Annotated in this window: 57 protein-coding genes and 1 tRNA gene (1 of these 58 running past the window's edge); 28 read left to right on the plus strand and 30 right to left on the minus strand. The window is 67.2% G+C overall.

Annotated features, from left to right (window positions below):
- Positions 1-255: 255 nt before the first annotated feature.
- Positions 256-612, minus strand: coding sequence for a hypothetical protein (locus VF651_00300; GenBank protein ID HEX7964127.1), 357 nt, complete (start codon positions 610-612; stop codon positions 256-258).
- A gap of 414 nt (positions 613-1,026) precedes the next feature.
- Between VF651_00300 and pip the strand changes: the two genes are divergently transcribed.
- The 8 genes from pip (at position 1,027) to VF651_00340 (ending at position 6,680) form a co-directional block, all read left to right on the plus strand.
- Positions 1,027-1,983: a prolyl aminopeptidase gene (gene pip, locus VF651_00305; protein ID HEX7964128.1), complete on the plus strand. Its 957-nt coding sequence runs from the start codon at positions 1,027-1,029 to the stop codon at positions 1,981-1,983.
- On the plus strand, positions 1,980-2,444 hold the full coding sequence (gene dtd, locus VF651_00310) for a D-aminoacyl-tRNA deacylase (protein HEX7964129.1): 465 nt from the start codon (positions 1,980-1,982) through the stop codon (positions 2,442-2,444). Before pip ends, dtd begins: the two co-directional genes overlap by 4 nt.
- A gap of 82 nt (positions 2,445-2,526) precedes the next feature.
- Entirely contained in the window at positions 2,527-3,267 is a 741-nt protein-coding gene (locus VF651_00315; GenBank protein ID HEX7964130.1) for a HisA/HisF-related TIM barrel protein, read from the plus strand.
- A 102-nt stretch (positions 3,268-3,369) separates the two neighbouring features.
- Complete coding sequence (locus VF651_00320; GenBank protein ID HEX7964131.1) at positions 3,370-3,549, plus strand: twin-arginine translocase TatA/TatE family subunit; 180 nt, start codon at positions 3,370-3,372, stop codon at positions 3,547-3,549.
- A gap of 24 nt (positions 3,550-3,573) precedes the next feature.
- The gene (gene tatB / locus VF651_00325) at positions 3,574-3,840 is read left to right on the plus strand and encodes a Sec-independent protein translocase protein TatB (GenBank protein ID HEX7964132.1); all 267 of its coding nucleotides are present in this window, start codon (positions 3,574-3,576) and stop codon (positions 3,838-3,840) included.
- A complete protein-coding gene (tatC, locus tag VF651_00330) occupies positions 3,837-4,613 on the plus strand; it encodes a twin-arginine translocase subunit TatC (GenBank protein ID HEX7964133.1) in 777 nt (258 codons plus the stop codon). The genes tatB and tatC overlap by 4 nt, the downstream gene beginning before the upstream one ends.
- Positions 4,610-5,041 carry a GNAT family N-acetyltransferase gene (locus VF651_00335; protein ID HEX7964134.1) on the plus strand — a complete coding sequence of 144 codons (432 nt, stop codon included), beginning with the start codon at positions 4,610-4,612 and terminating at the stop codon, positions 5,039-5,041. The genes tatC and VF651_00335 overlap by 4 nt, the downstream gene beginning before the upstream one ends.
- Positions 5,042-5,165: 124 nt before the next feature.
- Positions 5,166-6,680 (plus strand): peptide MFS transporter, encoded by a 1,515-nt coding sequence (locus tag VF651_00340; protein HEX7964135.1) that lies wholly within the window; start codon positions 5,166-5,168, stop codon positions 6,678-6,680.
- A 70-nt stretch (positions 6,681-6,750) separates the two neighbouring features.
- Here the strand turns inward: VF651_00340 and VF651_00345 are convergent, their stop codons facing one another.
- Entirely contained in the window at positions 6,751-8,748 is a 1,998-nt protein-coding gene (locus tag VF651_00345; GenBank protein HEX7964136.1) for an oligopeptide transporter, OPT family, read from the minus strand.
- Positions 8,749-8,834: 86 nt separating this feature from the next.
- Between VF651_00345 and VF651_00350 the strand changes: the two genes are divergently transcribed.
- On the plus strand, positions 8,835-9,755 hold the full coding sequence (locus VF651_00350) for an EamA family transporter (protein HEX7964137.1): 921 nt from the start codon (positions 8,835-8,837) through the stop codon (positions 9,753-9,755).
- A gap of 337 nt (positions 9,756-10,092) precedes the next feature.
- Positions 10,093-11,061 (plus strand): putative phage abortive infection protein, encoded by a 969-nt coding sequence (locus VF651_00355; protein HEX7964138.1) that lies wholly within the window; start codon positions 10,093-10,095, stop codon positions 11,059-11,061.
- A 3-nt stretch (positions 11,062-11,064) separates the two neighbouring features.
- Here VF651_00355 and VF651_00360 read toward each other — a convergent pair whose 3' ends face one another.
- A complete protein-coding gene (locus VF651_00360; GenBank protein HEX7964139.1) occupies positions 11,065-12,654 on the minus strand; it encodes a hypothetical protein in 1,590 nt (529 codons plus the stop codon).
- Positions 12,655-12,709: 55 nt separating this feature from the next.
- On the opposite strand from VF651_00360, the gene rlmJ reads away from it, so the two are divergent.
- The 3 genes from rlmJ to VF651_00375 all read left to right on the plus strand — a co-directional run bounded on the left by rlmJ (position 12,710) and on the right by VF651_00375 (position 14,909).
- Positions 12,710-13,549 carry a 23S rRNA (adenine(2030)-N(6))-methyltransferase RlmJ gene (gene rlmJ / locus VF651_00365; GenBank protein HEX7964140.1) on the plus strand — a complete coding sequence of 280 codons (840 nt, stop codon included), beginning with the start codon at positions 12,710-12,712 and terminating at the stop codon, positions 13,547-13,549.
- A gap of 67 nt (positions 13,550-13,616) precedes the next feature.
- Complete coding sequence (locus VF651_00370) at positions 13,617-14,276, plus strand: TetR family transcriptional regulator (protein ID HEX7964141.1); 660 nt, start codon at positions 13,617-13,619, stop codon at positions 14,274-14,276.
- Positions 14,277-14,282: 6 nt separating this feature from the next.
- Positions 14,283-14,909, plus strand: coding sequence for a HutD family protein (locus tag VF651_00375; protein ID HEX7964142.1), 627 nt, complete (start codon positions 14,283-14,285; stop codon positions 14,907-14,909).
- A gap of 16 nt (positions 14,910-14,925) precedes the next feature.
- Here the strand turns inward: VF651_00375 and VF651_00380 are convergent, their stop codons facing one another.
- From VF651_00380 to VF651_00400, 5 genes are all read right to left on the minus strand, one after another.
- Positions 14,926-15,525, minus strand: coding sequence for a redoxin domain-containing protein (locus VF651_00380; protein ID HEX7964143.1), 600 nt, complete (start codon positions 15,523-15,525; stop codon positions 14,926-14,928).
- Between the two features lie 15 nt (positions 15,526-15,540).
- Positions 15,541-16,233: a MarR family transcriptional regulator gene (locus VF651_00385; protein ID HEX7964144.1), complete on the minus strand. Its 693-nt coding sequence runs from the start codon at positions 16,231-16,233 to the stop codon at positions 15,541-15,543.
- Entirely contained in the window at positions 16,230-16,682 is a 453-nt protein-coding gene (locus VF651_00390; protein HEX7964145.1) for a DUF2231 domain-containing protein, read from the minus strand. Before VF651_00390 ends, VF651_00385 begins: the two co-directional genes overlap by 4 nt.
- A gap of 9 nt (positions 16,683-16,691) precedes the next feature.
- Complete coding sequence (locus tag VF651_00395; GenBank protein ID HEX7964146.1) at positions 16,692-17,054, minus strand: hypothetical protein; 363 nt, start codon at positions 17,052-17,054, stop codon at positions 16,692-16,694.
- A 115-nt stretch (positions 17,055-17,169) separates the two neighbouring features.
- Positions 17,170-17,667 carry a hemerythrin domain-containing protein gene (locus tag VF651_00400; protein ID HEX7964147.1) on the minus strand — a complete coding sequence of 166 codons (498 nt, stop codon included), beginning with the start codon at positions 17,665-17,667 and terminating at the stop codon, positions 17,170-17,172.
- A gap of 193 nt (positions 17,668-17,860) precedes the next feature.
- Here VF651_00400 and VF651_00405 point away from each other — a divergent pair, with 193 nt between their 5' ends.
- Complete coding sequence (locus VF651_00405; protein HEX7964148.1) at positions 17,861-18,721, plus strand: hypothetical protein; 861 nt, start codon at positions 17,861-17,863, stop codon at positions 18,719-18,721.
- A 52-nt stretch (positions 18,722-18,773) separates the two neighbouring features.
- On the opposite strand, the gene VF651_00410 is transcribed toward VF651_00405, so the two are convergent.
- The 15 genes from VF651_00410 to VF651_00480 all read right to left on the minus strand — a co-directional run bounded on the left by VF651_00410 (position 18,774) and on the right by VF651_00480 (position 35,798).
- The gene (locus VF651_00410; protein HEX7964149.1) at positions 18,774-19,340 is read right to left on the minus strand and encodes a hypothetical protein; all 567 of its coding nucleotides are present in this window, start codon (positions 19,338-19,340) and stop codon (positions 18,774-18,776) included.
- 68 nt (positions 19,341-19,408) lie between these two features.
- Positions 19,409-19,861, minus strand: a complete 453-nt coding sequence (locus tag VF651_00415) for a response regulator (GenBank protein HEX7964150.1) — start codon at positions 19,859-19,861, stop codon at positions 19,409-19,411.
- A gap of 22 nt (positions 19,862-19,883) precedes the next feature.
- Entirely contained in the window at positions 19,884-21,797 is a 1,914-nt protein-coding gene (locus VF651_00420; protein ID HEX7964151.1) for an ATP-binding protein, read from the minus strand.
- Positions 21,794-22,372 carry a YfiR family protein gene (locus tag VF651_00425; protein ID HEX7964152.1) on the minus strand — a complete coding sequence of 193 codons (579 nt, stop codon included), beginning with the start codon at positions 22,370-22,372 and terminating at the stop codon, positions 21,794-21,796. The genes VF651_00420 and VF651_00425 overlap by 4 nt, the downstream gene beginning before the upstream one ends.
- Complete coding sequence (locus tag VF651_00430) at positions 22,360-24,273, minus strand: TonB-dependent receptor (protein HEX7964153.1); 1,914 nt, start codon at positions 24,271-24,273, stop codon at positions 22,360-22,362. Before VF651_00430 ends, VF651_00425 begins: the two co-directional genes overlap by 13 nt.
- 218 nt (positions 24,274-24,491) lie before the next feature.
- Positions 24,492-25,949 carry a DHA2 family efflux MFS transporter permease subunit gene (locus VF651_00435; protein ID HEX7964154.1) on the minus strand — a complete coding sequence of 486 codons (1,458 nt, stop codon included), beginning with the start codon at positions 25,947-25,949 and terminating at the stop codon, positions 24,492-24,494.
- 74 nt (positions 25,950-26,023) lie between these two features.
- Positions 26,024-26,923 carry a heme o synthase gene (gene cyoE / locus VF651_00440; GenBank protein HEX7964155.1) on the minus strand — a complete coding sequence of 300 codons (900 nt, stop codon included), beginning with the start codon at positions 26,921-26,923 and terminating at the stop codon, positions 26,024-26,026.
- A gap of 20 nt (positions 26,924-26,943) precedes the next feature.
- The gene (locus VF651_00445; GenBank protein HEX7964156.1) at positions 26,944-28,395 is read right to left on the minus strand and encodes a hypothetical protein; all 1,452 of its coding nucleotides are present in this window, start codon (positions 28,393-28,395) and stop codon (positions 26,944-26,946) included.
- Position 28,396: 1 nt separating this feature from the next.
- Positions 28,397-29,233 carry a cytochrome c oxidase assembly protein gene (locus VF651_00450; protein ID HEX7964157.1) on the minus strand — a complete coding sequence of 279 codons (837 nt, stop codon included), beginning with the start codon at positions 29,231-29,233 and terminating at the stop codon, positions 28,397-28,399.
- Positions 29,230-29,661 carry a hypothetical protein gene (locus VF651_00455; GenBank protein ID HEX7964158.1) on the minus strand — a complete coding sequence of 144 codons (432 nt, stop codon included), beginning with the start codon at positions 29,659-29,661 and terminating at the stop codon, positions 29,230-29,232. Before VF651_00455 ends, VF651_00450 begins: the two co-directional genes overlap by 4 nt.
- Positions 29,658-30,260: a cytochrome c oxidase subunit 3 gene (locus VF651_00460; protein ID HEX7964159.1), complete on the minus strand. Its 603-nt coding sequence runs from the start codon at positions 30,258-30,260 to the stop codon at positions 29,658-29,660. Before VF651_00460 ends, VF651_00455 begins: the two co-directional genes overlap by 4 nt.
- Positions 30,257-32,203 carry a cbb3-type cytochrome c oxidase subunit I gene (locus VF651_00465; GenBank protein HEX7964160.1) on the minus strand — a complete coding sequence of 649 codons (1,947 nt, stop codon included), beginning with the start codon at positions 32,201-32,203 and terminating at the stop codon, positions 30,257-30,259. Before VF651_00465 ends, VF651_00460 begins: the two co-directional genes overlap by 4 nt.
- A 36-nt stretch (positions 32,204-32,239) precedes the next feature.
- Positions 32,240-33,238: a cytochrome c oxidase subunit II gene (coxB, locus tag VF651_00470; protein HEX7964161.1), complete on the minus strand. Its 999-nt coding sequence runs from the start codon at positions 33,236-33,238 to the stop codon at positions 32,240-32,242.
- On the minus strand, positions 33,238-33,837 hold the full coding sequence (locus tag VF651_00475; protein ID HEX7964162.1) for a c-type cytochrome: 600 nt from the start codon (positions 33,835-33,837) through the stop codon (positions 33,238-33,240). The genes coxB and VF651_00475 overlap by 1 nt, the downstream gene beginning before the upstream one ends.
- Before the next feature lie 8 nt (positions 33,838-33,845).
- Positions 33,846-35,798 (minus strand): PQQ-dependent dehydrogenase, methanol/ethanol family, encoded by a 1,953-nt coding sequence (locus tag VF651_00480; protein HEX7964163.1) that lies wholly within the window; start codon positions 35,796-35,798, stop codon positions 33,846-33,848.
- 321 nt (positions 35,799-36,119) lie between these two features.
- On the opposite strand from VF651_00480, the gene VF651_00485 reads away from it, so the two are divergent.
- Complete coding sequence (locus VF651_00485; protein HEX7964164.1) at positions 36,120-36,737, plus strand: DUF4396 domain-containing protein; 618 nt, start codon at positions 36,120-36,122, stop codon at positions 36,735-36,737.
- Positions 36,738-36,782: 45 nt separating this feature from the next.
- On the opposite strand, the gene VF651_00490 is transcribed toward VF651_00485, so the two are convergent.
- Positions 36,783-37,838: a helix-turn-helix domain-containing protein gene (locus VF651_00490; GenBank protein HEX7964165.1), complete on the minus strand. Its 1,056-nt coding sequence runs from the start codon at positions 37,836-37,838 to the stop codon at positions 36,783-36,785.
- Between the two features lie 224 nt (positions 37,839-38,062).
- Between VF651_00490 and VF651_00495 the strand changes: the two genes are divergently transcribed.
- The gene (locus VF651_00495) at positions 38,063-38,653 is read left to right on the plus strand and encodes a GGDEF domain-containing protein (protein ID HEX7964166.1); all 591 of its coding nucleotides are present in this window, start codon (positions 38,063-38,065) and stop codon (positions 38,651-38,653) included.
- Positions 38,654-38,751: 98 nt separating this feature from the next.
- A complete protein-coding gene (locus VF651_00500; GenBank protein ID HEX7964167.1) occupies positions 38,752-39,537 on the plus strand; it encodes a DoxX family membrane protein in 786 nt (261 codons plus the stop codon).
- Positions 39,538-39,747: 210 nt separating this feature from the next.
- Here VF651_00500 and VF651_00505 read toward each other — a convergent pair.
- Positions 39,748-39,823: transfer RNA gene (locus tag VF651_00505), tRNA-Ile, on the minus strand.
- 431 nt (positions 39,824-40,254) lie between these two features.
- On the opposite strand from VF651_00505, the gene VF651_00510 reads away from it, so the two are divergent.
- From VF651_00510 to VF651_00525, 4 genes are read left to right on the plus strand one after another with little or no spacing between them, the layout of a single operon-like run.
- A complete protein-coding gene (locus VF651_00510; GenBank protein HEX7964168.1) occupies positions 40,255-40,728 on the plus strand; it encodes a TlpA disulfide reductase family protein in 474 nt (157 codons plus the stop codon).
- Positions 40,729-40,754: 26 nt separating this feature from the next.
- On the plus strand, positions 40,755-40,979 hold the full coding sequence (locus VF651_00515) for a DUF4266 domain-containing protein (protein ID HEX7964169.1): 225 nt from the start codon (positions 40,755-40,757) through the stop codon (positions 40,977-40,979).
- Positions 40,970-42,388: a DUF3570 domain-containing protein gene (locus VF651_00520; protein HEX7964170.1), complete on the plus strand. Its 1,419-nt coding sequence runs from the start codon at positions 40,970-40,972 to the stop codon at positions 42,386-42,388. Before VF651_00515 ends, VF651_00520 begins: the two co-directional genes overlap by 10 nt.
- The gene (locus tag VF651_00525) at positions 42,363-43,277 is read left to right on the plus strand and encodes an FAD:protein FMN transferase (GenBank protein ID HEX7964171.1); all 915 of its coding nucleotides are present in this window, start codon (positions 42,363-42,365) and stop codon (positions 43,275-43,277) included. Before VF651_00520 ends, VF651_00525 begins: the two co-directional genes overlap by 26 nt.
- An 89-nt stretch (positions 43,278-43,366) precedes the next feature.
- On the opposite strand, the gene rpoD is transcribed toward VF651_00525, so the two are convergent.
- From rpoD to rpsU, 4 genes are all read right to left on the minus strand, one after another.
- Entirely contained in the window at positions 43,367-45,316 is a 1,950-nt protein-coding gene (rpoD, locus tag VF651_00530; GenBank protein HEX7964172.1) for an RNA polymerase sigma factor RpoD, read from the minus strand.
- A 100-nt stretch (positions 45,317-45,416) separates the two neighbouring features.
- On the minus strand, positions 45,417-47,201 hold the full coding sequence (dnaG, locus tag VF651_00535) for a DNA primase (GenBank protein HEX7964173.1): 1,785 nt from the start codon (positions 47,199-47,201) through the stop codon (positions 45,417-45,419).
- A 49-nt stretch (positions 47,202-47,250) separates the two neighbouring features.
- The gene (locus VF651_00540) at positions 47,251-47,697 is read right to left on the minus strand and encodes a GatB/YqeY domain-containing protein (protein ID HEX7964174.1); all 447 of its coding nucleotides are present in this window, start codon (positions 47,695-47,697) and stop codon (positions 47,251-47,253) included.
- An 80-nt stretch (positions 47,698-47,777) separates the two neighbouring features.
- Positions 47,778-47,993, minus strand: coding sequence for a 30S ribosomal protein S21 (gene rpsU, locus VF651_00545; GenBank protein HEX7964175.1), 216 nt, complete (start codon positions 47,991-47,993; stop codon positions 47,778-47,780).
- Between the two features lie 118 nt (positions 47,994-48,111).
- Between rpsU and tsaD the strand changes: the two genes are divergently transcribed.
- From tsaD to VF651_00580, 7 genes are all read left to right on the plus strand, one after another.
- Complete coding sequence (gene tsaD, locus VF651_00550) at positions 48,112-49,122, plus strand: tRNA (adenosine(37)-N6)-threonylcarbamoyltransferase complex transferase subunit TsaD (protein ID HEX7964176.1); 1,011 nt, start codon at positions 48,112-48,114, stop codon at positions 49,120-49,122.
- A gap of 16 nt (positions 49,123-49,138) precedes the next feature.
- Complete coding sequence (folB, locus tag VF651_00555; protein ID HEX7964177.1) at positions 49,139-49,495, plus strand: dihydroneopterin aldolase; 357 nt, start codon at positions 49,139-49,141, stop codon at positions 49,493-49,495.
- On the plus strand, positions 49,492-49,968 hold the full coding sequence (gene folK / locus VF651_00560) for a 2-amino-4-hydroxy-6-hydroxymethyldihydropteridine diphosphokinase (GenBank protein HEX7964178.1): 477 nt from the start codon (positions 49,492-49,494) through the stop codon (positions 49,966-49,968). Before folB ends, folK begins: the two co-directional genes overlap by 4 nt.
- A gap of 110 nt (positions 49,969-50,078) precedes the next feature.
- Positions 50,079-51,236 carry a dTDP-4-amino-4,6-dideoxygalactose transaminase gene (rffA, locus tag VF651_00565; protein ID HEX7964179.1) on the plus strand — a complete coding sequence of 386 codons (1,158 nt, stop codon included), beginning with the start codon at positions 50,079-50,081 and terminating at the stop codon, positions 51,234-51,236.
- Entirely contained in the window at positions 51,236-52,213 is a 978-nt protein-coding gene (locus VF651_00570; protein ID HEX7964180.1) for a glycosyltransferase family 2 protein, read from the plus strand. The genes rffA and VF651_00570 overlap by 1 nt, the downstream gene beginning before the upstream one ends.
- Before the next feature lie 3 nt (positions 52,214-52,216).
- A complete protein-coding gene (locus VF651_00575; GenBank protein HEX7964181.1) occupies positions 52,217-53,179 on the plus strand; it encodes a lysylphosphatidylglycerol synthase transmembrane domain-containing protein in 963 nt (320 codons plus the stop codon).
- Between the two features lies 1 nt (position 53,180).
- A complete protein-coding gene (locus VF651_00580; protein ID HEX7964182.1) occupies positions 53,181-54,644 on the plus strand; it encodes a hypothetical protein in 1,464 nt (487 codons plus the stop codon).
- Here the strand turns inward: VF651_00580 and VF651_00585 are convergent.
- Positions 54,641-55,664: the 3' portion of a hypothetical protein gene (locus tag VF651_00585; GenBank protein ID HEX7964183.1), read on the minus strand. 746 nt of this gene lie beyond the right edge of the window; 1,024 of the gene's 1,770 nt are visible here — the last part of the coding sequence; its start codon lies beyond the right edge, outside the window; the stop codon is at positions 54,641-54,643. The genes VF651_00580 and VF651_00585 overlap by 4 nt on opposite strands.

Here is a 55,664-nt window from a genome sequence, read left to right on the forward strand (position 1 = left end):
CGGCGAGCACTGGAGCGAGCAAGGATGGCCGAAGGGCGCGGTCAGGGAGACCGCGCCCGCGCGAAGGGACAGGGATGTCCCGTGAGCGCGGCCCCGCAGCGAGCGAAGCGCGCAGCTTCAGCCCGCTTCGGGCCGGCATCCGGGGGCGCCCTTTCTTTTCGCCCCTTTTCTTTGGGCGAGCAAAGAAAAGGGGCCCGTGTGCGCGGCGGAACGCGCCCTCTTGAACAATCTTTCGGCGTTGTCGTTGAACTGGGCTCAGTTCTCAGGCGTGCCCACGTCCACGTCATTCAGCGTGGACGAGTAGTCCGTCTCGAGGACCGCCCGTGCGGCCTTCTCGTCGCCGCGGGTGACGCGCAGCTTCACGCCGCCGAGGGCGATGGAGTAGAGCCAGTCCATCTGCACCATGTGGTCATCGAAGAGCTGCGCCTCGATGCCCTCCGCCGAGAGGCGGCCGAGCGCGATGTAGGCGTCGGTGGGCTTGTCGTAGGTGGCGACGGTGACGAGTTCGTCCATGTCGTCGGCGGGATCCGGGTCGGGCGGGGTGCGCAGGCTATCACGCTCCCCGGCGGGGAGCAGCACGGTCAGGCGAAGCAGGGCGGCGAAGCTCAGCACGGGAATACCCCGCGTGTCTTCAAGGGACCGGTTCGGTCTCGTAAGGATTAAAGCACAAAAAAAAACCCCGGCGGCAAGGGGATACCGCCGGGGAGAGCCTTCTTGGCTGGAGGTGATTGGTGCTACTCGCACCAACGATGGGCGTTCATCCTTGGTCCTAACCCGCGCCCCGGTCCTCGTTCATCCTTGACCCACCAATCCATGGCGGTTCGGGCAAGGGCTACTTTCCTCCTCTGGGCCCCGTCGGGATGCCAGCCAAAGCCGACACGGCGTGTAGGACGATTCCTACAAACCCCCAAACCCCTTGTCCCGCAAGGGGGTTGGTCTTTCCGTCCCAAATGTGCCTGTAGTCCGCTGTAGGGGAAAGGTCCGGCAGGGGTGGGCTTTTGCGGGGCAAAAAGGGAAACTTGCCCCATGGCCGAGTTCTACCCCGCCCTGGAACCCTACGCCACGCACCGCCTGCCGGTCGGCGGACCCCACGAGCTCTACGTGGAGGAGTGCGGCAACCCCAAGGGCATCCCCGCGGTGTTCGTCCACGGCGGCCCCGGCGGCGGCTGCAACGGTGACAGCCGGCGCTTCTTCGATCCTAGGCGCTACCGCATCGTGCTGTTCGACCAGCGCGGCTGCGGCCGCTCGCGCCCTCACGCGGAGCTCGGGCAGAACACCAGCCAGGACCTGGTGGCGGACATGGAGAAGATCCGCGCCATGTTGCACATAGACCGGTGGCTGGTGTTCGGCGGCTCCTGGGGCTCGACCCTCGCGCTGCTCTACGCCGAGAGCCATCCCGAGCGCGCCCTGGCCTTGGTGCTGCGCGGCATCTTCCTCGGGACTCCGCCGGAGCTGGACTGGTTCTACCGGGGCGGCATCGCCCACATGTTCCCGGACCATTTCGCCGACTTCGTGGCGCCGATCCCGGTGCCGGAGCGCGGCGACCTGGTGCGCGCCTACTACAAGCGGCTCACCGATCCTGAGCTGGAGGTGCGGCGCCGCGCCGCCGAGGCCTGGTCCATGTTCGAGGCACGCTGCTCCACGCTGCTGCCGAGCGAGTCGCTGGTGAACTACTTCACCGAGCCGGACGTGGCGATCGCGGTGTCGCGCATCGAGTGCCACTACTTCCTCAACGACTGCTTCCTTGCCAAGGACCAGCTCATCCGCGACGTGGAGCGCGTGCGCCGGATCCCCGGCGTCATCATCCAGGGCCGCTACGACGTGGTGTGCCCGCCGAGCGCCGCCTGGCGCCTCAAGCAGGCCTGGCCCGAGGTGGAGCTGAGGCTCATCCCCGATTCCGGCCACTCCGCCAGCGAGCCCGGCACCCGCTCGGCGCTGGTGGAGGCGACCGACGCCTTCGCCGCCCGGCTGGCAGCGGCATGATCGCGCTGCTGCAGCGGGTGAGCCGCGCTTCCGTGAGCGTCGGCGGCGGCGAAGTGGCCGCCATCCACCGGGGCCTGCTGGTGTTCCTGGGCGTGCAGAAGGGTGACGCCGAGGAGCAGGCGGACCGGCTGCTGGAGCGCATCCTGGCCTACCGCGTGTTCCCCGACGCGGACGGCCGCATGAACCTGGACCTCAAGGCCGTGGCCGGAGGCCTCCTGCTGGTGCCGCAGTTCACGCTCGCCGCCGACACCGCCAAGGGCAACCGTCCGAGCTTCACGCCGGCGGCACCTCCCGAGGAGGGCGCGCGGCTGTTCCGATATATATGCACCCAGGCGGCGTCAGTGCACGCGCCGGTGGCGAGCGGCGTGTTCGGCGCCGACATGCAGGTGGGCCTGGTGAACGAGGGGCCGGTCACGTTCTGGCTGCAGGCGCCGCCACAGGGCGCCACCCCCCTGCATTGACGGGGGGCCGGTTTGGCCTATGCTATAGACAACGACACACCCGGACCCGTCGCTACTCCGCCCACATCCGAAATCCCCTCCCATGCTCCTGATACCTTCCCTCGAGCTGAAAGGCGGCAAATGCGTGCGCAAGGGCCCGCTCGTGGGCGGCAAGCCTTCCGCGGCGGTCCCCTATTCCGACGACCCGGCGGCTGAGGCGAAGAAGTGGGTGAAGGCCGGCGCGCGCCGCCTGCAGCTCGTGGACCTGGACAGCCTCGCCTCCGGCAAGCCGGCGCAGGCCGCGCTGGTGCAGCGCATCGTGGCCGCCTGCCCCGACGTGCCGGTGCAGGTGGCGGGTGGCATGCGCAGCGAGGAGGCCGTGCTGGCCTACATCGAGGCCGGTGCCGCGTTCGTGGTGCTCGGCATGCGCGCCGTGACCGCGGCGCACCTCATCAACGACCTCTGCCTCGAGTACCCGGGCCACATCGTGGTGGCGCTGGACGTGAAGGACGGCAAGCTCGCCACCGGCGGCGGCTGGTCCAAGCTCGCGGAGGCCGACATGGCCGAGGCCGCCGAGCATTTCCAGCGCGAGGGCGTGGCCGCCCTCGTCTACACCGCCGCCGGCGGCGTGGACAAGGCCTACATCGAGTCCGCCGCGGCCCTGGCCCGCACCACCGCCACGCCGGTGATCGCGGGCGGCGGCGTGGCGACCCTGGAGGACGTGCGCGCGCTGTGCAAGGCAGCGGGCGAGGACCTCTACGGGGTCATCGTTTGCGAGGCGCTGCACGACGGACTCGACTTCGCCGCCGCCCAGAAGCTGGCGGACTCGCTGACGAAAGGCTGATTTCAGGCCTTTATTCCACGATCTTCGTTATTCCCGGGCCTCTCCCCGGCCCGGCCGCGGAGTAAAATACGCCATCCCAAGACAACCCTTACCGGTCCGCCCATGGAATTCAGCTTCGGCAAACTCCTGCTGCTCCTCATCATCATCGTGCTGGTGTTTGGCACCAGCAAGCTCCCCAGGATCGGCGAGGATCTGGGCAAGGCGATGCGCAGCTTCAAGAAGGCGATGCACGAGGGCGACGACTCTGCCGGCGGCAACGCCGGCAAGAACGACAAGCACTGAGCCCCGCGCACCCGACCGAATCCCATGTTGGAAGGCAGCTTCTGGGAGCTCTCCCTCATCTTCCTGATCGCGCTGGTGGTGTTCGGGCCGGAGCGCCTGCCGGGCCTGGCCCGCAGCGTCGGCCTGTGGGTGGGCCGCGCCCGCGCCACGCTGCGCAACCTCAACGAGCAGATCGAGCGTGAGCTGGCCGCGGAAGAGATGCGCAAAGCGGCGTCCGCCGCGCGCGAGAGCCTCAACGAGGCCGTGAAGCCGCCCTCCGACTCCGGCGGCAAGTCCGGTGACGGCAAATGACTGAAGAGGCCGGCGACTCGCTGGTCAGCCCCAAGCTGATCACGCATCTCCTGGAGCTGCGCCGTCGCCTGTTGAACTCCGCCTTGGCCCTGTTCTTGATCTTCTTCTGCCTGTTCCCGTTTCAGAACCAGGTGTTCGCCTGGGTGGCACGTCCCATGCTGCAGCGCCTGCCCGCCGGCAGCAGCATGATCGCGACCGGCGTCGCGTCGCCGTTCATGACGCCCATGAAGCTCTCGCTGGTGGTGGCCCTGTTCCTCGCGGTGCCCGTGTTCCTCTACCACCTGTGGCGCTTCATCTCGCCGGCGCTGTACCAGCGCGAGCGGCGCATGTTCCTGCCACTGCTCGTCTCCAGCGTGGTGCTGTTCTATTCAGGCGTGGCCTTCGCCTACTTCGTGCTGTTCCCGGTGGCGTTCGCCTTCCTCAACACCGCTGCGCCCGAGGGCGTGCGGGTGATGACCGACATCAATGCCTACCTCGACTTCGTGCTCACCATCTTCTTCGCCTTCGGCGTCGCCTTCGAGGTGCCGGTGGCGATCGTGCTGATGGTGTGGGCCGGCTTCAGCTCGCCTGGGCGCCTCAGGAAGATGCGGCCCTACGCGCTGGTGGGCGCGTTCTTCGTGGGCTTCCTGCTGGCGCCGCCGGACGTGGTGTCCATGACGCTCCTGGCGGTGCCGGTGTACCTCCTCTACGAGCTCGGCATGGTGATGGCCCGCATCCTTGTGCCGGGCTCCCGCGAGGTGGACGCCCAGCGCGAGGGGGACCGCCCGGCGTGAGCGATCTGCGCGTGCGTCCCGCCGAGCATGAGGACGCCGCCGCGGTGGCCGTGCTCGTGACCCAGCTTGGCTATCCCAGCGCCACCGCCGAGGTGGAGGCGCGCTTCGCGCGCCTGCGCCTCAACCCCGACGTGCGCGCCTTTGTGGCCGAGCGGGAGGGCCGCGTGGTGGGGGTGGTGGGGCTCATGGCGTTCCCGGCTTTCCACAGGGATGGCCTGCACGGCTACGTCACCGCGCTGGTGGTGGATGAGAAGGAGCGTGGTGGCGGCATCGGCGCGGCGCTGATGGTGCAGGCCGAGGCCTGGTTCGCGGAGCGGGGTGTCAAGCGCGTGAACCTCACCACCGCCCTTCACCGGGAAGATGCCCATGTCTTCTACGAGAAACGGGGCTACACCTACACCGGAAAAAGATACACAAAGATCCTCTAGTTTCTTCTCTTCGAGCGCCTAGCCCCAGCTTCGCTCGCGACGCTTCTGCCCAGCCCCTTGTTGACGCAGACCCCGTAAAACAGTGATGCTCCGGCATCACCCAATCGTTGGGTAGGGGATATCCATGGCCAAGACCGCCGCATCGCAGCAGGGTCGCACGTTCCTGGGCCACCCGCTCGGGCTGATGAACCTGTTCTTCACCGAGGCCTTCGAGCGCTTCAGCTATTACGGCCTGCGGGCCATGCTGATCCTGTACCTGGGCGATGCGGTCATCAACCACCGCGGCGGTCTGGGACTCGACGACAAGCAGGCGGCCGGCATCTACGCCCTGTACGTCGGGTTCGTCTATCTCCTGTCGCTGCCCGGCGGCTGGATCGCGGACCGCCTCATCGGCCAGCAGCGCGCCGTGTTCTACGGCGCCATCATCATCGCCTGCGGCCAGTTCGCCCTGGCGGTCCCCTCGGGCGGCCTGCCCGGCGCCTGTCTCGGCCTCGTGCTCATCGTGCTGGGGACGGGCCTGCTCAAGCCCAACGTCAGCGTGATCGTGGGCCAGCTCTACCCCGAGGGCGGCGTGCGCCGCGACGCGGGCTTCTCCATCTTCTATTCCGGCATCAACCTCGGCGCCTTCGTGGCGCCGCTGCCGGTGAGCTACGTGGCCGAGACCTACAACTGGCACTGGGGCTACCTGCTCTGCGGCTTCGTCATGCTGGGCGGCGCCGTGTGGTTCCGCTTCACCAAGCACTGGCTGGCGGGCGCGGGTTCGGAACCCAGCCGCAGCGGCGATGCGGCGCGGGACGTCGCCGTGCAGCGGCGCGGCTGGATCGCGGTGGCGGCCGCCATGGCCGCGCTGGCCCTGGGCGGCCTCGCGCTCTGGTCCGGTTGGTTCAGCTTCGACGTGAACACCGCTGCCGGCTACACCGGCGGCATGATCTTCTGCGCCGCGGTGCTGTTCTTCTCCTACATCCTGGCCTTCGGCGGCCTCACCACGGTGGAGAAGAAGCGGGTTGTGGTGATCTTCCTGTTGTTCGCCGGCGCTGCGCTGTTCTGGACCGGCTTCGAGCAGGCGGGCTCGTCCCTCAACATCTTCGGTGAGCGCTATACCGACCGCAGCGTGCTCGGCTTCGTGTTCCCGGCCGGCTGGTTCCAGAGCGTGCAGCCGTTCTTCATCATCACGCTCTCGCCGTTCGTCGGCTACCTGTGGATCCGCCTCGCTGCAAGGAACCTGAACCCCTCCACCCCGGTGAAGTTCGCCCTGGGGCTCATCATGATGGCGGTGGGCTTCATGGTGATGGTGGGCGCCGCCCACGTGGTGGCCCACGGCGCGCTGGCCTTGCCTTACTGGCTCATCGTGACCTACTTCTTCCATACGGTGGGTGAGCTCCTGCTGAGTCCGGTGGGCCTCTCCGCCGTCACCAAGCTCGCGCCGCCGCGCTACGTGAGCCAGATGATGGGCACCTTCTTCATGGGCTTGTCGCTCGGCAACGTGTTCGCGGGCCTCATGGGCGGCAAGCTCGACCCGAGCCAGATCGAGCAGATGCCGGACGTGTTCATGCAGATCGTGTATCTTGGCCTCGGCACGGGCTTCCTGTTCCTGGCGTTCAGCAAGCCGATACGCAGGCTCATCGGCGGCGCGGAATAGCCTGGGTTTTCTCCGAGACAAAAAGAAAGCCCCCGTCATCGGGGGCTTTCTGTCTCTGGCGTGGGGAGGCTCAGGCTTTCGCCAGGCGTTCCGTCCAGCGGTAGAGCAGGTACACCATGATCGCGAAGGCGATGCCGCCGATCCACAGGCCGGGGATGGCGAAGTCGTCGCCCATCACGCCGATGGGGAAGGGCTTCTCGGTGAACACCACCAGGGCCGTGAACACCACGCCCAGGATGCTCTCGCCCACGATCAGGCCCGAGGCCAGCAGCGTGCCGAGCTGCTTGGTGGCCTCCGCCTTGGGCTTGGACAGCCGGTCGGCGCGCTTCTCGAACCACCAGCCCACCACCGCGCCGACCGTCACCATCAGCGTGGACTGCGTCGGCAGGTAGATGCCGAGACCCACCGCCAGCGGCGGCAGGCGCAGCTTGCTGGTCTTGGACAGCACGATATCCACCACGATGCAGGCGACGCCGATGGCGGCGCCGATGCCCATCAGCTTCCACTTCTCCAGGTCCACCTCGATCACGCTCTGGGCCAGGGCCGAGATCAGGCCCGCCTGGGGCGCCGGCAGGGCGTGGATGCCCGCGCCGGGGGCGCCCAGGAAGCCGTAGGCCTTGTTCACCAGGTCCAGCACCGGCGCGATGACGAGCGCGCTCGCGACCACGCCGATCACCAGCGCCCACTGCTGCTTGGCGGGGGTCGCGTCCACCAGCTGGCCCGTCTTGAGGTCCTGCAGGTTGTTGTTGGCGATGGCAGCCACGTTGAACACCACCGCGGTCACGAACAGCGCGTAGGCCACCAGCGCCTTGCCCATCTCCGGCGGCAGCGCCGACTTCACGGTGAGCACCAGGAACATGGCGGTGATCGCCACCACCAGGATGCCGATGCCGGAGAGCGGGCTGTTGGAGGCGCCGATGAGGCCGGCCATGTAGCCGCACACGGTGGAGACCAGGAAGCCCACCACCACCACCACCACGATGCCGCCGATGGTGAGCAGCAGGGCGTGCTCGCCCAGGCCCGCGCCGTTGGCGAAGTTCCACAGCAGCCAGGCGATGGGCAGGATGCACAGCAGCGAGACGATGCCCACCTGGTCCACGGGGATGTCCAGTTCGGTGCGCGCCAGGGTGGCGCCCTTGCCGGTCTTGCGCGCCTTGGACGAGGCCATGGCGCTCTTGAGGCCGCCGATCACCGGCTTCACCAGCTTGATGAGGGTCCAGATGGCGGACACCGCGATGGCGCCGGCGCCCACGAAGCGCACGTAGTGGCTCCAGGTGCCCAGCGCGAAGCCGGTGGCGTCGCCCGCCGCCGGGTGCAGCGCGCTGAAGTGCGGCACGCCCCAGGCCCAGCCGATGAGCGCGCCCACGAACATGGCGACGCCCACCGTGATGCCCACCAGGTGGCCGATGCCGAACAGCGCGGTGGAGAGCGCGAAGTCGAAGCCGCTGGCGGGCGCGTCGTCGCCGTTGCCGAGGCGGAAGAAGCGCACCACGTCGCTGGCGAAGAGGCGTGTCTGCACCACCACCAGGAACAGCGCCGAGGCCAGCGAGCCCATCAGCACCGCCTTGAGGCCCTTGCCGCCGGATTCCACCGAGTCCTTGGCCTTGGACGAGGAGCCGGAGCCGACCTTGATCACCTCGGCGCAGGCGGTGCCTTCGGGGTAGGGCAGATCGGACTCGGTCACCAGCGCGCGGCGCAGCGGGATCGAGTACATCACGCCCAGGATGCCGCCGGTCACGCAGATGGCGGTCGACTCCCAGTACGGGAAGCCCGTCCACCAGCCGATCATGATGAAGCCCGGCAGCACGAAGATGATGGAGGACAGCGTGCCCGCCGTGGAGGCGATGGTCTGCACGATGTTGTTCTCCTGGGCGGTGGAGTTGCCCAGCCAGCGCAGCAGCGCCATGGAGATCACCACCGCCGGGATGGAGGTGGAGAAGGTGAGGCCGGCCTTGAGGCCGAAGTACACGTTCGCCGCCGTGAACAGCAGCGTCAGGGCGATGCCGATGATGACGCCACGGACCGTGATTTCCTTGAGCGCCGGGGCGCTGCCGGAGGACTTCTTCATGTGGGATTCCCGCTGTTCCGCGGCGTATGCCGGGGTTGGCGTAAAATACCCCATCCGTCCCCCGGTGTCTTGCCCCGAAGGCCTCCATGACCCGCGCCGCTCCCACGCGACTGCAGTTCGTCCTCGCTTTCGCCGTGGTCTATATAGTCTGGGGCTCCACCTTCCTCGCCATCCGCATCGGCGTCGCCGACCTGCCGCCGGCCTTCCTGGCGGGCGGCCGCAACACCCTGGGCGGAGTGCTGCTCATGGCCTTCGCCTGGTGGCGCACCGGCATGGCGCCCTGGCGCTCGCCTGACTGGGCCGTGGCCGTGGCCGTGGGCTTGACCATGATCGCCGTGGCCAACGGCTTCACCACCTGGGGCGAGATGTGGGTGCCTTCCAACCAGGCGGCGCTCATCTCCGTGTGCTCGGCCCTGTGGACCGCCTGGTTCGGCACCTTCGGCGCCCGCGGCCACGCCCTGAGCCTGCGTGCCAAGACCGGCCTCGCCCTGGGGTTCGCCGGCGCGGTGCTGCTGTTCATGCCGGGCCACGGTTTCAGCTTCGAGCACCTGGGCGCCCAGTGCCTGATCCTCGTCGCCACGCTCTCCTGGGCTGGCGGCGCCATGTGGGGCAGGTCGCGGGATGTCACCACGCCGCCGCTGATGCTGGCCTCCATGCAGATGCTGACCGGCGGCGTGGCCTTGCTGGTCGCGGGTCTCGTCACCGGCGAGGCGGGACAGCTGCAGTTCACGCTGAAGGGCGTTGGATCGGTGGTGTACCTGGCGCTGTTCGGCTCCTGTCTGGCCTACACCGCCTATATATGGCTGCTGCGCAAGGTCACGCCGGACAAGATCGCGACCATCGCGTACGTGAACCCGCTGGTGGCGGTGGTGCTGGGATGGGCGGTGCTGGGGGAGACGCTGAACGCGTGGCAGTTCATGGGGATGCTGGTGATGCTCTTCGGGGTGTTGCTGATTAGTACCCCGGCAGGAGCGTTCGCCAAGAAACTTCTGACAAGAGCGCGCTGATTTTCTTACCCGTCATTCCGGCGTAGGCTGGAATCCAGCTTCAGATTGGTGCGGCCTTCGGCCGCGGCCTTATCAAGAGGGCGCGTTCCGCCGCTCACACGGGCCCCTTTTCTTTGCTCGCCCAAAGAAAAGGGGCGAAAAGAAAGGGCGCCCCCGGGATGCCGGCCCGAAGCGGGCTGCCCTGCGCGCTTCCTTCGCTGCGGAGCCCCACACACGGCACGTCCCTGTGCCGCGTGTGGGGGCTCGCCATCCTGGCTTCGCCCCTTCGGGCTATCCTTGCTCAGTCCAGTGCTCGGCGGCATCCAGGGGTTTATAACCATTTCAGGGACGGTTAACTATGAAAGCTATTGAACTTGTGTGGGTAGAACCCATTCGTAAGCTAATAAAGTATGGCCTGGTATTTGCACTTTTAACGGCCGCAGTTTTCACTTTCAATCGATCCATTTTAAATTTCAATGCAACAATTGATGAAAATCTTTTTGCCGCGTACGGAAATTTCATTAGCGGCACAGTAGGCGTGCTTTTCTCTCTCGTTGGAATACTTTTGATTATTAAAAATCTAAAGGATCAAAGTGATTCTTTTTTAAAAAAGCAAATTGAAGATACGTTTTTTGAATTACTAAGAATTCAACGCGAAAATAGCAATGAAATATATTGGGGGGAGATCAGAAACAGGAGAGTTTTTGTAGAGTTGATAAACGAATTTAACCACTGCTATACAAGAGTTCTTCCGTTTAAGGGCCAGCATAAAATAGAGAATGACGAAGAGATTATTAACATCGCATATATGGTGTTTTTTTACGGTGCAATAGGGCTTTCTGCTAAAGAAGTTTTAGAGGAAAGGCTTGCCAAGAGATACGGTGCGAATTTTGTAAACGAGCTTATTAAAGCATTTACTTCTGCGCCATATAAAAAAGACAACAATTCCTTTTTTACCGGGCATCAGTCTAGGTTGGGGCACTATTACAGGCACTTATTTCAAACAGTCAAATATATTAATGATCAGCCTTCTTTAAAATATAAAGAAAAATATCAGTATGTGAAAACTCTGCGTGCGCAACTTTCAACTCATGAGCAAGTGCTATTTTTTCTGAATTCAGTTTCTGATTTAGGCAGAGTTTGGGAAAAGAAACCTGAAAAAACTGGTTCCGATTATCAATTAATCACAAAGTACAATCTCATCAAGAACATACCATCTGGCTATATTAAAGGCATAAAAACACGTGACTATTACCCAGATGTATTTTATGAAAGCGATGAGACTATGAGTGTGAAACGTGCGGAGTTGGAGCTGATTTATAAATAGCACCTAATCCGTATCGAACTGCTGCCACCATTCCAAGGCTGGCGGCTCGGGGGTCTTGGGCGTCGGCATGGCGAGGGCCTCGGGTTTGACCCGGTAGAGCACCATCGGGTCCTCGGCCCGCACTTTCATCACTTGCTCGAAGTACTTGGGGCTCGGTTCCGGCACGAACTTCACCGGGTCCTGCTCGCTGCCCAGCGGCAGGTACTTCTCGTTCACGAGGATGTAGTCGCCGGGCTTGATCTCGCCGCCCTGGATCTTCGCGTACAGCTCGCGGCTGGAGCGCACGTAGGGCATCGGGCCGCCCAGCTCATATAAGGTGAGCGCGCGCGGCCACTGGAAGCTCACGATGTCGCCGGGCCGGTGGTTCTGCGCCGCCTTGATCTTGCGGAATGCGGACTGGTGGGTGATGCGGTCATCGTCGTGCAGCGGCACCCACACCGCCACGCCCGCGGCGAAAACCGCGATCACGAACACGGCGAACCCGCCCAGGATGTTGCGCACCAGGCCGTGCAGCTTGTCGGTCTTGAACACGGGTTCGATGGCGGCGAGGCCGAGCAGCGCCAGCGCCGGCGCCGCCGGCAGGATGTACTTGCTCTGCTTGGAGGCGGAGAGGGTGAAGAACAGCACCGTCCACAGGCTCCAGATGATGAGCAGGCGCCAGCGGAACTCGCGGCGCGCATAGCGGAAGCCGTAGTAGAGGCCGAACGGGATCAGCACGCACAGCGGCAGGAGGTCGCCCCACAGGGTGTGGGCATACAGGTACCAGGGCTGCTGGTGGTCGAAACCCACGAAGAAGCGCGTGAAGTTCTGGTACACCAGCACCGCGCGCACGAAGTCCCAGTTCACGGTCAGCCCGGCGGCGATGTACCAGGGTACGATGCCCACCAGCGACAGCAGCACGCCGCGCACCGGCGACAGGCGCCACAGTTCCCTGAGGCACCAGCCCAGCCGGTAGGCGAGGCCGCGCGGCTCGCCGGTGTCCGGCTGCAGGCTCATGAGGCCGGTGGCCAGGATCTCCAGGCCCATGGCCGGCAGCGTCACGGCGATTCCCACCGGGCCCTTGGCGGCGGTGGCGAGCGCGACCCCGAGCCACATCTCCCAGGGGAACCGGCGCAGCGGCGGGTCGGTGCGGATGCGGATGTAGCCGGTGAAGGCCACCAGCGTGCCGAAGATCAGCAGCGAGTCGGACTGGGCGGTGAAGAAGTTGTAGATGACCGCCGGCATGGCGGCGCCGGTGAGCGGCAGCAGCCACTTCGGCCAGGTGGGGAACAGCTCCTTCTGCAGGCGGCCGAGCCAGACCACCCATAGGAGCAGCGCCACGTAGCCCGGCAGGCGCACCGCCGCGTCGATGGGCAGGCCGAAGAACGCGCCCGCCAGCGAGAGCCAGAAGTACAGCGGCGGGTACTCGATGTAGGGCGTGCCGTTCTTGATGGGGATCAGGAACTCGTGGCGCGCCAGCATCTCGCGCACCGCCTCGGCGAAGCGCGGTTCCATGGAGGGCACGGGGCCGTGGTTGAACATCGACAGGACGCACAGCGTCCCGAGCACGACGAGCAACCAGTGGAGCGCGGTTATTTTCTTGATTGGTGGCATCGGGCGCTTCCGCGGGGATGGCCCATGATACCAATGCCTGTGCCATCATCGGCACATGAACTACCGCCACGCCTTCCACGCGGGCAACTTCGCCGACGTGGTGAAGCACACGCTGCTGATCCTGCTGCTGGAGGCGCTGGGCAAGAAGCCTGCCCCCTGGGCCTACCTCGACACCCACGCCGGGGCCGGTGCCTTCGACCTCGCCTCCGAGGCGGCCAAGCGCACCGGCGAGGCCGCGGGCGGCATCGGGCGGCTGTGGCCGGCCCGGGGCACGCTGCCGGCGGCGGCGGAGCGGCTCTGCGCCCTGGTGGCGGAGCTGAACCCCGGCGCCGGCGCCGCGGGCCTGCCGCGGGTCTATCCCGGCTCGCCACGGGTGGCCGCGAGCCTCGCGCGCCCGGGAGACCGGCTGCTGCTGGCGGAGCTGCACCCGGAGGAGGCTTACCTCCTGCGCGGCGAGTTCATGGGCAACAAGGCGGTGGCCGTGCACGAGCGGGACGGCTACGAGATGCTGCAGGCGCTCACGCCGCCGAAGGAGCGGCGCGGGCTGGTGCTGATGGATCCGCCCTACGAGAAGCCGGACGAGTTCAGCCAGGCTGCCGCCGCGCTGGAGGCCGCCCATGCGCGCTGGGCCACGGGCACGTACGCCCTCTGGTATCCCATCAAGGACGACAGCGCCAAGCGCCGTTTCCTGCGCCGGGTGGAGCAATCAGGGCTTCGCAAGGTGCTGCTCGCCGAACTCAGCTTGCCGGTCCAGGCGGACGCCCTCTATGGCACCGGCATGCTGGTGGTGAACCCGCCCTGGCAGTTCGACACGGCCGCCCGGGAGCATCTGCAGGCCTTGGCGCCGCTGCTTGGCGCTGATCACACAGAAGTGCGTTGGCTGGTCCCAGAGTAGGTGCGCCGCTTGACAAATGACCCATGGTCAGTAAATGATGACCCAGGGTCATTTTAGAGCGACTTCCATGGGCAAGCACCGCGCCGTCACCGACGTCCAGAAAGGAGCGCGCCGCGCCGCGATCCTCGAAGTCGCATCGCGGCTTTTCACCACCACACCCTACGACTCCCTCAGCATGGCGGAGACCGCGGACGCCGCCGGCGTCGCCAAGGGCACCTTGTACCTCTACTTCCAGAGCAAGGAGGAGCTGTTCCTCGCCATCTGCAGCGAACAGCTCGCCGCCTGGTTCGACGAGATGGATGCAGGCCTGCGTCAGACCGGCGACACCAGCGTGGCGGGGTTCCTGAAGCTCCTCGGCGACTCGCTGGTGAGCCGCCCCGAGCTCCTGCGCCTCATCGCGATCCTGCACACCAAGCTCGAAGCCAACGTGAGCCCCGGGACCGCGCGCGATTTCCGCACCTGGCTGGAGGAGCGCCGCCGCGCCACCGGGCTCCTGCTTGAGCAGCGGGCGCCGTTCCTCAAGCCCGGCCAGGGCGCGGTGCTGCTGCGGCAGATCGACGCGCTGGTGATCGGCTTCCAGCACCAGGCGGAACCCCTGGGCGGCATGCGCGAGGCCCTGGCGTCGCCGGACATGGCGGCGCACAAAGTGGATCTGCGCGACTCGCTGCTGCGCACCATCAATACACTTCTCACCGGCCTCGCCTATGAGTCCAAGTATGGGAAGTGAAGCCTGATGTCCGGCCCCCAGATCAGCGCGCACCTGTTCGGTCCCGATGACTATCGCGTCATGCCCTGGAAGAACGGCCGCGGCGCCACCACCGAGCTCGCGATCCACCCCGCCGGCGCGGCGCTGGACGGCTTCGACTGGCGCCTCAGCATCGCCGACGTGGTGGAAGACGGCGACTTCTCCCGCTTCCCCGGCTACGACCGCACCCTCGTGGTCGCGGAAGGGCGCGGCATGGAACTCGAGTTCGACGGCGCCTCGGCGCCGCAGCGCCTCGCTGGGCCCGGCAGCCTGGCGCTCTTCTCCGGCGACTGGATCACCCGCGGGCGGCTGCTGGCCGGCCCGGTGCGGGACTTCAACGTCATGAGCGCGCGTGAGCGCGTGCACCACGAATGCGAGGTGCTTAAGGACGCGCCGGTGGAGTTCGTCTGGGAGCCGGGGCGCGAGACGCTGTTCTGCCACGCCATCGCCGGCAACCTGATACTGAAGATGCGTGGCAGCGCGGAGTGGAGGCTGGAGCCGCGCCAGAGCCTCTCGCTCTCGGCGCAGCCGGACAGTCCCGGCTTCTCCCAGCTCATGGTGATGCCCCACGCGCGCCAGACCCTGGCGGTGGTGGTGCGGCTGCGCCGGATTTGATGAGGCCGAGCGCTCTCTACCGTTGAGCGGCCTGGGCCGTGAGGCCGCGCGTGGCCACCGGCGCCGGCGCGTTGCCGCGCTGCAAAAGGCCGCGCGCCAGGAACAGCTCGATGCGCTCGAAGGGGATGCGGTCGCCCGCATCGCTGCCGTAGTAGGTCTCCACGATGCGGCCCTGCTCGTCGATGAGGAAGTCCGCCGGCATCAGGTTGTTGGTGTTGAGGCCCGCCAGCCCCACCAGGCGCAGGCCCTTCACCAGCGTCGGCACCCGCGTCACCACCGCCTTGAGCTTGCGCAGCAGCGAGCGCTCGATGCCGTAGAGCCGGTGCGTGGTCGCGTCCGGATCCGCCACCACCCGGAACGGGCGCGGATGGCGCGCCACGAAGCGCAGCACCTCCGCCTGGGAGGAGCCGAACACCGCCACCACGTCCAGGCCCAGCGCCAGGAGGCCCTTGTGCTGCTGGGTGAGCTCGTAGATGCGGTAGTTGCAGAACGGGCAGGCCGCGTCGCGGAAGAACGAGAGCAGCGTGCGCCGGCCGGTGCCGCCGATGACGACGGGATCGCCGTAGATGTCCGTGAGCCGGAGCGGCGGGGCCGCGCTGGGAGCTGAGAGTCGCATGGGATCGTCCTCGGGTCAGGCGGCGCGGGCCGCGGGTTCCTCGAGCGTGAACGGATGGCCGGCGGCGACGGGCTGGTCCTCCAGCACGCGGAACACGCAGCGCCGGTCGCCGTCCTGGAAGCGTTCGTCGCGCACCACCCGCACGCCCAGGAGGCGCGTCAGGGTGTTGAGGGTGATGGAGCAGAGTTGCGGGCGGCGCATCGCCACGTTCAGGAACGGGCAGTTGCGCTCCACCAGCGTGTAGCCGCGGGCGTCCTTGCGCACCGAGGTGTGCGGATCTTCCTCGAAGTAGATGCCCTTGAGCGCCTTGATGCGCTCCGGCAGCGTCTTGCCTGCGAGCCGCGGCTCCCACAATCTCACCTGCTGCTCGGTGATGCTGGCCAGGAGCTTCACCAGCGCCTCCTGCCCGAGCTGGTCCGCCACCGCGTCCACCAGCGTCATGGAGAGCGCGTCGTAGTTCTTGGGGAACATGTGGTCGCCGGCGGGGGTGATCTGGAAGCTCACCGCCGGGCGTCCGGCGCCTTCCGCGGCCTGGTGGCCGCAGCGCGCGATCCACCCCTCCGCCTCCAGCAGCTGCAACTGCTGGCGCGCGCCCTCGCGGGTCACGCCCAGGTGCTCCGCCACCTCGCCGGCGGTGGCCTCGCCCTGCCGCTTGATGAACTGCATGATGAGCCGGCGCGAGTCCGGGGTGGCGGGACGTGTTTTCATGGCTGCGGTGGTCGGTTCTGGCCGATGCCGAAATCGTACACCAGCCGCGCGCCGGCATAGGCGCCGAATGCGAGCAGCAGGAAGCCGGCGGCCGACAGCGCCAGGGCGCCCACCGCCTCAGGCGGGGAAGGCTCACCCTGTTGCGGCCGGAACAGCAGCGTCACCACGAACAGGCACCAGGCCGAGCCCACCAGGAGGAGATGGCGCTGCGCCACCGGCTGCGCCGGGTGTTCGGCGGGCAGCGCCATCAGGTCCATGAGGCCGGCGCACAGGGCGAGCAGGCCCATGGCGACGCCGAGGGCGATGCACCAGAACGCCGCGTGCCACCAGGCCGGGCCATGCGTCAGCAGGTATCCCAGGTCCAGCACCGGCGCCAGCGTCCAGCAAACGACCGGGAAGTGCACCAGCGCGGGGTGCACGGGATGTCCGCCGAGGCGCAGGCCCTGCATGGCGTGGCCTCAGGCCGCCGGAGCCTGAGCCTGGACGATCGAGACCAGCAGCGTCAGGAAGCCGATCACGGCCACCAGCGCGTGCACCACGATCACCGCGCGCGGATGCTGCTGCTTCTTGATGTGGAAGGTGAGCAGGTAGAAGCCGCCCAGCGCCGCCACCAGGAGCACGATGAGCGCGATGCGGGCCGTGCCGCCGCCCAGGCCCGCCATCACCCCGACGATGAGCAGCACGAGGCCGGTGGCGCCGAACAGGCCGTGCAGCACCGCGACCGGCACCGGCAGGCTCTGGCCCTTGAAGCTGCGCACCGCCAGGAACAGGCCGCCCAGGGCGCCCAGCGCGAAGAGGACCGCCGCATAGATCAGGAACATGGATATCTCCCCTATTAAGCAAGTTATGACTTGGTGAATATAGCACGCCTATGGCCGCCGTCAATGCCCCGGATCACCGGGGCACGCTGCGGCCGCAGGCCTCCAGGGGCGGGGATCAGTAGGCGTCGCGGGGGCGGTAGAGGGGGAACAGCGAGGTCTCCTCGAACTCCAGGCGCTGCTGGAACTCCGCGATGGCCTCGTCCAGCTCGCGGCCGAAGCGCCTGAGGTTCGCGTCCCCCACCGGGATGCTGAGGTAGTGCTGCAGGAAGCCTGACACCATGCGCTCGGTGTGGGCGGCACTGGCGTGCATGCTGCGTACCAGGGTGGAGTCGTGGTCCTTGATGTGGCGTTCGATGTAGGCGAAGCAGCGCCCGCTCTTGCGCTGCGCGTGCTGCTTGAGCTCGGTGTGGAACTGGTTGAGCAGCGGCTTGATCACCTCGTAGCGCCGCACCTTGGCGGCCTCGCGCACGCTCTGCAGCATGGCGCGCAGGATGCGGTGCTCGTCCATCAGCATGGGGACGAGGTTCGGGTCGTAGGGCAGCGTAGTGTCGTCGGGCGCCACCGGGGTGCTGGCCGGAGCGGGCTCGCCGCGCGAGAAGAAGCTGAGTCGCATGGTGTCCACCTCAAGGTGCCCGGAAGGCACCGGCGGCGCGGATTATCCGCATCCGGTCCCAGGGAGATAAGGGCAGAATTGCCTAAATAATCGGCCAACCCGGCCGTTCTCGCGGTGAAGCCACGGTGGGTTGCGAGTGAACTGACCGGCCCCGGGGGGGTCATATTCCCCGGTACTAACGGAAGGGACCGCCATGCGCCTCAGCCTGCTCGCCGCCAGCCTGCTTGCCACCGCCGCCTCCGCCGACGTGGTGCCCTGGCAGCCGGCACACATCTCGAGCCCGCTGTTCGAGTCCCATGCCGCCTTCGACCCCAAGGCCCGGGATATCTACTTCGTGCGCAGCTCCAAGGACTTCAGCGGCTGGCGCATCCTGGTGAGCCACTGCGGGGCGGACGGCTGGTCCGAGCCCGCGCCGCCGCCCTTCGCCGGCGACGGGGTGGAGGCGGATCCCTGGTTCACGCCGGACGGGTCCAGCCTCTACTTCATCTCCACCCGCTCCACCGACGGGGTGGTGCAGCCCAAGAACCTGGACATCTGGCGCATGGACCGGGACACCGCCGGCAAGTGGGGCACGCCGCGGCGCCTGCCGGAGCCCGTCAACTCCGCCGGTGCCGAGTGGTTCCCGCGCCTCGCGAAGGACGGCTGGCTCTACTTCGGTTCCAGCCGCGCCGGAGGCCAGGGCAAGAACGACATCTGGCGCGCGCGGCAGGACGCCTCCGGCAAGTGGCAGGCGGAGGACCTGGGTCCCGCCATCAATACCGCCGACGACGAGTACGAGCCCCTGCCGGCGCCGGACGGCAAGCGCATGGTGGTCATGGCGGCGGACGGACTCTATGAGTCCCTGAGCGACGGCAAGGGCGGCTGGCTCCCGAAGCACAAGCTCGGGCCGGACGTGGACGTGAACGGCAGCGAGATCGGCGCGGCCTTCTCCCCCAGCGGCCGCTCCATGCTGTTCGCGCGGGACGTGAAGGGCGATCTCTCCGGCGAGTTCTTCCTGCAGCGCGCCGCGCCGCCGGAGGACTGGCCGCCGAGCTGCCCGGTGAAGCCCCGCTGAAAAAGAGAAGGCCCGACGATGTCGGGCCTTCTTCATTCCATCCCTGTGAAGTTTAAGCCACGTGCGGCCAGAGCCACATGAACACCGCGGCCATCACCAGCGAGTACAGCAGCGCGTCCACCAGGTCCTTGGACGCCGCCTTCCAGGGCTGGCCGTACCAGATCACCATCGGGAAGATGCCGAGGCCGAAGGCCATCAGGCCGGCGGTCGTGATCACGCGGAACACGTGCATGGGCGCGTCGCCCGCGGGGAGCGTGATGCTGCCGAGGTAGCCGGCGAACACGGCCGCCAGCAGGCAGAACGCGAACCACAGGCCCAGGCTCTTGCCCATGTTGAACATGCCGTTGGCACGCACGATCATGAAGCCCACCGGGCCTTCGGTGAACTTCTGCAGCGTGGCCGGATCCTTCATGGTCTCGGGCGGGCAGTAGGGGACCATGTACATGCCGGGCGCCGGGCTGCCCTTGCGGATGGCGGCGCGCACCTCGTCCTCGTTGGAGAACTTGTGGTAGTCGGGCCGGTGCCAGAACTGCAGCACCATGTGCACGATGCTGCTGGCGGCGAAGACGCCGATGGCGGCCACCACGATGGGCAGCCAGAGCTGGGCGAGTGAGACCATGGCGGGACTCCCTTGGGATCTGTTATGGGACCGACGGATTCTACCCCCGCCGCCGCCCGCCGGAGGGACTATCTGCCGAGGCTGCGGCCGCCCGGCACTTCGTTCAGCAGCAGCCAGTACAGGCCGAGCTGGCTCACCACCTTGGCGAACTCCGCGAACACCACCGGCTTCCTGACGTAGCTGTTGGCGCCGCTCTTGTAGCTGCGCACTATGTCCTCCTCCTCGCTGGAGGAGGTGAGCACCACCACCGGGATGCTGCGGGTGCGATCGTCCTTGCGCATGCGGTTCAGCACGTCGATGCCGTCGAGCTTGGGCAGCTTGAGGTCCAGCAGCACCACCGCCGGCATGCGCGTGGTATCGCGCTTGGCGAACGGGCCGGCGCCGAACAGGAAGTCCAGCGCCTCCACGCCGTCGCGCACCACGTGCACGTCGTTGGCGAGGCCGGCATCGTGGAGTGAGCGCAGCGTCATCTCCTCGTCGTCCGGGTTGTCCTCCACGATCAGGATCATCATCTCTTCCATGTCAGTCCTCATGCAGTAGCGCTCACGCCGGCGCGCGCGGCGGCTCGCCGCGGTCCTCGTTCACCGTGAAGAAGAAGGTGGCGCCCTTGTCGGGCTTGGCCTGGCACCAGATGCGGCCGCCGTGGCGCAGCACGATGCGCTGCACGGTGGCGAGGCCGATGCCGGTGCCCGGGAACTCGTGCACGCCGTGCAGCCGTTGGAACGCGCCGAACAGCTTGTCGGAGTAGGCCATGTCGAAGCCGGCGCCGTTGTCGCGCACGAACATCACCTGCCGCGCGCCCTCCTGCATCATTCCGAACTCGATCTTCGCCTCCAGCACCTTGGACGTGAACTTCCAGGCGTTGCCGAGGAGGTTCTCCAGTGCCACCCGCACCAGCCTGGGGTCCGCGTCCACCGTCACGCCGTCCCAGACCGAGTACTGCACCTTGCGCTCCGGCTCGCGCTGCTGCAGGTCCTCCAGCACCCCGTGGGCGATCGCGCTCACGTCCACTTCCTGGCGCCTGAGTTCGAGGCGCGAGATGCGGGAGAGGCTCAGGAGGTCCTCGATGAGCTGGCCCATGCGCACCGCGCCGGCCTTGATGCGCATGAGGTAGCCGCGCATCTTCTCCTCGACCTTCTCGCCGTACTCCAGCAGCAGGGTCTGGCTGAAGCCGTCTATCGCGCGCAGCGGCGCGCGCAAGTCATGGGACACCGAGTAGGAGAACGCCTCCAGCTCGCCGTTGGCCTCCTGCAGCTTGCGGGTGCGCTCCTCCACCCGAGCCTCCAGTTCCACGTTGAGGCGGCGCACCTCGTCCTCGGCGCGGCGGCGGTCGTCGATGTCGGTGAGGGTGCCGATCCACTCGCGGAACGCGCCGCCGGCGTCGAACACCGCCACCGGCCTCAGGGAGACGATGCGGTACTGCGCGCTGGAAGCCTGCCACAGGCGGAACTCCGCCTCGAAGGTCTCGCGGGTACGGATCGCGTGGGCGATGCTCCGCTCCAGCGCCGGCAGGTCGTCGGGGTGGAAGGCCTTGCGCCAGCCCTTGCCCCGGTACTCGTTGCCGGACTGGCCGGTGTAGGCCTCCCACGAGGCCTGCTCGCCCTCGAACTCCCAGTCCCGGTTCGCCACCCACACCACCGTGGACAGGGTCGAGACCAGCGCGCGGTAGCGCTTCTCGCTGTTGCGCAGCGCCTGCTCGGCGCCCTCGCGCTCGGTGATCTCGTGGGCCAGGTCGCGGTTGGAGGCCTCCAGCGCGTCGGTGCGGCCGCCGATCTCGGTGAGCATGCGGTTGAAGGCGTCGGCGAGGTAGCCGATCTCGTCGTCGGTGCTCTTCTGCGCGCGCACCGAGTAGTCGTCCTTCTCCACCACCTGCTGCGAGAGGCTGGCGATGGCGAGGATGGGCTTGGTCACGGTGGCCTGCAGCCAGGTGGAGAGCAGCAGCGAGATCAGCATCGCGAGGCTCCCCACCGCCAGCACGATGCCGAGGTAGCTGCGCACGCGCTGCAAGAGGTCGTAGTGGGCGTGCAGGTAGATGGTGCCGATGATCTCGCCGTTGTCGATGATGCGGCGGTTGGCGGTGATCTCCTGCCCGTCGAAGCGCACCTCGTCCGCGCCGGGCAAGGGCGGGAACTCCGCCGTCCCGCCGCCGCGGATGTAGCGGCCGAAGACCGCGCCCTTGGCGTTGTAGAGGGCGGCCGCGTCGATGATGGGGCGCGCCTGCAGCAGGGCCAGGTTGTCGTTCGCCACCTTGGCGTCGTCGAACTGCAGCGCCGGCAGGCAGGCGCGGCCGATGAGCTCGGCCTGCGTCGAGAGGTCGTGGCTCAGGGTGTCGCGCACGGTGTGCAGGTCGTAGGCGAGCAGCGAGCCGCCGGTGACCAGGAGCGCCGCCAGGGTGGTGAACAACACCCCCACGAACAGCTTGCGTCGCACCGACCTGAACTGGAAGAGCGATCTCACTGCCTGGAGGCCCCGCTCACGGAGTGCGCCACCGACAGCAGCAACGAACTCAGCTTGAGGCTGCTCTGCTGCACCATATCCAGGTCCACGTCGAAACGGACGCGGTCGTCCACCACCACGAAGGTCATATCGGCGCCGCGGCCCAGCCCATCCGGCCCTTCGGTGACCGCCAGCGTCCAACGGCCACGGGCCGCGTCCAGCAGGGACTGGCTGCCCGGCGTGCCGGCGGCGACGAACAGGATGTGCAGGCCGCTTATCGTGTCTCCGGGCCGCACGCGTTTCACCACCACCGGCCGGTTGCCGATGCTGCGGCCCTCCACCAGCGCGCCGAGGTTCGCGGCCAGCGGGTCGGAACCCGCCACGCCGATGACGATGGGACTGTTGGGCGAGGCGAAGGCCTGGTCCGGCCAGGTCACGTAGCCGCCGAACTTGTAGAGGTAGGCGGCCTCGATGCGTTGCTGGGCGTCGATCTCCTGGTCCTGCGCGATGGCGAGCGCCGGCAGCGCCGCCAGCAGCGACGTGCAGGCCAGCAGCCGGCAGAGCCAGCTGCGATGCATCGCGCTCAGGAACGCCACGTCAGCCTTAGGTAGTAGCTGCGGCCGAACTCTGCGGTGCCGGTGGGGCCGAACTCGATGTGCGAGGGGCCGAACAGGTTGAATGCGGCGAACGAGAGCTCGAAGTTACGGCCGAGGTCCATCCCCAGGCGCATGCTGCCCACGGTGTAGGCGGGCACCATCGGATCCGGCAGCGCGCCCACGTGGCGCACCGTCACGTCCAGTTCCATGCCGCTGCTGAAGTCGTAGGAGGAACGCAGGCTCCACTGGTTGTGGGGGTCGTTGCCCTCGGGCGGGATGCTGCTCGGCAGCGACTGCGGCTGGAGCGTGTGGCTTTCCCTAAGCGCGCTGAACCCGGCCTGGAAGCGCCAGTTGTCCAGCGGCTTCCAGGTGGCCCAGGCGCTCATGCCGGTGGTGCTGCTGGTCATGCCGTTGCCGAAGGTCACCTGCAGCGGCACCGCCGTGACCACGTCCGTGGTGCGGATGTTGTCGGAGTAGTCGTGGTACACGTTCACCGCGTAGGACCACTCCGGCGCAGGCTGCGAGCGCATGCCGGCCTCGTAGACCTTCACCACCTCGGACTCGAAGTTCTGGTTGCCCACCAGGAAGTAGGGCGGGTTCTGCGGCGAGTAGAGGTCCGCATCCAGGCGCGAGGGCGAGCGCACCGCGCGCGAGACCGCGGTCCACAACAGCGTGTTGTCGGTCGCATTCCAGGCCAGGCGCAGGTTCGGCAGCGTCTCGGTGCCGGTGTAGGGGTTATGCTCCAGCCTGAGGCCCACGATACCGCGCAGCGAGGCGGTCAGTGCGGTCTCGTTCTGGGCGAACAGGCTCTCCCAGGACTGGTTCACGCTGGCCGGGATGAAGTTCAGGCCTGAGGTCGGCGCCGGCTGGAAGTCATCCATCACGTAGCGGTAGCTTGCGCCCCAGGTCAGGGACTGCGCCCCCACCGGCGGCAGCGCCTGCTGGAACTCCGCATTGGCGATGTCCTCGCGGTCGGTGTAGTTGTTGGGCTGGTCGCGCAGCACGTGGTCCAGGTAGGTCAGCACCGAGAGGTCTGAGCCGCCGGACAGCTTGTTCTGCCAGTGGTTCGAGAGGTTCGCGCCGGAGATGCGGATGCCCTCACCCAGCGGGTTGTCCTCGTCGCGTTTGTAGGCGTCGCCCTGCAGCGTGTCCTGGTGCTCGAGGCCGGTCCAGTCGGTGCGGAACCCGGCCTGCGCCAGGTTCTGGGCATCCGGCATATCGAGGCCGGTATTGGTGTGGTTGTTGGCGTCGGCGCTCATCATGCCGTACACGCGGTAGCTGCCGCTCTCCAGCTCGCCGCCGTAGCGGGCCTCGGCGTTGCCGCCGTGCCGGCCGCCGCCGGCTGCGGCCAGCGTGCCGCCCGTGGCCTGGGCCTTGCGGGTGATGATGTTGATGATGCCGTTCACGGCGTTGGTGCCCCACAGCGTGCCTCCGGGGCCGCTCACCACCTCGATGCGGTCCACGTCCTCCAGCATCACGTTCTGGGCGTCCCAGAACGTGCCCGAGAACAGCGGCGAGTACACGATGCGACCGTCGATGAGCACCAGCATCTTGTCGGTGGTGGCGGAAGTGGCGCCGCGCGCGCCGATCGCCCAGGTCTGGTTGTTGGCGTCCGCCACCTGCAGGTTCGGCGCCAGGCGCAGCGCGCCCAGCAGCGTGCGCGCCCCGGTGCGGCGGATGTCGTCGTTGGTGATCACGTAGATCGCCGCCGCGGCGTTCGCCAGGGGCTCGGGCCGCTTGGAGACGGACGTCACCGGCAGGTTCGCCAGTTCCTCCAGCGAGAGGTCCGCCAGCGCGGTCTCCTGTGCGCAGGCGGCCGGCGCGTGCGCGAGCCCGAGCGCCAGCAGCGCGGCGCTGATCGCGTACGCGAGCTTGAGATGGTTCGGGATGGACTCTGGCATGCGTCCCATACACGCCTCGCTTTCGTTGTGCGCCACTCCCCAGCGGCGGTTGTTATAAGGCTTGATCGCGTGACGGATCGGCTCTGGACCCTTTTATGTCACGTACACGCGATTATGCGGTGCGCGTGGAGCGCGCCGTATCGGGTGATTACCCGAGAGGTTATGTAATGGGGATTACGGATACCCTCCCTGGACCCCGCGGACCGAGCATAGCCCCATCATGGGCCGCCGGGAAGTACCGCCTTGGGCCGGCTCACGGCATCGCCGTCGCCGCTCCTGAGGGCCTGGAACACCAGGGTCGAGGCCACCGTGAGCACGCCGAGCACCAGGAAGCCCTCGTGGATGCCGTGGATCATCTGTGCCGGGTCCGCGTGGAAGCGGTCCGGGATGAAGGCGGCCGTCACCAGCGAGGCGCAGGCCACGCCGAAGCTGATGGACAACTGCTGCAGCGTGCTGGCGAGGGTGCTGGCCCCGCTGGTCTGGCGCGCGGTCACGTCGGCGTACACCAGCGTGTTCATGCTGGTGTACTGCAGCGAGGCGAAGAAGCCGTAGGCGAACACGTAGAACACCACCAGCGGCACCGGCGTGTCAGCGCCGATGGTGGCGAACAGCGCGATCATGACGCCGATCATCAGCGTGTTCGCCATCAGCACGCGCCGGTAGCCGAAGCGCGTGAGGATCTTCGGCATGGTGAGCTTGAGGCTCATGGCCGCGAAGGCCTGCGGCACCAGCATGAGCCCCGACTGCAGCGGCGTGAACCCCAGGCCCACCTGGTACAGCAGCGGGAACAGGAACGGGATGCCGCCCATGCCGAGGCGCGTCACGAAGCCGCCGCTCACCGCGGTGCGGAAGGTGCGCACGCGGAACAGCGCGAGCCTGAGCAGCGGGTGGGAGAGGCGCAGGGTGTGCAGGCCGTAGCCCGCCAGCAGCGCCGCGGAGATGGCGAGCAGGCTCAGCATCTCGCGCCCGCTCAGGCTGTGCTCGCCGAACACCTCCAATACATAGGAGAGCAGGGCGATGCCCGAGCCGAACAGGATCAGGCCGACGAGGTCCAGCGGCGTGCGCTTCGTCTCCCGGTAGTCCGGCAGGTAGCGGTACACCAGGTACAAGCCCGCCAGGCCGATGGGTATGTTGATGAAGAAGATCACGTTCCACGGCAGGTAGCTCACGATCAGCCCGCCCGCCACCGGGCCCAGCATGGGGCCCACCAGGCCCGGGATCGCGATGAAGCTCATGGTGCGGATGAGCTCGGAACGGCCGAAGGTGCGCACGATGGCGATGCGGCCCACCGGGATCATCATGGCGCCGCCGGCGCCCTGCAGCACGCGGCAGGCCACCAGTCCGTGGATGTCCGTGCACAGGCCGCAGAGGAACGAGCCCAGGGTGAAGATGCCGATGGCGGCGGCGAACACCCGGCGCGTGCCGAAGCGGTCCGCGACCCAACCGCTCACCGGTATGAACACCGCGAGGCTGAGCGTGTAGCTCGAGAGCACCGCCTTCATGCTGAGCGGCACCACCTGCATGGCCGCGGCGATGGCGGGCGCCGCGGTGTTGAGGATGGTGGTGTCCAGCGACTCCATGAAGAACGCCACCGCTACCAGCCAGGGCAGCAGCCGCCGGCTGAGCGCGGAGACGGGAGGGGCGCCGGGGCGGGTGACGGGCTTGGCGGTATCCATGGGTGTGCCCGTCAGGATACCGCGCCGTCACGGGCGGCGCCGTGATGCCGCGAAAGGTAAACCGGCCGGCCGCTTCAGCCCGCGGGCGGGAGCGGCAAGTGGTGGTCCACCAGCAGCGCGGCGAACAGCAGCGCGAGATACCAGAGGGAGAAACGGAAGGTGCGCAGCGGCAGCCGTTCGTCTTCGCTGGTCTTGAGGCGCCAGGCCTGCCACAGGAACAGGCCGCCCAGCACCAGCGCGGCGATGAGATACAGGAGGCCGCTCATGCCGATGGCGAAGGGCAGGAGGCTCACCGCCGCCAGCAGCAGCGTGTAGAGCAGGATCTGCAGCTTGGTGTGCGCCACGCCGCGGGTCACCGGCAGCAGGGGCAGGCCCGTCTTGGCGTAGTCTTCGCGGCGGTGGATCGCCAGCGCCCAGAAGTGCGGCGGCGTCCACACGAAGATGATGAGGAAGAGCGCGAGCGCGCCCGGGTCCACGTGCCCGGTGGCTGCCGCCCACCCGAGCAGCGGCGGCGCGGCGCCCGCGGCCCCGCCGATTACGACGCCCTGGGCCGAGGCGCGCTTCAGGTACACCGTGTATATCACGGCATAGCCCACCAGCGAGACGAACGTGAGCCATGCCGTGAGCGGGTTCACCTGCCACGCCAGCAGCGCGCTTCCCGCCAGCACCAGGGCCGCGGCGTACCCCAGCGCCTGCACCTGCGTCAGCCTGTGCATGGGCAGCGGCCGGTGCCGGGTGCGGTGCATCAATGCGTCGATGCGCCGGTCCAGCACGTGGTTGACCGCTGCGGCGCCGGAGGCCGCGAGCGCGATGCCGAGCGTGCCGAACACCAGCCCCGGCAGCGGCGGCCAGCCCGGCACCGCCAGGAACATGCCCACCACCGCCGTGAACACGATGAGCGAGACCACCTTGGGCTTGCCGAGCTCCAGGTAGTCGCGCCAGGCGGCGCGTTCCCCGGCGAGGCTGCCGGTCACGATGGGGGAAGGGGCGCTCATCAGAAGGTGTAGACCAGCCGCAGGCGGTCCTCCACGAAGGTGTTGCGCCCGCCGAAACCGCTGCGGAACACCAGGTCGTCACCCAGGGACCAGTCGCCGCCGCCGGGCTGCACCGCGAAGCCCAGGTCCAGCTCGTTGCCGGACTGGTCCGGCACGAGCTGCCCGCCCAGCAGGCTGTCGCCGGAGAAATGCGCCGGGCCGCTGTAGTCGTAGAGCGAGCCGTTGGCGCCGTAGTCCGCCACGTAGTGCATGAGCCGCAGGTAGCTGGATGCGTGCTTGCCGGGGTCGCAGTCCACCTGCACGCCGAAGCCGCGGCCCGGCCCCAGGTCCTCCAGCCCCACGTCGGTGGCGTCGTCGTAGAGCACTCCGCTCAAGTCGGTATAGGCGTGCAGCAGGCCGCCGTCGCGGAAGCTGCCGGGATGGTCCGGCGAATACTCCGCGAGCAGCAGCACGTCGCCCTTCGGCAGGTTCAGGCCCAGCTTCAGGCCATAGAGATCCGCGTCCACCGGTCCGGCCCGCGCGGCACCGGTATCGCCCTCCGTCGTGTATTGCAGCGCCAGCATCGGCCGCGGACCGTCGCCGCCCCACTTGGCGCCCTGCCAGCCCGCCTCGTAGTACTGCAGCCGCGCGTAGTCGAAGAAGGTGTAGTACCAGGCGCGCGCCATCACTCCCGCATCGGCGAGGTCGTGCCGGTACTCCAGGCCGGTGCTGAAGAAGCCGGGCGTGGCGTCGGGGACCGCCGGATCAGCCATGTGCAAGCCCGGCCCGTAGCGGTTCACGTCGGCGAAGCCATCGGAGAAGCGGCTCATGTAGCGCGTGATGCGCGCGAGATGCAGCTTCAGGTCCGCCGGCGCGCTCTTCGCGTCGTAGGAGAAGGAGGGCTTCACCGCCGGGTCGAAGCCGGACGGCGGGTTGCCGTCGGGTCCCGTGTTGTTGAACGGCGCCGCCGGGGGCTCGCCGGAATCCAGCAGATGCAGCGCCGCCGTGAAGCCGTAGAACGAACGGGTCGTGAGGCTGAACGCATCCCCGTTCGCGAACGGCGTGCTCAGCATCTGCCGGCCGAAGCGCAGCTGCAGCTTGGACTTCTGGAACTGCAGGTAGGACTCGGCGAGCTGGTTGAGCGGCGGCAGGTAGGGATTGGGTTCGGCGTAGTGGATGAGCCTCTGCTGGGTGAACACCGACACCCCGGCGCTGAAGCCGCCGACGCTGCCGCTCCTGAGCAGCACGTCGCCGCCTAGCACCGTGGCCTGGCTGTCGTGGCCGCTGTCCTGGGGCTGGTTGGGGTAGGGCGCGTTCTCGTCATTCCAGCGGCGGTTGTCGTAGAGCCGCGCGCGGCCCGAGACCGTGCCGTCCATGAGCTGGGACCATACGCTGTCGGCGTCACCGGCGTGTACGGTGGCGGGCAGGAGTGACAGCAGAGCGATCAAGAGCAGCGCTACGGCGATGGACATCTCAATGGCCTCCGACGGCGGGCAGGATCAGGCGTGACACGGTGGCCTGTGCTTCGCGTTCCGCCTGACGGAGCCAGCCCAGGAACAAGGTGGCGAGGGTGGTGACGTGGACGAGCCCGGCCGGTATCCACATCACGAGCCCGGCGATCTGCTGGTCCTCGAGCGGGTCGAGGCCCCACGGCAGGACGGCATGGGCATAGAAGGCGTAGAGCGGCCGCGGCGCGAAGGTGAGCAGCGCGCCGAGGAAGCCCATCTCCACGCTGAACGTGGCCACCAGCAGCATGCAGGCCGGGTAGTCCTGCCGGCGCCGATAGGGCTCGATCACCAGCGACCAGAACATCAGCGAGGTGACGAACAGGCAGGCATGCTCGAAGGTATGGATGCCCTCGTCTTCCAGCGCCCAGCCATAGGGCCCTGGCAGGTGCCAGAACACCAGCGCCAGGCTCGACAGCAGCCACACGCTCACGGGGTGCATGAGCAGGCGGAAGCCGGTCGCGAAGCCGCCGCTCCAGACGCGGCCCAGCACGCGCCGGCCCCGCAACGGGAAGGCCCACAGCCAGGCCGTGGCCGGGCGCGCATAGACCAGCAGCGGCGGTGCCAGCAGCATCAGCATGAGGTGCTGCAGCATGTGGGCGGAGAACGAGCGGTCCGCGAAGCCGTCGAGGGGCGAGAGCAGTGCGAAGAAGACGGCGGCGAGGCCCGCGGCGAAGGCCGCGCGGCGGCGTGCATCGAGCAGGCGCCGGCGTGAGCGCATGCGCAGGAGTCCCGCGAGGTAGGCTCCAGCCGCCAGGATGAGGGCGAGCAGCACCGCCGGCTGCCAGTCCCATTCCAGGTTCACAGACACAGCCGGAACACGAACACCTGCGTCGATGCGGACAGCAGCGCCAGCAGGAACAGGCTGCTGCTCAGGATGCCGGCCATGGCCATGAAGCGGGTGCGGCCCTCGCCGATGTCCAGCAGCCGGTGGCTTGAGCCCTCCCGCTCCTTGTGCACCCGCGCCCACGCGGCCGCCGACACCAGGAGCGCGACGGCGGCGAGCAGGATGCCCGCCGCATCGGTGACGAGCAGTATCCCGCGCGGGTCCGCCCACATGGACGTGTCCAGCGGCCGGTCGCCGGGGAAGCAGGCGTGGCCCGCCACCGCGGAACCCACCATCAGCTGCAGGGTCCAGGCGAAGGGCGCGGCGAAGATGCCGAACAGCAGCCAGCCGAAGCCGAAGCGCTCGCGGTGCGGCGCGGGATGCTGGATGCGGGCCGGCGTGCTCATGGGCTGAGGCGCGGCACGATGAAGAAGGTGAAGAAGACCGCGAGCCACACCACCGTCACGAAGTGCCAGTACAGGCCGGCGATGGTGACGGCGGAGTGGCGTCGCGGGCCGAAGTAGCCGAGGCATGCCCACACCAGCGCCACTGCCAGCATCACCATCCCGACCGCCAGGTGCGCCAGGTGGAAGCCGGTGATGATGAAGTACGAGGAGCTGTATACGTCCGTGCTCGGGGTGGCGCCCTTGTCGTGCCATTCCCAGAGCTCGAGGAGTATGAAGAGCGCCGCCAGGACGATGCTGATGGCGAGCCCGGCGATGAGCCGTCCGTTGGCGCCTTGCTTGATGCCGCGCTCCCCCCAGTACATGACGAAGCTGCCGGCCAGCAGTACGAGCGTGCCGGGGGCCGAGAGGCGCAGCGTGGGCGGCCCGCCCAGCGGCCACACATGCAGCGAGTGCGCCATCAGGTAGTAGTAGCTGAACAGCAGGTAGCCGAACACCGCGGCCTCGCTCGCCACAAGCGCCACCATGCCCCACCAGCCGGAGGAGCGGCGGCCCTTGCTGCCCACCGGCAGCTCGCGGAACTCATCCACGGCCTGGTTCATGGCGCATCCTCATCGAGCGTCTGCACCATGTAGCGGTGCGGCCACAGCCAGGCGATGCCGCACGCCAGCGTGCCGGCACCGCCCAGTCCCGCCAGGACCCAGCAGGCCAGCGCCGACACCCCGTGGATGGAGAAGCCCAGGAACACCACCAGCAGTGCCAGCGACACCAGCAGCGGCATCAGCGACTCGCGCGGCATGCGCAGGATCGCGTCCGGTTCCGCGTCCACCGGGGTCGTGCCCAGCGTCTCGCGCTCCTTCGCCAGGAGGTAGCCCTCATCGAGCGAGCTCGCCACCGCTTCTTCCCTGAGCCGCCCGTCCCAGAGCGGATGGCGGCTCGCCACCACCGGGATCACCGCGAAGTTGTAGGCGGGCGGCGGCGAGCTCACGCTCCACTCCAGCGTCGGGCCGTCCCAGGGGTTGGGGCCGGCGGGCCTGCCGCGCCAGCGGCTCCACACCACGTTGCTGAGGAACAGTAGGACGCCGGCGGCGAACAGGTAGGAACCGAGGGTGATCACCAGGTTGGTGCCGCCCCAGCCCGTGTCCGCCGCGTAGGTGTAGATGCGCCGCGGCATGCCCTGCAGCCCGACGATGTGCATGGGGAAGAAGCCGAGGTTGAAGCCGACGAACATCACCCAGAAGCTCCACTTGCCGAGCTTCTCGCTCATCATCCGTCCGGTCATCTTGGGGAACCAGAGGTGCACGCCCGCGATCACCGGGAACACGTTGATGCCGATGATCACGTAGTGGATGTGGCCGACCACGAAGTAGGTATGGGTGAGCTGCCAGTCCAGCGGCACCGCCGCGGTCATGAAGCCGGACACGCCGCCGATCACGAACAGCAGCACGAAGCCGGCGAAGAACAGGAACGGCGCCGTGAACTGCGGCCTCCCGGTCCAGACGGTGGCGATCCAGGCGAACACCGCCACCGCGCTCGGGATCACTATGATGAAGCTCGCCGAGCTGAAGAACGAGGCGGCCGTCATGGGGATGCCGGTGGCGAACATGTGGTGCACCCAGACGCCGAAGCCCAGCACCATGGTGGCGATGGTGGATAGCACCACCGCCGAGTAGCCCACCAGCGGGCGGCGGCAGAAGATGGGGATGCCGTCCGAGACGATGCCCATGGCCGGCAGCACGATCGCGTACACCCACGGGTGGCCGAACATCCAGAACAGGTGCTGCCACAGCAGCGGCTGCCCGCCCTGGCTCACGTCGTAGAAGTGGGTGTTGAATTGCCGGTCGAACCACAGCAACGCGAACGCCAGCGATACCGCCGGCACCGCGAACAGGTTGCCCATGGCGGCGGTGATGGTGCCCCAGACCAGGATCGGGATGCGGTTGATGGACATGCCCGGCGCGCGCAGCCGCACCAGGGTCACGATGAAGTTGATGGCGGCACCGGTGGTCGAGATCCCCAGCAGGATCATCGCCATGGCATAGACGTCGATGTTGGGTCCGGGGTTGTAGGGCTGGGAGGCATAGGGGACGTAGTTGTACCAGCCGTTGTTGGGCGCCCAGCCCGCGGCGAAGCTGGCATAGAACAGGAGGCCCGAGAACAGGAATATCCAATAGGTGAAGGCGTTGAGCCGGGGGAAAGCCAGGTCTCGGCAACCGAGCAGCAAGGGCCACAGGTATACGCTGAACCCGGTGAGCACCGGGAACGCGTACAGGAAGATCATGGTGATGCCGTGCATGGTGAAGAGCTGGGCATAGGCTTCCGGGGTCAGCACATGCATGTCCGGCTGCATGAGCTGCCAGCGCATCACCGCCGCCTCGAGCCCTCCCAGCAGCAGGAACACGAAGGCGGTGATGAGATAGCGCTTGCCGAGCTCCTTGTGGTCCACCGTGGCGAGCCAGCCCTTCAGGCCGGGTGAGGTCTCCCACAGGGCCTTCAGCTTCGCGGCATGACGTGCCGCCTCGTCGCGGGTGACGAGGGCGGGGATGCGGCGTGCGTCGGTTGCCAAGTTCGTGCTCCGGTCTCAGTGCAGCGTCTGGAGATAGGCAGCCAGCTCCGAGAGCTCGCCGGCGGAAAGCTGCACCGTGGGCATCTGCGTGCCAGGCTTGAACCGCTGCGGTGCGCTGACCCAGTCCTTGAGGTGCTCCGGATCGTTGGGCAGGGTGCCGGCGGCGAGGGTGCGCCGGCTCATGAGGTGGGTCAGGTCCGGTCCGACCACGCCGCCGGCGTTGCCGCCGCGGATGGTGTGGCAGCCGGCGCACTTGTCGTCGAATACGCGCTCGCCGCGCTCCAGCCTGATGCCGGCGGGCGGCGCGGCGTCGGCGAGCTGGGACTCCTTCCAGGCCTTGAAGCCGTCCGGCGTGTCCGCGATCACCTGGAAGGCCATGTGCGCGTGCTGCGCGCCGCACAGCACCGAGCACTCGCCGCGGTAGACGCCTGGCCGGTCCGCCTGCATCCAGGCGACGTTGATCTGGCCGGGGATCACGTCCATCTTGCCGGCGAGCTTGGGCACCCAGAAGGAATGGATGACGTCGGGGCTGCGCAGCTCCAGGCGCACCGGCTCGCCGGCCGGGATGTGGATCTCGTTGGCGGTCAGGAAATCGCGGTGCGGGTCGGCGCCGTCCGGGTACTCCACCTCCCACCACCACTGGTGCGCGGTGACCTGCACCGTGAACGCCGCCGGCCGCGGCGGCCGCCGCACCTTGGCGATGGCCGCCAGGTTCCAGCCCATGCACACGCCGAGCACCACCACCGTGGCGCCGACGCCGATGTAGATGAAGCTCAGCCCGCCGCGGTCGCGCTGCAGCGTGCGGCCGGCCTCCCCGCCGGGGCGCCGCCGCGCCAAGGCCCAGACGAGCAGCAGCGCGACGATCACGATCACCGCGATGGACACGCCGCCCATCAGCCAGCCGAGGTGTGTCAGTGGATCGGCGGCGGGGCCCGCAGTGGTGAGGTAGGCCAGGGGCTCGTCGGCATGGGCCGGCACGGCTGCCAGCGCGGAGAGGATGAGCCCGTATCTCATCAGCGCGGCCGGGTCGCCGGCGGCGGCGGGTTGGTGGGATTGGGCGGTGCGGCCAGCGGCGGGGGCGGCTGCACCTGGTCGTAGGCTTCCGGTGCCTCGTTCTCGCCGTCCGCGTCGCCCTGCGGCGCATGCTTGTAGTAGTCGGCCGGGAAAGCGCCGCCGAAGGATTCCACCACCGTCACCAGCTTCCAGATCTGGTCGTTGGTGAGCTTCTCCCCCCAGGCCGGCATGCCCTGGGGCCGCCCGTCGTGGATGGTGTTGAAGATCTGGATCGGCAGGCCGCCGTAGCGCCACTCCGTGTCGGTGAGCGTCGGCGCCATGTTGCCGGAGCCGTCGTAGGCGTGGCAGTTGGCGCAGTTCATCTTTATGAAGAGCTGGTAGCCCTCCTCGCGCGCCCGTTCGTCACCCTCGTAGGGGTTGCGTGTCGCCAATGCTTCCGGGCTCAGCACCTGGCCTGCGGCATGGCCCAGCGGCACCGGCACGGACTGGCGTGACGAGGGCGTGGTGTCCGCCGCCGTGTTGCTGCCGCCCTTGGAGTGGCCGCAGGCCGCCAGCAGTGCCGCCAGCACCAGGTATATGAGTGTCGAAGATCTGGACATGCCGCACCTCACCGGTCCGCGCCCGGCGGCGGGTATTTCTTGGTCCGCTTCTTGGCTCCCGGCGGCGGCGGATCGGACAAGGGCTTGGGCGGCCACTTGCCCTCGGTCAGCTTGCCCGGCGTCTCCAGGAAGTCGCCGCCGTGCGCGGTCGCGCCCTCGCCGTCGATGGAGAACACGTAAGTGGTGTTGCCGCGGGCCGGGAACTTCGCGCCGTAGACTGCGGCCTTGTCGGCCTGCACCATGGCGGCGCCGCCGACGCCCGCCGTGATGGCGATGTACTGGCGTCCATCGGGCCCGAGGTAGGTGATGGGCTGGCCGATGATGCCGGACCCGAGCTTCTGCGACCACAGCACCTTGCCGCTCCACGCATCCACCGCGCGGAACCAGCCGTCGGCGGTGCCGTAGAAGACCACGTCGCCGGCGGTGGCCAGCACGCCGCTCATGGTCATGTATTTCTCCTTGATGGCCCACATCTTCTTGCCGGTGATGGGGTTCCAGGCCATGAACTCGCCGGAGTAACCGCCCGGCGCCGGCATGCGCTTCATGTTCATGCCGTCGTAGGGCGTGCTCGGCATGTAGCTCACCTTGTTGTCCAGGAGGTTCATGCACAGCGTGAAGTGATCCACGTACACGAGGCCGGTGCGCGGCGATGCGGCGGAGGGCTGCCAGTCCTTGCCGCCGATGTCCGGCGGGCAGAGGTTCTTCAGCGTCACGCCGGCGTGCGGCTCCATCGCGGGGATCACGCCGGGCATGCCGCTCTTGAGGTCCACGCCGCTGGACCAGTTCTGGGGCGCGAAGGGCTCCGCCACCAGCACCTCGCCGGTGGTCCGGTCGATGGTGTAGGCGAAGGCGTTGCGGTCGAAGTGCACCAGCACCTTGCGCGTCTTGCCCTGGAACGGCAGGTCCATGAGGAGGTTCTCGTTCACGCCGTCGTAGTCCCACTCGTCATGGGGCGTGAACTGGTAGGCCCATTTCGCCTCGCCGGTATCGGCGTCGCGCGCGAACACTGCGCTGGTCCAGAGGTTGTAGCCGGGCCGCTGCTCCGGCACCCTCGGTCCCGCGTTGCTGGTGCCGTGGTAGATGAGGTTGGTGTCCGGGTCGTAGGAGATCCAGCCCCACACCGCGCCGGTGCCGTGCTTCCACATGTCCGTCGGCCAGGTGGAGACGCCGAGGTCCTTGCCCTGCATCCACCTGTAGAAGGGGTGGAAGTCCGGGCCGATCTTCACTTCCTTGTCGGGGCCGGTGCTGTAGGCGCGCCACAGTTCCTTGCCGCTCTTCACGTCGAGCGCCGCGATCCAGCCGCGCACGCCCATCTCGCCGCCGCTGTCGCCCACGTAGACCTTGTCCTTCACCACGAACGGCGCCATGGTCATGGTCTCGCCGGTCATGATGTTGCCCATCTTGGTGCGCCAGGCCTGCTTGCCGGTCTTCACGTCCACCGCGACGGTGTGGTCGTCCAAGAGGTTGTAGATGATCTTGCCGTCGGCGTAGGCCATGCCCCGGTCCACCGCGTCGCAGCAGGCCTTGCCGAGGGCCAGCGGCACAGGGTTGGGATCGAACTCCCACTTGATCGGATGCCCCGGCTGGGCGAGGTCCAGCGCGAACAGCTTGTCCGGCCACGGCGTCAGGATGTACATGACGTTGTCCACCACCAGCGGCGCCGCCTCCTGGCCGTACTGCGTGCCGTTGGAGAAGGTCCAGGCGATGCGCAGGCGTGCGACGTTCTTGTCGGTGATCTCGTCGAGGTCGCTGTAGCGGGTGTTGGCCCAGTCGTGGGCCTGGCTCAGCCACTGGCCGTGAGGCTCGCCCGGCGCGAAGTTCAGCTTCGCGCCGGTGAGGCTGGCATGGGGCGCCGGTTGAGCGGCGCACACGGCGGCGGCCAGCGTGAGCAGCAAGGCGACGCCGCGCACGAAGACTCTCTTGCCGCAATCCCTTGCGCGCGCCGAAGTCTTCTGTCGCATGTGCTATGCCCGCTCTTCTTGATGAACCAGGAGACGCGACCGTAACGCCCATCCCGTGCTCAGTCTGTGCGCCGTCACACAATTACACGCATGTTTTGCAATGCAAATCACATCAGCGAGCCGATGCTTATGGCAGCCGATGATGCGCTGGGTCGTCGCAGGCACCCTTGCTCAGGTGATGCCCCCAGAGTTTATGGCACGCGATGGAGCGGATGTTCTCCCAGTTGACCAAAGCAGCGTAGCGTTGCGGCATGATGACACCTTCATCGTCCCAGGCCGCCGCTCTTGTCTTATGCCCATCCCTTCTTGCATCCGATCGCGATGCTCGCGATCGGTATGGCGCTCATCTGCGCGCTCGCCGTCAGTCTCGACCTGCTGCGGCATCCGCAGAAGATGTGGATCATGGATCTGGTGTGGCCGGTCTCCATGCTCTATCTCGGGCCGTTGGGTCTATGGATCTACTGGCGCATAGGTCGCGCTTCCGGCGGAGGCAACACGCTGTCCTGGCAAGCGGCCCTCAAGGGCTCGTTGCACTGCGGTGCCGGCTGCACGGTGGGTGACTTCATCGGCGAATGGCTGGTGTTCCTGCTGGGCGTCACCGTGCTGGGATCGGACCTGCTCGCAAAGTACGTCTTTGCATTCATATTGGCCTACGCCTTCGGCATCTTCTTCCAGTACTTCTCCATCGCACCCATGCGCCACCTCTCGCCCGGTGCGGGGATCGTGGCGGCGCTCAAGGCGGACACGCTGTCGCTGGCGGCGTTCGAGGTGGGCATGTTCGTGTGGATGGCGGTGACCCAGAAGCTGCTGCTGCCGGGTATTGAACCCACGTCGGTGGAGTACTGGTTCATGATGCAGCTCGCCATGATCCTCGGCCTCGCCACCACCTTGCCTGTCAACGCCTGGCTGATCCGTAAAGGCTGGAAGGAGCGCATGTAGCCGTGCACCGGACCGCAACGGCCCGGTGCAACGCGGGTCTGGGGGTCAGGCCGAGGCCAGCTCGCCGCGGTCGAAGTTCATGCGCGCGAAGCGCATGCGGTACTCGGCCGGTGTCATGCCGGTGTGGCGCTTGAACAGGCTGCGGAAGAACGTCAGGTCCTCGTAGCCCACCTTGCTGCACACCGCCTGGATCGAGGCGGCGCCGTGCTCCAGCATCTCGCGGGCGGCACTGATGCGCAGCGTCTGCAGATAGGCGCCGGGCAGGCGCCCGGTGGCGGCCTTGAAGCGGCGGATGAAGTTGCGCGGGCTCATGCCGGTGCGTGCCGCCAGCGCCTCGATGGATACGTCGCGGTCGAAGTTCGCCTGCAGGTAGCGCTCGGCCTGCTGGATCGGCGCGTCCGAGTGCGGCGGCGAGAGCTGCGACATCGCATAGCCGGACTGCCGCCCGCGCGGCATGCTGAGCAGCAGCGACTTGGCGCACTGCAGCGCAACCTCGTGGCCGCAGAACTTCTCCACCAGGTATAGGCTGAGGTCGATGGAGGCGTACACGCCGCCGCTGCAGAACAGGCCGCCGTCCTCGGTCACGAACTGCTCCGGCTGCCAGTCCACCTTTGGGTAGCGCTGGCGCATCGCATCCGCCAGCGCCCAGTGTGTGGTGGCCTCGCGTCCGTCCAGCAGGCCGCCCTCCGCCATGAACGCCACACCGGTGCAGACGCCGGCGATGTAGGCCCCGCGCTCGTGCTGCGCGCACAGCCACGGCACCAGCGGCCCATGCTTCGCGAGCTGCTCCACCATGTCCCAGCCCGGCGTCGCGACGATGACGAGGTCGGTCTCGGCGACGTCTTCCAGCGCGCTGTCGGCGCGGATGTTCAGCCCATGCCCGCTCACGATCGGCGCCCCGCCGAGGGAGGCGGTGCGCACCCTGAAGCGCGGCTGCGGCGTCTCGCCGTGCAGCCAGTTCCAGACCGCGCCGGCGGAATGGAATATCTCCAGCGGCCCGATGGCGGTGGAGGCGAAACCTCCCTCCAGCAGCAGCACCGTCACGTCCATGGGCTTGGCGGCGGAGGCGGTACGCGGCTTGGAGACGGATTTGTCGGCCATAGGGTCCTCCGGACAGGGCCCGCGCTATGGGGCTGAAGTTCGCTGCTGGCAGTATAGGAGGAGGATGACAGTTTTGACAGTGTAGCTGGCTGATATTGCCACCCCCTCACCCTTGCAGGGGCTTGGGGCACGGGGGTCTGTCCCCACAGTCCGGCGATTTCAGGTTTTGCGCGCCGGGGTTTCAGGGATACCCGGATACGGACGGAGGGGGCCGGCATGGTCTGATGCGCCCGTACTCAACCACAGGGATCGTGACCATGTATGACAGCTATATAGACGCCGCCCGCCCCCTGCAGGCGCCCATCACCGTGTTCCCCAACCGCCAGCGCTTCGAGACAGGCGTGGCCCGCCTGCTGGAACGGGAGGAGTGCGCCGTGCTGCACGTGGCGATACAGGGCGACCCCGCCGGTGACGGCGTCGTCTCCCTGCGCATGCTCAACCTGGTCGGCAATACCCTGCGCGCCTGCCTGCGCGGCGGCGCCGTGGCCTACCTCGGTGACGCGGAGTTCGCGGTGCTGCTGAGCGACACCGACGCGCGCCAGGCCGCCAACTATGCCCGCACCGTGTCCACCATCGTCGCCAGCTTCCACGTCATGTGGGGCGGCGAGATGCACTCGGCCCATGCCAGCATCGGCGGTGTCATGGCCGAAGGCTGCGCCGATGGCGCCGCGCTGCTGGCCGATGCCATGGCCGCGAGCGAGTTTGCCCGCGGCAAGGCCGGCAGCAAGGTGCATCTCGTGCACGGCCACGGGCAGGCTCATCCGGGACCGTCCCGTCTCGCCACCATCGCCGCGGAGAACAGCCTCGCCGGATGAGATCCGCCGCGCGACGGGTCCATTTCGAGGCCCCGCCGGAAACTTCCGGGCTCCAGGTCCTGTCCTAGACGACAGTACTGGCTGTGGAGGAGAGGCCGATGCGCATCGTGAGCCCGGGTCATGCGGTCTTCGCGGCGACCCTCGCAGCCATCGGCATTGTGGGCCTGGCGCGGCCCGAGTACGCCGCCATCTGGAACGGGGTGCCCAAGGATTTCCCGGCACGCGGAGCCTTGCCCTATCTCTGCGCCCTCCTGGCCATTGCCTGCGGCCTCGGGCTCCTGTGGCCGCGCACCGCGGCGCCTGCAGCCCGGGTGCTGCTCGCTTGGCTACTGGCCTGGATGCTGCTCTTCAAGGGGCGCTTCATCCTCCTCGCGCCACTGCAGGAAGGCTCCTACCAGAGCATCGGCGAGAACGCGGTGATCGTGGCGGGCGCCTGGGTGCTGTTCGCCTGGTTCGCCACGGATTGGGACCGGCAGCAGCTCGGCTTCGCCACCGGCGAGCGAGGCCTGCGCATCGCGCGCGCGCTCTATGGCTTAGCCCTCATCGCCTTCGGCCTGTCCCACTTCTTCTATCTGCAATTCACCGCGCCGCTCATTCCCGACTGGCTGCTGTGGCCCGTGTTCTGGGCTTATTTCACCGGCACCACGTATCTCGCAGCAGGCGTCGCGGTGCTCACCGGCGTGTGGGCGCGGCTCGCCGCCACCCTCGCCGCCGTGCAGATGGGGTCGTTCCTGTTGCTGGTGTGGCTGCCTGTCTTCCTGGCCGGCAAGATGACCGGCTTCAACTGGGGCGAGGTCACCGTCACCTTCGCGCTGGCGGCGGGTGGCTGGGTGGTGGCGGAGAGTTATCGCGGCGTGCCGTGGCTCGCGGTGGGCAAACGCTAAGAAATTTTTGTGGGCTCACCAGGCGAACCGCGAAGCGGTGCGCGCGGCGCCTGGCGCGCCGCCGTCTATACCCAGGGACGGGCCGGCTGGTATCAGCAACGGATTGGTGGGCCCACTAGGGCGAACCGCGAAGCGGTGAGCGCGGCGCCTGGAGCGCCGCCGTCTATACCCAAGGACGGGCCAACTGGTATCGATTCTATAGCAACGGATTGGTGGGCCCACCAGGACTCGAACCTGGAACCAAGGGATTATGAGTCCCCTGCTCTAACCATTGAGCTATAGGCCCGAATCTCACTAAACCGTCCCTGGTGCGCCTTCCTGCCCGAGCTTCCATGCTCGGGCGCGCGCAGCTTCGCTGCTCGCCCCCTGCTCTAACCATTGAGCTATAGGCCCATGCGCGCGCATTGTACCTTGACCCCGCCCAAAGTGATTTCGAAGCGGATCGACGCGGCTTTTCTGGCAGAAATCAGGTAGGCAAGTGCTAAGGCGGTTTCCAGGTTGCCTGGATGAGCGGGTTCGCCGTCGCGATTGATTCGCATTCATCTCGCTAACGTGACGCAGTTCACAGCGTGCCACCCGCTTAGACTACTAAGAATCTAGTAACTCCTTGATGTACTGCGATTTTGCTTTTGGAATAAAAATTCACGCCATTGTGTCTTGAGCATGATATTACCGCCCTAACATAGAGGAGAAGGTGGCCAGGGGCGGGATGGGGCCATGCTTCGACTGGAGGGTTTCGTCATGCGCCGTTTCGTGCTGATGCTGCTGGTGGCACTGCCGCTGGCACTCGCGTGGCTTCCTGCGTCCGCAGCCGCGCCGCTGGACCTCGCTCCCTACAAGGGCAAGGTCGTCTACCTCGACTTCTGGGCCTCCTGGTGCAAACCCTGCCGGCAGTCCTTCCCGTGGATGAACGCAATGCAGAAGAAGTACGCGGGCGACTTGGTGGTCGTGGCGGTGAACCTGGACGAGGTACAGGCCGACGCGGCCCGCTTCCTCAAGGAGACCCCCGCGGACTTCACCGTGGTCTACGATCCCGAGGGCAAGTCCGCCGAGCAGTACGGCATCATCGGCATGCCGAGCTCCTTCGTCATCGGCCGTGACGGCCAGGTGCTCAAGAAGCACCAGGGATTCTTCGAGGACTCGCCCGGCAAGTACGAGGCGGAGCTGCGCGAGATCCTGGGCAAGCAATGAGACCGTATTCGACCGAGGTACCTGCCATGAGAAAGCTTGGATTATTGTCGGTCGTCGCGGCGCTGGCCGTGCTGCTGGGCGGTTGCACCAGCCTCGGCGTGAAGCCCTGGCAGCGCGGTAACCTCGCCAAGCCCGAGATGGCCCTGAACTGCGACCCCTTGAGCCTGTCGTTCGATGACCACATCTACTTCTCCAAGGAAGCGATCAGTGGCGGCCGGGGATTCGCCGGCGGAGGCTGCGGATGCAACTGAAGCGCAAGCAACGCCGCAAGCTGCGGCAGACGCTGCTGGCGTCGAGCTGCGCGCTGCTCGGCACCGCGGGCACCGCCCGCGCCGCCGACGGCGACTGGAGCTTCGATGCCGGCGTGCTCTATTACTCCGAGGTGGACCGGGTGCGCGCCATCGAGCCCGCGGTCATCGTCAAGCGCGACCTGGGCGACGACGCCTCGGTGAGCGCCCGCGTGGTGAGCGACACCCTGAGCGGTGCCACCCCCACCGGCGCCATGCCCGCCAGCACCGGCACCACCGTCACCAGCCCCTCGGGCCAGTCCGGCAACGCGGCCGGCGCCGGCAAGACGCCGCTGGACAGCAGCTTCCGCGACCAGCGCTATGGCCTCAGCGTCACCTGGTCGCGGCCCCTCGCGCAGCTCTGGCGCCTCGACCTCGGCGCGAACTACTCCACCGAGCACGACTTCCAGTCGCAGGGCATCAACCTGCTGCTGGCGCGGGACTTCAACGAGCGCAACACCACCGTCTCGGCCGGGGTGTCCTTCGAGTCGGACCTCATCAAGCCCATCGGCGGCATCCATCAGCCCCTCAGCACCATCAAGCTGCCGCCGCCGCCGGAACCGGAAGACCCGGAGCCCGACATGGCGGCGATGTTCCCCCAGGGCGTGATGCCAGCTTCGGATGAGGGCGGCGGTGATGGGAACGGCGAGGCCGCCAACGGCAACCCCGCCATCGCCTCCAGCGACCACAAGCACGTCAAGGACCTCTTGCTGGGCGTCACCCAGGTGATGAACCGCGACTGGATCGTGGCGCTCAACTATTCCTACAGCCGCTCCGACGGATACCAGAACGACCCTTACAAGGTCGTCTCCATCATCAACTCCCATCTGGGAGGGTTCTTCCCGGGCGGCCCCGGCGGCGGGTTCGGGCCGGCCCTCGGCGACCCCATCAGCAACATCTACGAGAACCGGCCCTCGACGCGGGTGAAGCACGCGCTCTACCTGCAGAACAAGGCCTACCTCGGCGGCCAGGTGCTGGACTTCTCCTACCGCTACGGCTGGGACGACTGGGGCATCAAGTCCAGCACCTATGAGCTGCGCTACCGCATCCCCTTCGGCGAGAGCTGGTACGCGATGCCGCACCTGCGCTGGTACCACCAGAGCCAGGCGGACTTCTACCACCGCGGCCTGCTCGACACCGACGTGGTGCCGCAGTACGTCAGCGCCGACTACCGGCTGGCGGAGTTCAGCGCGCGCACGGTGGGCATCGAGTTCGGCACCGCGACCTCCTGGGGCGGGCGCGCCAGCGTGCGCCTCGAGCACTACGTGCAGAGCGGCGGCTCGGATCCGCACGTGAACATCGGCGTGCAGCAGGCCTATGACCTCTTCCCCGAGCTCAAGGCGGACATTGTCCAGTTCAGCGTCTCCTTCTGAGACGCTGCCGCCCGGGCTCAGCCTGGAGCGGGATGGCGCGCTGTGGCGCGCCAGGTTCACCGCCATGGCCTGCCCCTGCGAGGTCCTCATCGACACCGGCGATGCCACGGCGGCGCGCCGCGCCGCCGTGGCGGTGGCGACCGAGGCCTGGCGCATCGAGAGCAAGTTCAGCCGTTACCGGGACGACAACGTCGTCCACGCCATCAACCACTCGGAAGGTAAGCCCGTGGAGGTGGACGGGGAGACCGCGCGGCTGCTGGATTTCGCGGCCCATTGCCACGCCGTCAGCGGAGGCCTCTTCGACGTCACCTCCGGCGTGCTGCGGCGGGTGTGGAAGTTCGACGGCAGCGACCGGCTGGCGGACCCGGCGGCGGTGCGCGAGGTGCTCAAGCTCGTGGGCTGGGACAAGGTGGAGTGGCGGTCGCCGCGCCTGCGCCTCGCGCCCGGCATGGAGATCGACTTCGGCGGCATCGGCAAGGAGTACGCGGTGGACCGCGCCGCGGCGCTCGGCGCCGAGGCCGGCGGCGCGCCGCTCCTCGTCAATTTCGGCGGCGACATCTACGCCAGCGCCCCGCGCCGCGACGGCCAGCCCTGGGCGGTGGCCATCGAGACCGTGGCCGGTGCCGGCGCGCCGTTGCTCAAGCTCAAGCGCGGCGGCGTCACCACCAGCGGCGACGCGCGCCGCTATCTCATCAAGGACGGCGTACGCTACGGCCACATCCTGGACCCGCGCTCGGGCTGGCCCGTGAAGGACGCACCGCGCTCCGTGACGGTGCTGGAAGCGAACTGCACCCAGGCGGGCCTGCTCTCCACCCTGGCGATCCTGCAAGGGAAGGGCGCCGAGAAATTCTTAAAAAAGCAGGGCGTGGATCACTGGATAATGAGATAACCCGGCTCCGCTCGCGACGCTTTTCAAAGAGCGCCAAAAGAAAAGGCCGCATCGCTGCGGCCTTTTCCTTTCTCTGAACCCTTCCGGGCTTAAGAATTTTCGTCCAGGAAGCTGCGCAGCTGCTCGCTGCGGGACGGGTGGCGCAGCTTGCGCAGCGCCTTCGCCTCGATCTGGCGGATGCGCTCGCGGGTCACGTCGAACTGCTTGCCCACCTCTTCCAGGGTGTGGTCGGTGTTCATGTCGATGCCGAAGCGCATGCGCAGCACCTTGGCCTCGCGCGGCGTCAGGCTCGCCAGCACCGAGTGGGTGGCCTCGCGCAGGCCCTCGGCGGTCGCCGCGTCCACCGGGGAGGTGGCGTTGGCGTCCTCGATGAAGTCTCCCAGGTGGGAGTCCTCGTCGTCGCCGATCGGCGTCTCCATGGAGATCGGCTCCTTGGCAATCTTGAGCACCTTGCGGACCTTGTCCTCGGGCATCTCCATGCGCACCGCCAGCTCCTCCGGGGTGGCCTCGCGGCCCATCTCCTGGAGCATCTGGCGGCTGATGCGGTTCAGCTTGTTGATGGTCTCGATCATATGCACCGGGATGCGGATGGTGCGCGCCTGGTCCGCGATGGAGCGGGTGATGGCCTGGCGGATCCACCAGGTGGCGTAGGTCGAGAACTTGTAGCCGCGGCGGTACTCGAACTTGTCCACGGCCTTCATCAGGCCGATGTTGCCCTCCTGGATCAGGTCCAGGAACTGCAGGCCGCGGTTGGTGTACTTCTTGGCGATGGAGATCACGAGGCGCAGGTTCGCCTCCACCATCTCCTTCTTGGCGCGGCGGGCCTTGGCCTCGCCGATGGACATCTGGCGGTTGATCTCCTTCAGCGCCCCGATGGAGAGGTGGGTCTCCGCCTCCATGGCGCGCAGGCGGTTCTGCAGGCGCACCACGTCGTCGCGCTGCTTGCCGAGCGCGGAGGACCACTTGCGCTTGGACTTGATCTGCCGGTCCAGCCAGCGGGTGTTGGTCTCGTTGTCCGGGAAGCTCTTGATGAAGTCCTTGCGCGGCATGCCGGCCTTCTGCACGCACAGCATCATGATCTGGCGCTCGTGGGCGCGGATGGTCTCCACCAGGCGGCGCAGGTTGCCGGTGAGGGTGTCGGTCATGCGCGGCGTGAGCTTGAGCCGCATCATGGTCTCGACGAGCTGCTTGCGCAGGCGGACCGTGGTCTTGTGGTCCACGCCGTTCTTGATCAGCGACTTCATGGCCTTGTCGTGGGCCTTGCGCAGCTCGCTGAAGTGGCGGGCGGCTTCCTCCGGATCCGGGCCGGTGTCGGCCGGGTTCTCGGCGTCGCCGTCGGCGGACTCTTCCTCTTCCTCGGCGCCAGGCTTGGCGCCCTTGGCAGCCTTGGCGGGCTTGCCCTTGGCGGCGGCCGGAGCCTCGACCTCGCCTTCCTCGTCCGCCTCGGCCTCGGCCACGGCTTCACCGTCCACCGTCACCTCGGGGCTGGGCTGGGCCACGGCGATGTCGGCGTTGGGATCGATGAAGCCGGCGATGATGTCCGTGAGCTTGGTGCGGCCTTCCGCGATGCCGGCGTACTCGGAGAGCAGCAGGGCGGTGGTGGCGGGGTAGGTGGCGACAGAGCCCAGCACCTGGTTCAGGCCTTCCTCGATGCGCTTGGCGATGCGGATCTCGCCCTCGCGGGTGAGCAGTTCCACGGTGCCCATCTCGCGCATGTACATGCGCACCGGGTCCGTGGTGCGGCCGAACTCGGCGTCCAGCGCCAGGGCCGCGGCGGCCTCCTCGGCGGCTTCCTCGTCGTCGTCGCCGTTGGTGGGCGCGTTGTCCGCCAGCAGCAGCTGCTCGGCGTCCGGGGCCTCCTCGTGGACCGGGATGCCCATGTCGTTGATCATCGCGATGATCTCTTCGATCTGCTCCGGATCGACGATCTCGTTGGGCAGGTGGTCGTTCACCTCGGCATAGGTGAGGTAGCCCTGCTCCTTGCCCTTGGCAATGAGGATCTTGAGCTGCGACTGGCGGTCGTCGGTCTTCTGGTTCATGGTGTCTCTACGGGCTTGGAGGCCCCCGCCTTATGTCCACGGGCGGAAGCCGGAGTGAAACGCTCTAGTTTATCAGAAACCTGGGTTTTTTCCAGGTAAATCAATCGCTTTTGACGCTATCTGTACCCGGTTTCCGGCCTCTCTCCGCGAGCAAACGCGTCAATTCCGCGTTTTCGGCGCTGTTCAGGGGCCGTTTACGGGATTCCGCGATGAGTTCGTCCAACCGGGCCTGGGGGCCTGCCGCGCGGAATTGGGCCAGGTAGGCCAGGAACTGCTTGTCCAGGCCTTCCTCGGGCAGGGCCACGTCCGCCTGGGCCACCCGGTTCAGCTTGGCCCAGGCCTCGGGGTCCTCCCGCCAATGCTCCAGGATCACCGCTTCGTTCATATGGGGTCCGGACTGGGCGAAAACCAGTAATGACCGGAACAGATCCAGTTCCCGGCCGCCCCCCAGATCCTGGGGGTCCCCGGCCAGCATGGCCAGGGCGGGTTGGTGGAGGAGGCAGCCTATGGCCATCTCCACCGGAGAGAGCATGGACGGCCTGCCCGGGTGGCGGGCAGGGGCCCGGCCTGCCGGGCTGGCTGACTGCCGGTCAGTGGCCGCCTGGTTAAGCATAGTCAACTTTCCGGGCTCCATATCGGCGAGCTTGCCCAGCTCCTTGCGCAACATCTCCTTGAACGCGCCGGCCGGCAGACGGTTGAAGTGGGGTGCAGCCAGGTGCAGCAGCCGGGCCCGGCCGTCCGGGGTCTTCATGTCTGTCTGGGTGCTCAGGCTGTCCAGGAGATAGGCCGAGAGGGGGATGGCCTCGCGGGCGATGCGCCGCTCGAACTCCTCCTGCCCCTCCTTGCGCACCAGGGTGTCCGGGTCCTCGCCCTCTGGCAGGAACAGGAAGCGGATGGTGCGGCCGTCCTGGGCCTCCGGCAGGGCGTTCTCCAGGGCCCGCCAGGCGGCGGCGCGGCCGGCCCGGTCGCCGTCGAAGCAGAACACCACTTCCGGCGTCACGCGGAACAGTTTCTTCAGGTGGTCAGCCGTGGTGGAGGTGCCGAGGGTCGCCACTGCGTAGCGCACGCCGTACTGGGCCAGCGCCACCACGTCCATGTAGCCCTCCACCACCAGGAGGCGCGGGATGTTGCGCAAGGCCTGGCAGGCCTCGTAGAGGCCGTAGAGTTCCTGGCCCTTGTGGAAGAGCGGCGTCTCCGGCGAGTTCAGGTACTTGGGTTCCTCCTTCACGATCACGCGGCCGCCGAAGCCGATGATGCGTCCCGCCCGGTCGCGGATGGGGAACATGATCCGTTCGCGGAAGCGGTCGTGGAAGGGGTGCTCGCCGGCCTTCTCTATCAGCATGCCGGTCTCGAGCAGGCGCTTGCGCCGCTCGTCGGTGTCGCCCACGGCCTTCAGCAGGTTGTCCCAGCCGGCGGGCGCGAAGCCCATGCCGAAGTCGCGGGCGATCTCGCCCGTGAGCCCGCGGCCCTTGAGGTAGTCGATGGCCACCTGGGAGTTCTTGAGCTGCTCCTTGTAGAAGTTCGCAGCCCTGTCCAGCACCTCGTAGAGAGGCGCCTTGGAGACCCCCTGCACCTGGCTCTCGCCCTGTTCCACCGGCACTTCCATGCCCACCAGGGAAGCCAATTCCTGCACCGCTTCCCGGAACTCCATGTGGTCGTATTCGATGAGGAAGGAGAGCGCGGTGCCATGGGCGCCGCAGCCGAAGCAGTGGTAGAACTGCTTCACCGGGCTCACGTAGAAGGACGGGCTCTTCTCGTTGTGGAACGGGCAGCAGGCGGCGAACTCGCGGCCCTGCTTCTTCAGGGGCACGCGCTTGTCGATGAGCTCGACGATGTCGACTCTACCGAGCAGCTCTTCTATGAACTGTTGGGGTATGCGAGCCATGGGGTCCCGGTGAAGCGTGGACTATCAGAGGATAGTCCACGCTTGGGAATCAGCCGCCCAACTTCGACTTAATCTTCGCACTGACGGCACTCATGTCCGCCTTGCCCGCGACCTTGGGCTTCAGGATGCCCATGACCTTGCCCATGTCCTTCACGGAAGCCGCGCCGGACTCGGCTACGGCGGCGGCCACCAGCTGGTCCAGCTCGGCATCCGAGAGCTGCGCCGGCAGGTAAGCCTGGATGATCTTGATCTCGGCTTCTTCCTTGGCCACGAGGTCCGGGCGGTTGCCCTGGGTGAACTGGGCCACGGACTCGCGGCGCTGCTTCAGCATCTTCTCCAGGATCGAGAGCACCTGGGCGTCGTCCAGCACGATACGCTCGTCCACTTCCTTCTGCTTGAGGGCGGCGAGGATCAAGCGGATAACGCCGAGGCGGTCCTTGGCGCCGGACTTCATGGACTCCTTCATATCGTTCGTGATCTGTTCTTTGAGAGCCATGTGAGTACCTCGTTAGCAGAAAAAGAAACGGCGCTTTCTTTCGGAAGCGCCGCTCTTCGGATCGAAACTTGAAGCCGGGATCAGTAGAGACGCGTGCGGCGGGCGGACTCGCGCGACAGCTTCTTCATGTGGCGCTTCACGGCCGCGGCCTGCTTGCGCTTGCGCTCCTGGGTCGGCTTTTCGTAGAACTCGCGGCGGCGCAGCTCGGTCATCACGCCGGCCTTCTCGCAGGCGCGCTTGAAGCGGCGCAGGGCGGCGTCGAAATGCTCGTTTTCCTTGACACGTACGCTGGGCATTCGCGGGTCCTTGAAAAGTAGGGTTTTCAGGGGCTTAGGGCCCCGGCAAAGGGGCGGAATTGTACTGTCCGGCGTGTAGAATTGCAAAGCCCGCCCACCCGAAGACCCCTCTGCCCCCATGCGAGTCCTTGGCATAGAGACCTCCTGCGACGAGACCGGCGTGGCCGTGTACGACACGTCCCGGGGTCTCCTGGCCCATGCCCTCTACAGCCAGATCAAGCTACACCGGGAGTACGGCGGGGTGGTACCTGAGCTGGCCTCCCGGGACCACGTCCAGAAGCTCCTGCCCATGGTCCAGAAGGTGGTGGCGGAGGCGGGTGGCCCCGGGACCCTGGACGGGGTGGTCTATACCGCCGGCCCGGGCTTGGTGGGGGCGCTCCTGGTGGGAGCGTGCCTCGGCCGTTCCCTGGCCTTCGCCTGGGGGGTGCCGGCCCTGGGAGTGCACCACATGGAAGGCCACCTCCTGGCCCCCATGCTGGAGGACCCGAAACCCGATTTCCCCTTCATCGCTCTCCTGGTGTCCGGCGGCCACAGCCTGCTGGTGGAGGTGGAGGGCGTGGGCCGCTACCGGACCCTCGGCGAGTCCATCGACGATGCCGCCGGCGAGGCCTTCGACAAGGTGGCCAAGCTCCTCAAGCTCCCCTATCCCGGCGGTCCTGCCCTCGCGAAGCTGGCGGAGCAGGGGCGCCCCGGCAAATACGACCTGCCGCGGCCCATGACCGACCGGCCCGGCCTCGACATGAGCTTCAGCGGTCTCAAGACCGCCGTGTTGGTCCTGCTCAAGTCGTTGCCCGACGCCGATGAGCAGACCAAGGCAGACGTGGCCCGCGCCTTCGAAGACGCCGTCGTCGACACACTCAGTATCAAGTGCGAGCGCGCGCTCAAGCAGACCGGCCAGCGGCGCCTCGTGGTAGCGGGCGGCGTGGGCGCCAACAAGCGTCTGCGTGCGCGCCTCAAGGAGATGGCGGCGAAACTGGGCGGCGAGGTGTACTACCCGCGTCCCGAGTTCTGCACCGACAACGGCGCCATGATCGCCTACGCCGGCGCGCTCAGGCTCGCTTCCGGTGCGTCCGCGGCGAGCCCGGTCACCGCGCGCTGGCCCCTCGATTCCCTGGCCGCGCCCCAATAAAGTAGAGAGCATGGGCATGGATATAGTTTTCATCCGCGACCTCAAGGTGGACACGCTGGTCGGCATCTACGACTGGGAGCGACGCCTGCGCCAGCATGTGATCCTCGACCTCGACATGGGCACCGACATCGCCAAGGCGGCCAAGAGCGACCACATCGACGACACCCTGGACTACAAGGCCGTCTCCAAGCGCGTGATGCAGTTCGTGCGCGAGTCCGAGTTCCAGCTCGTCGAGACCCTGGCGGAGAAAGTGGCCGGCATCGTGATGCAGGAGTTCGGCGTGAAGTGGGTGAAGGTCACGCTGCACAAGCCGGGTGCCGTGAGCGGCACGAAATCAGTAGGGATCATCATCGAGCGCGGGACACGCGCTTGACCCAGGTCTACGTCGGCATCGGCAGCAACGTGCAGCCGGAACAGCACGTGGCCAAGGCGGTGGAACTGATGCGCGCCCGCTTCGGCCGGGTCAGCCTCTCGCCCATCTACAGGAACAAGGCCGTGGGCTTCGAGGGGGACGACTTCCTCAACGCCGTGGCGGGCTTCGAGACCGGCCTCCCGGTGGCGGAGCTCAAGACCGCCTTGGACAACGTCGAAGTCCTCTGCGGCCGCGAGCGGGGCGCCGCGCGCTTCGCCCCCCGCACCCTCGACCTGGACCTCCTGCTCTACGGCGACCGGGTGGACGAGGCGGAGCGGCTGCCGCGCAAGGAGATCCTGAAGTACGCCTTCGTGCTCAAGCCCCTGGCGGATATCGCCGGCGCCGAACGGCACCCGATCACCGGCCAGACGTTCGCCGAGCATTGGAGCGCGTTCCAGGGCGAGGGAGGCTCACTGGAGGTCCAGGACCTATAGGGGGCGCGGGGTTTTAGCCGGCCCAAGCGCCGGATATAAAGGTAAAATGGCCGCTTTCCACAGCCCCTAACTGCGGTCCCGGCACGATGCTGGGCGCTGAGCGCGGAACCATGGACAAGATACGCTTCAACTATCCTCACGCCACCGGCCGCGAGCTCGAGGCCATCCGCGACGCCATCGAGAAGGGCCATCTCTCCGGCAACGGCCCCTACGGCAAGAAGTGCCAGGCCTGGCTCGAGCAGAACATCGGCAGCCCCAAGGCGCTGCTCACCCACTCCTGCACCGCGGCCCTCGAGATGGCCGCGATCCTCGCCGACCTCGGTCCCGGCGACGAAGTCATCATGCCGTCCTACACCTTCGTCTCCACCGCCAACGCGGTGGTGCTGCGCGGCGCCACGCCGGTGTTCGTGGACATCCGCCCCGACACCCTGAACCTGGACGAGCGGCTCGTCGAGTCCGCCATCACTCCGCGCACCAAGGCCATCTTCGTGGTGCACTACGCGGGCGTCGCCTGCAACATGGAAGTCATCGACGCCATCGCCAGGAAGCACGGCCTGCTGGTGCTGGCGGATTCCGCCCAGGCCATCCACTCCACGTACAAGGGCAAGCCGCTGGCCGGCTACGGCGCGCTCTCGGCGCTCAGCTTCCACGAGACCAAGAACGTCATCTCAGGCGAAGGCGGCGCGCTGCTGGTCAACGACCCGCGCTTCGCGGAGCGTGCCGAGATCATCTGGGAGAAAGGCACCAACCGTTCCAAGTTCTTCCGCGGCCAGGTGGACAAGTACACCTGGGTGGACGTGGGATCCTCCTTCTTGCCGAGCGAGCTCATCGCCGCCTTCCTGTGGCCGCAGCTGGAGGACTTGAAGCCCATCACCGCGCGCCGCATGCAGATCTGGGAGCAGTACCACCAGGCGCTCAAGCCGTTGCGCGACGCGGGCCGCATCCAGGGACCGACCATCCCGGCGGACTGCGAGCACAACGCCCACATGTACTACATCCTCGCCGGCAGCCACGCCGAACAGGACCGGATCCTGGAGCACCTGAAGTCCAAGGGCGTGATGGCGGTGTTCCACTACATCCCGCTGCACAGCGCGCCCGCCGGCAGGCGCTTCGGCCGCACCCACGGCGGCGACCTCAAGGTCACCGATGACCTCTACGCGCGCCTGATCCGCCTGCCGCTGTGGCCCGACATGACCGAAGGCGACATCGCGCGCGTCACCGGCGCGGTGCAGGAAGTGCTGGCGCAGCCCGCGCAGCGCCGCGCCTGATGGCTGCGCCCCGCACCCGCAAGGCCGCGCTGCCGCACACCGCGCCGGTGGCGCTCTCGGTGGTGGTGCCGGTGTACATGAACCGCGGCGGCCTGGAGGAGTTCTTCCGCCGCGTGAAGCCGGTGCTGGAGGCCGTGACCCGGCACTGGGAAGTCATCATGGTGGATGACGGCAGCACCGACGGCAGCTATACGGTGCTGCAGAAGCTGCGCGCCGCCGAACCGCGCGTGAAGCTCATCCAGTTCGGCCACAACCACGGCCAGCATCACGCCATCCTCTGCGGCCTGCAGCATAGCCGCGGCGATGCCGTCATCACCCTCGACGACGACCTGCAGAACCCGCCGGAGGAGATCCCGCGCTTCCTCGCGGCGCTGGCCGAGGGCCATCACATCGTCATCGGCCGCATCGCCGAGAAGAAGAAGCACGGCTGGTTCAGGAACCTCGGCAGCCGCTCGGTCCAGGCCATGACCAACATGATCCTGGGGAAGCCCAAGCACCTCAGGTTCTCCAGCTACCGGGCCTTCTCGCGCGAGGCGGTGGATGCCATCGCCGCCTATAAGGGCGTGCATCCCTACCTGCCGGCGCTGATCCTGGGCTCGGTGCCTACGGAATCCATCGTCAACATCGACGTGCGCCACGACCCGCGGCACCACGGCCGCAGCACCTACACCCTGCGCAAGCTGGTCAAGCTGGCCTCGTACCTGCTCATCAACCACTCCTTCATCCCGCTGCGCCTCATGATCTACTGGGGCATGCTGGTGAGCCTGGGGAGCCTGGCCTTCGCGGTGTACGTGATCGTGCGGGCGCTGTTCTGGCAGCACACCGGCGTCATGGGCTGGCCGTCGCTGGCGGTGCTGATCTCGTTCTTCTCCGGCAACATCCTCCTCGCCCTGGGCGTGCTCGGCGAGTACATCGGCCGCCTGGTGCAGGAATCCGCCACCAACCTGCAGTTCTATATATTCCGCAAGGAGCTCTGATCCATGGGCGGTAAGCGGCTCGCCGGCAAGGTGTTGCGGGTGCTGGTGAGCCTCGCCATGGTGGGCGGCATCTTCTACCTTGCGCGCAAGTACGACGTGGCGAGCGCCTTCAGGGACACCGATCCCTTGTTCATCGCGCTCGGCATCGCGAGCTACCTCGGCGGCCAGCTGGTGGCGGCGGTGCGCTGGCACAGGCTCTTGCACAAGAGCGGCTTCCGGCCGGCGTTCCTGGCGGTGCTGCGGGCCAACACCATCGGCATGTACAGCAGCAACTTCCTGCCCGGTGTGGCGGGCGGCGACCTGGTGCGGCCCCTGGCCCTGTATGGCGCCGCCTCGGCCCACAAGCCGCAGCTCTATGCCAGCGTGGTGTTCGAGCGCCTCTGTGGCATCGGCTCCATCGTGCTGTTGGCCACCGTGGGCGGTGCCTGGCTGGGGGTCAACCGCGGGGATTGGCGTTATCTCACGGTGGCGGGCGTGATCCTGGCGGCGATCCTGGCGGCACTCTGGCTGGTGCAGCTTGCCCGGCATGCGCGGCTCAAGGGCGGGTCGCGCATCGTGCGCCTGCTGCGCGCGCTCAAGGAGGGCAGTGACCACCTGATGCGCTATGCGCTCGCGCCCGGCACCGTGCTCATGGTGCTGGCCTATAGCGTGCTGTTCCAGATGGGCTATATCCTCATGTTCTGGTGCTTCCTCACGAGCCTGGGGGGCCATGCCTCTCTGTTCTCGGTGGTGCTGGCGGCGCCGCTCGCCTGGCTGGCGTCCATGACGCCCATCTCCCTGAACGGCTTGGGCGTGCGCGAGGGCGCGCTCATCGTGGTGCTGATGCAGCTCGGCGTACCGCGCGCAGCAGTCACCGGCGCGGCGCTCCTCGGTCTCGTGCCGCTGTTCCTGGTCTCGGCCCTGGGCGCGCTCTGGTCCCTCAAGATCTTCAGCCGCTTCGGCGCGCATGCCCGGGCGGAGGACTGACATGTCGAACGTCTTCGCGCTCACCGACTTCCGCGCGTTCCTGGTCCGGCGCTTCGGGGCCGTGATCGTGACATGCTTCATCGTGCTGTGTACCGTCGGCATGGTGTATTACGTGTACTTCGCGGCTCCCGACAGCATCACGCGCGACGAGTGGAAGTTCATGCCGGTGCTGCGGCACTGGTACTCCGGGCAGCTGACCTTGTCCGACATCTGGGACACCAACTCGCCGGGTTCAGAGCACCGTACTCCGGCTTTCCGGCTCTACTTCATCGCCAACGCGGCACTGTTCGGGCTGGACGTCAGGCTCGGTTGTTACATCGGCGTACTCGCCCTGGGCTTGCTCGCCCTGTGCCTATACCGGCATTTCATCCGCTCCGGCACGGCTGCCCCGGAGACTTTCGATCATCTTGCGTTCATCCCCGTGGCATTGGGCGTCTTCAGTTTCGCGCAGTCACATTTCTACACCTACGACTTGCTCGCGATGTTCGCCATCGTGGGCACCTTCTGGTTCGTCGCCTTGTGGACCGCGATGGACTCCAGGCTGCGCACTCCCCAGCCGTGGTGGCGCTATGCCGGGCTGATGGTGAGCATGGTGCTGGCACTGGTGTTGTTCGGCGCCGGCAAGGGGCCGGCGATAGTCCTGGCCACCCTGGTGATGATCGTATCGCTTGCGGTACAGGCGGAGGGCGGCAAGGGCACCGGGTTCCGGATGCTGGCCTGGATGGGCGCAGCGCTGCTGGCAGCGGAGTCCATCTACTGGTATGGCGGGGCAGGCAAGATGGACTCCGGCATGCTGGGAAGCTTCATCGGCAGGATCTCGGACGACCCGCTCGGGGCTGCCGAATATGTATTGCATGCCCTCGGCGCCAGCGTCGTGATCGACGTGGGCCTTCAGAGGCTCGCCGTCGGGACGGACACGGTGGGTCTGGCGGTGCTGGCGTTCAGCTTGCTGGCGCTCTATCTCTATCTGCGCATGCGCCTATATCGCCAGAGCCTGGTGCCGCTGACCATGGCGTTGTTCGTCGGCGGGTACCTCGGCGAGCTTCTCATCGCCCGTTTCGGCCGGGGCACGGAGAACGGCGCCGCGCCACGCTACGTGTTCACCGACCATCTCCTGGCCGTGGCCTGCCTCTTCGTGTGCGCCATGGCGCTGCGCCGGCTCCATGCCGCGGGCAGGCGGCGGTTGTCCGCGGGCCTGCTGGCCTTGCTCGTGCTCGGCGTGGCATCGCTGGAAGGCTACAACCTTTCAGTGGATCTCGATGGCTTGAGCGCTCACAAGCGCTCGCAGGACCGGGCGGTCGCGATCGCGAAGGCACGCCTTGCCGGCGCCAGTACGCCCTATCCCCGCTGGTACTGCCCTAGCCCGAGAGTCTGTGACGAAGGAGTCAGGTTCCTCGCGGCACATCGCCTCAGCTTCTTCCACGAGCCGCGGGGCAAGCGGCATCCGCGCCACCGAAAACCTTAGTTTTCGTCGTCGTCATCGTCCTGCTCATCGCTCTCCTGGGCATCATCAGGGCCCTTGGTCACTATCTTGGGTAGGGCCTTGCCCGACGCAGGACCGGCGATGTGCACCTCGAAGAGGTTGAGGTGGTAGTCACGCATGATCTCCTGCCCTGCAAGGGCGAGCGAGTAATGTTCCACGAAATATTGCTGCAGGTTCTCGAGCCGGTGCAGGGTCGTGAAGACGTAGACCGGCTGGCCTTTTATCAGGGCATCGGCCAGGGACCGGGTGCCGGTGTAATGCTCCAGGTTGTCCAGGGTATAGGGGGCGAGCTGCATGGAACCCAATGAGTACAAGTCTGGATCGCAGGCCGGGCCCTTGTCTCCAGGATGATAGAGGTTCCGGTATGGGAACCTTCCCCATATCACCAGCAGCCTTTGATGGGATACCTGGCAGACCTCCCGTGCAAACCGCGCTGTCGGGCTCGCCTTCGGATTGAAGGCATGCACCACCATCGGGGTGGCGAGGAGCACCAGGCCGGCGACGCCGGCGAGATGCATGCGCCAGCGGGTCTCGGGAGCGAAAGCCATCAGCGACAGGACCGATATCGCCGCCAGCGGGGGTATGTAGACGCGCGTGACGCCGCCCCGGCCCAGCAAATAGAGCACGCCCATGCCCAGCAGGAAGAGGCCGAACGCCGCTGCCGTCCGCGGATCCCTGCGGAAGTTCAACAGCACCAGCAGAGGGATCAGCCAGAACAGCTTCTTGAACTGGTCCCTGTCGAAATTGCGGAGTACGTGAGGATACTTCCTGGCGTTCAGGTCGAGGCGCTCCTGCCACGGGAGGCCTGCCAGGATCCTGGAGAACGCCGCTCCGTCGAAGACACGGGTGTCCTGGTAGAACCACTGCTGGATCAGCTGGATGTCGTTCCTGCTGATCTTGGACCCCTCCAGGCTCTCCGGGTGCAGGGAGAAATACTTCCCGGCCCTGTAGTCCGTGAACTGCACCCGCACGGGATTGATGTCGCGGAACGGTTTCCACTCG

The organism is Gammaproteobacteria bacterium (assembly GCA_036383255.1).
GTDB lineage: Bacteria > Pseudomonadota > Gammaproteobacteria > Natronospirales > REEB76 > DASUBN01.

Coding starts and splice junctions, on each gene's coding strand:
- VF651_00500 (HEX7964167.1), top strand. CDS start 38,752: ATGCGCATCGTGAGCCCGGGTCATGCGGTCTTCGCGGCGACCCTCGCA.
- VF651_00375 (HEX7964142.1), top strand. CDS start 14,283: ATGTCCGGCCCCCAGATCAGCGCGCACCTGTTCGGTCCCGATGACTAT.
- VF651_00485 (HEX7964164.1), top strand. CDS start 36,120: ATGCTCGCGATCGGTATGGCGCTCATCTGCGCGCTCGCCGTCAGTCTC.
- coxB (HEX7964161.1), bottom strand. CDS start 33,238: ATGAGATACGGGCTCATCCTCTCCGCGCTGGCAGCCGTGCCGGCCCAT.
- VF651_00355 (HEX7964138.1), top strand. CDS start 10,093: ATGAAAGCTATTGAACTTGTGTGGGTAGAACCCATTCGTAAGCTAATA.
- VF651_00445 (HEX7964156.1), bottom strand. CDS start 28,395: ATGTCCATCGCCGTAGCGCTGCTCTTGATCGCTCTGCTGTCACTCCTG.
- rpoD (HEX7964172.1), bottom strand. CDS start 45,316: ATGAACCAGAAGACCGACGACCGCCAGTCGCAGCTCAAGATCCTCATT.
- VF651_00400 (HEX7964147.1), bottom strand. CDS start 17,667: ATGCGACTCAGCTTCTTCTCGCGCGGCGAGCCCGCTCCGGCCAGCACC.
- VF651_00390 (HEX7964145.1), bottom strand. CDS start 16,682: ATGCAGGGCCTGCGCCTCGGCGGACATCCCGTGCACCCCGCGCTGGTG.
- VF651_00395 (HEX7964146.1), bottom strand. CDS start 17,054: ATGTTCCTGATCTATGCGGCGGTCCTCTTCGCGCTGGGCGCCCTGGGC.
- VF651_00455 (HEX7964158.1), bottom strand. CDS start 29,661: ATGAGCACGCCGGCCCGCATCCAGCATCCCGCGCCGCACCGCGAGCGC.
- VF651_00320 (HEX7964131.1), top strand. CDS start 3,370: ATGGAATTCAGCTTCGGCAAACTCCTGCTGCTCCTCATCATCATCGTG.
- tsaD (HEX7964176.1), top strand. CDS start 48,112: ATGCGAGTCCTTGGCATAGAGACCTCCTGCGACGAGACCGGCGTGGCC.
- VF651_00570 (HEX7964180.1), top strand. CDS start 51,236: ATGGCTGCGCCCCGCACCCGCAAGGCCGCGCTGCCGCACACCGCGCCG.
- VF651_00350 (HEX7964137.1), top strand. CDS start 8,835: ATGACCCGCGCCGCTCCCACGCGACTGCAGTTCGTCCTCGCTTTCGCC.
- VF651_00415 (HEX7964150.1), bottom strand. CDS start 19,861: ATGGAAGAGATGATGATCCTGATCGTGGAGGACAACCCGGACGACGAG.
- VF651_00430 (HEX7964153.1), bottom strand. CDS start 24,273: ATGCCAGAGTCCATCCCGAACCATCTCAAGCTCGCGTACGCGATCAGC.
- VF651_00410 (HEX7964149.1), bottom strand. CDS start 19,340: ATGGTCTCACTCGCCCAGCTCTGGCTGCCCATCGTGGTGGCCGCCATC.
- dtd (HEX7964129.1), top strand. CDS start 1,980: ATGATCGCGCTGCTGCAGCGGGTGAGCCGCGCTTCCGTGAGCGTCGGC.
- VF651_00370 (HEX7964141.1), top strand. CDS start 13,617: ATGGGCAAGCACCGCGCCGTCACCGACGTCCAGAAAGGAGCGCGCCGC.
- VF651_00480 (HEX7964163.1), bottom strand. CDS start 35,798: ATGCGACAGAAGACTTCGGCGCGCGCAAGGGATTGCGGCAAGAGAGTC.
- VF651_00515 (HEX7964169.1), top strand. CDS start 40,755: ATGAGAAAGCTTGGATTATTGTCGGTCGTCGCGGCGCTGGCCGTGCTG.
- folB (HEX7964177.1), top strand. CDS start 49,139: ATGGATATAGTTTTCATCCGCGACCTCAAGGTGGACACGCTGGTCGGC.
- VF651_00435 (HEX7964154.1), bottom strand. CDS start 25,949: ATGGATACCGCCAAGCCCGTCACCCGCCCCGGCGCCCCTCCCGTCTCC.
- VF651_00520 (HEX7964170.1), top strand. CDS start 40,970: ATGCAACTGAAGCGCAAGCAACGCCGCAAGCTGCGGCAGACGCTGCTG.
- VF651_00340 (HEX7964135.1), top strand. CDS start 5,166: ATGGCCAAGACCGCCGCATCGCAGCAGGGTCGCACGTTCCTGGGCCAC.
- VF651_00580 (HEX7964182.1), top strand. CDS start 53,181: ATGTCGAACGTCTTCGCGCTCACCGACTTCCGCGCGTTCCTGGTCCGG.
- VF651_00490 (HEX7964165.1), bottom strand. CDS start 37,838: ATGGCCGACAAATCCGTCTCCAAGCCGCGTACCGCCTCCGCCGCCAAG.
- tatC (HEX7964133.1), top strand. CDS start 3,837: ATGACTGAAGAGGCCGGCGACTCGCTGGTCAGCCCCAAGCTGATCACG.
- VF651_00575 (HEX7964181.1), top strand. CDS start 52,217: ATGGGCGGTAAGCGGCTCGCCGGCAAGGTGTTGCGGGTGCTGGTGAGC.
- VF651_00360 (HEX7964139.1), bottom strand. CDS start 12,654: ATGCCACCAATCAAGAAAATAACCGCGCTCCACTGGTTGCTCGTCGTG.
- pip (HEX7964128.1), top strand. CDS start 1,027: ATGGCCGAGTTCTACCCCGCCCTGGAACCCTACGCCACGCACCGCCTG.
- VF651_00405 (HEX7964148.1), top strand. CDS start 17,861: ATGCGCCTCAGCCTGCTCGCCGCCAGCCTGCTTGCCACCGCCGCCTCC.
- VF651_00510 (HEX7964168.1), top strand. CDS start 40,255: ATGCTTCGACTGGAGGGTTTCGTCATGCGCCGTTTCGTGCTGATGCTG.
- VF651_00380 (HEX7964143.1), bottom strand. CDS start 15,525: ATGCGACTCTCAGCTCCCAGCGCGGCCCCGCCGCTCCGGCTCACGGAC.
- rpsU (HEX7964175.1), bottom strand. CDS start 47,993: ATGCCCAGCGTACGTGTCAAGGAAAACGAGCATTTCGACGCCGCCCTG.
- VF651_00460 (HEX7964159.1), bottom strand. CDS start 30,260: ATGAACCAGGCCGTGGATGAGTTCCGCGAGCTGCCGGTGGGCAGCAAG.
- dnaG (HEX7964173.1), bottom strand. CDS start 47,201: ATGGCTCGCATACCCCAACAGTTCATAGAAGAGCTGCTCGGTAGAGTC.
- VF651_00385 (HEX7964144.1), bottom strand. CDS start 16,233: ATGAAAACACGTCCCGCCACCCCGGACTCGCGCCGGCTCATCATGCAG.
- VF651_00475 (HEX7964162.1), bottom strand. CDS start 33,837: ATGTCCAGATCTTCGACACTCATATACCTGGTGCTGGCGGCACTGCTG.
- tatB (HEX7964132.1), top strand. CDS start 3,574: ATGTTGGAAGGCAGCTTCTGGGAGCTCTCCCTCATCTTCCTGATCGCG.
- VF651_00315 (HEX7964130.1), top strand. CDS start 2,527: ATGCTCCTGATACCTTCCCTCGAGCTGAAAGGCGGCAAATGCGTGCGC.
- VF651_00495 (HEX7964166.1), top strand. CDS start 38,063: ATGCGCCCGTACTCAACCACAGGGATCGTGACCATGTATGACAGCTAT.
- VF651_00540 (HEX7964174.1), bottom strand. CDS start 47,697: ATGGCTCTCAAAGAACAGATCACGAACGATATGAAGGAGTCCATGAAG.
- VF651_00345 (HEX7964136.1), bottom strand. CDS start 8,748: ATGAAGAAGTCCTCCGGCAGCGCCCCGGCGCTCAAGGAAATCACGGTC.
- rffA (HEX7964179.1), top strand. CDS start 50,079: ATGGACAAGATACGCTTCAACTATCCTCACGCCACCGGCCGCGAGCTC.
- rlmJ (HEX7964140.1), top strand. CDS start 12,710: ATGAACTACCGCCACGCCTTCCACGCGGGCAACTTCGCCGACGTGGTG.